We start from the raw sequence: 57,671 nt of genomic DNA on the forward strand, positions 1-57,671 counted from the left end.
AAAGTACCGCAATGCACAAGGAAGAAGAACATCGGAAAGCCGGATGAGGGAAAACCTCACGTCCGGTTTGATGAGGAGGGGCTGAATTACTCAGCCCTTTACTCTACTAATTGGATTTTTAACATGCCTCTCTGATTGACCGATCATTATGATGATGACGTTAGGAATGACCAGCAGCAGCACGATGGAGCCGTATACGCCAATTGTATAGCCGGTAGAGTAAATAAGGCCGAACCCCTGATGAAAAAGGGTGGTTATGAGGTGGATCAACATGTTCGTAAAACAAAAGGCGTAACTTCGGATCATCCAGTTCCGGTGCCGGAGGATGCGTTTTTTCTTGATTTGTACGAGCGCCATTATGGTGATAAGCAGCCATACCATATTAAGCGCGTTGAACCCCATACTGCTTACTTTCCCCCCGGTGGCGTAAGGCGCCATATATCCGGAAGTCAGCACGACAAGAAGCACGGACACGAAATAAACGTAGCCGTTTATGCGATGAAACTTGCGGCTTTTTTCAAAGATTCGATTAGAAAAGTTGAGCAGCCCCGATGCCATGGCGATGCAGGCAAATGCAACATGAATGTGCATCACGTTTAACCAGACCGGAAGATTCGGCTCGCGCTTCAGTCCGGTTTTATGGCTTAAAAATGCCTCGGCTCCGGGATCGAAAATATAATTGTCCGCCAAGGCGTACAGGATAAATAAAATACTGACGCAGGCTAAAAGTCCGTATAATGTTTTCCGCTTCTTCATGCGATTCAAAACCCCCAAGTCCTCACTTTATTATCAATATACATTTCCGGGTTAGGAAACCCGCAATCCCGTTAATTTGGATGCCGGCAGTATACCGGCCCTCGCAATTCCGGTCATGTGATCTCCGTCCACGGCAGCTTCGAATTTTAGATTTAAGCGCATCGGTTTCGTGATACGCAGCGACCAGATAAGCTTATTGTCTTGCAGTACGGGACTTATAAACTCGACCGTTTCATCCCCTTGAGTTGCCCTGCCTTGGATCATCCCATTGCTTGTTGATATGGAGAGCTTGACCTTCAGTTTCCCGACAGGCGTAGCGATCGTCGTATCCCAATCCCCGTCGAAGTCAGTTTCTTTGGGTAAATTTGTATCCAAGTTGCTGTAAGCCATCTCCGATTTGTCCGCAGCTTTGTTCGTTTCTTCACCCGTCACAGCCTTATGAGAACTAGGGACAATCCCTTTTTCTCGCCAAACCGTTCCTCTCCGTTCAAATTCGAACAACTGCTCTACCGCATGTGCGATGCGCGGTCCAAGCTCGCGTTCCAAAAGATACAGCGCAACGTCGAGTCCCGAAGTTACGCCGCCGCCGGTAACCAGGTTGCCGTCGTCCACTACGCGTGCCGTAACGGGAATGGCCCCGGTCGCTCCGAGCACATGCATGCCAAGATGATGGGTTACCGCGTGTCTGCCTTCCAACAATCCTCCCATGGCTAGCAGCAGGGAGCCGCCGCAAACCGTGGCGACCACAATGTCTTTGTGCCTGAGTGCCTGCCCAACCATACCGGTCAATTCCGTATTCATAGCCCGCGCCAGAATAGCCGGGATCGAATCGGGGCCATCCCCTTCGACGTCACCCGACGCGCCAGGCACGAGAATGATGTCGGCACGTTCCGGGTTCAGTCTGCCGCTCGCTTCAATTTTTAATCCGTTGATGCCGCTGGCCACCGACCTTGGTCCTTGGGCGGTGACGAATTCTACGCTTAACGCGTTTTCAGCATACGTTGCAGCGGCGCAAAAAACCTCATAAGGCGCTATGGCATCCAGAAGGTCGAAGCCATCAAAAAGCACGATTTGAACTGTTACCATCTTTAAACCTCCTCGTCTGTGTTCGCAACAAAAATTTTAACAAACGAACATCTCAAACGAAGATGTAAAAAGGTAACAAAACAATAAACAATTTATCACAAATCAGGCGGTTACGTTGGTTTCTTGCGGGAAAATGATAAACTAGAATTCAAAGGTGGGATATTCATGAGCGAGGGAAGTACGATACTGGTCGTAGATGATGACCAAAGTATCGTTGAGCTGTTGAGGGACTTTTTAGAGTTCGAAAATTTTCACGTGATAACCGCTTGCGATACCGTTCAAGCGTGGACCTTGTTCCAGCAGAGTTCCATTCATTGTATTGTCCTGGACATCATGATGCCGGGACAAAACGGATTCGAGCTATGCCGCCGGATTCGGGCGGAGAGTAACGTTCCTATCCTTTTCTTGAGCGCACGCAGCGATGATGTGGACAAGATTCGAGGGCTGACGCTCGGCGGCGATGATTATATCGTCAAAACCGCTTCGCCCGGCGAAATCGTTGCGAGGATAAAAGCCGTATTGCGTCGTTCCGCTTCTCAGCTGCAAATGGATGGAAGGGTCTTGGATTTTGGCCGCATCAAGCTAAATCTATCAACTAGAGAAGTGACAGTGGATGGGAAAAATGTTGTACTCACGCCGAGGGAATATGAATTGTTGCGATTATTCGCCGAACACCCCAGGCATGTTTTTTCCTATGAACAGATACTTGCAAAATTTTGGGATGGGGTAGGCGATAAGCATACGATTCGGGTGCATCTCGGCCGGCTTCGCGAAAAAATCGAATCCGATCCGAACCATCCGCAATACCTGGTCAACGTATGGGGAGTAGGGTATCGCTTCGAGGGAGGATGACATGAGAACACTACGCATCCGTACGTTTACGATGCTTTGCTTCTTCTTCATTATGCTAGTGCCGTGGATCTTCTATATAACTGCTCACTACATGGAGACCAATACGCTCAGCTTCGCAAAAAGCGGGCCGCAAGATGAGATTCTGCAAAAACATTTGAACGACATCATTCACCTGATCGAAACGGGCTCGGACAAATGGAAGGATCCGAATTGGCAAAACCAATTGCACAACCAATTGCGGCAAGCGAAGATAGAGGCGACTATTCTATCTGCGTCAGGTCAAGAAATTTTTCAGTCTAATCCGGAGCGCCATGGCTCTTCGTCGTCAACCGAACGGTTCTCCGTCATAGAGGGCGGTCATTTGCTCGGAAAGGTCGTCATTTACCTGCCGAAATCAAATACGGTTCAGATCATCGCGTTATTTGCCGGACTATTGTTAGCTTTCTTTATTATCGGTGTTGAAATGCGAAGGTTCCTTCTTAAGCCTCTAGAAAAGATGAGCTTTGCAGCTCGACAAATCGCCGCGGGAGATTGGGAGGCGGAGTTACCACGGTCCAGAATCACCGAAATCTCCGAAGTTCGCGCTGGTTTCGAAGCGATGGTGAAGGGGCTTCAAACATCTTTTCAAAAACAAGCGGAATCGGAAGAAGAACGTCGATTCGTGATCGCAGCTGTCGCGCATGATTTACGGACCCCGTTATTCGCCTTACGAGGGTATTTGGATGGTCTGGAGCAAGGCATTGCCCAATCTCCCGATCAAATAACAAAATATTTGACGGTTTGTAAGGAAAAATCGGCGCAATTGGACCGGTTGGTAGAGGATCTTTTCACATTTACGAAGATGGAGTATTTGGAGATGAATCCTCACAACCAGACGATTGACTTGAAACTCGTCCTTCAGAAGTCGATTGACAGTCTAAGTCCGCTAGCTCGGCAAAAGCACATCTCGATCTCGAACCCTACTGCAGACGACTGCTTCGTTAGCGGCGACATGCACTTATTGGAACGTGCGATGAACAATTTTTTGGATAATGCCGTCAGACATACACCGGCCAATGGTGAAATTATTGTTCAATGTTATAAAGACGGTAACAAAGTCAAGTTTGCGATACGCGATACGGGACCGGGCTTCTCTTCAGAAGATCTGCAACGAGTTTTTGAACCTCTATATCGTGGCGAAGTATCCAGAAACCGTTCAACCGGAGGCAGCGGATTAGGATTAACCATTTCGCAAAGTATTATAAGACGACACGGAGGTGAACTTGCCGCAGGCAATCATTCGGAGGGCGGAGCGTTACTAACAGGTTGGATACCTGCTGCTTCAGATTAAAGAATTGATCAGACGGTAACCGGTACGAGTTGGATAAAATGAAGTGGGGGTCTGTCTTGACGAAAAAACGAAATCATGATTATAATTCAAATAATTCATTGAATAATTTAGAAGAGGTGTAAGACATGAATCAAGCACTTCCTGTTCGAGATTTCAAAGATGACTTGTACCGGCAATTCGCCCGAATCGGGAAATGCTTGTCCAGCGATAAACGGCTGGAACTCATGCATTTGTTATCACAAGGACCAAAGTCGGTGGAAAAATTGGCCAATGCAACGGAGATGAGTGTGGCTAACGTATCACGGCATCTTCAGATTCTGCTCGATGCCAACCTGGTGAAGTTTAGCAAGAAGGGGACGTATGTCATTTATTCGCTGGCGAGTCCTGATATCGCAGGATTCTTGACATCCTTATGGAAAATAAGCGAAATGCACCTGGGGGACATCGGTCGAATTAAAACGGATTTTATGAGCCAATGTGAAAATCTGCAGACCCTTTCTCTGGATGAAGTAGTAGAAAAAATGGATAAAGGAAGCATTATTCTTCTGGACGTGCGTCCGGCTGATGAATATGAGGCCGATCACATTCCGGGAGCTATTTCCGTCCCGATGGAGGAACTCGATCATTATCTTCAGAGTCTTCCAAAAAACATTCAAATTGCAGCTTATTGCCGCGGGCCTTATTGCGTGTTTGCTGCTCAGGCGGTGGAAATTATGCGGCATCAGGGATTTACAGCATTCCATCTGGAGGAAGGGGTCAATGAATGGCGGGAACATCGAGATCAGATGCATTAAAGTCTAAGAAAAACAGGGCAACCCGGCCGCAGACTTCCGGGATAGCCCTGTTTTTGTATATTCCGATTAAGCTTTGCCTTTGACCCATACGCGCTGCAGCTCCAGCGCTTCGCTGACGAGCAGCACATCGGCTTGTTTGCCTTCGGCGATGCTGCCGGTCACGTTGTCGATGCCGAACTGTTTGGCCGCCGTATAGCTCGCGATCCGGCTGGCATGCTGCACCGACAAGCCAACCTTCTGTACGACGTAGCGGAACGCTTCGATCATCGTCAGCGTACTGCCGGCCAAGCTGTTGCCCTCTGTCAGGCGGGCGACGCCGTCCTTGACGGTTACGGCGAGGCCGCCCAGCGCATATTGGCCGTCACCAAGGCCGGCCGCGGACATCGCGTCGGTGATCAGGATCATGTTGTCGTTTGTCTTGAGCTTGGCGAGAATGCCGATGCACGTCGGATGAACATGATGCCCGTCGGCGATGAGCTCGGCGCAGATGCGGTCTTCGCTCATGACGGCGCCGACAGCGCCCGGCTCGCGGTGGTGGAGCGGCGTCATCGCGTTAAACGTATGCACCGCATGGTTCAAGCCGTGCTCGACGGCGGTTTGCACTTCCGCGTACGTAGAGTTCGTGTGCGCGAGCGCGGCGACGATGCCTTGGCTGCGCACCCATTTGATCGTTTCGAGTGCGCCGTCACGTTCCGGAGCAAGCGATAGCTGGCGAATAATGCCCGGATAATCGGCGACCCAGCCTTGAATCCAATCCAGGCGCGGGTCGAGCATTTTTGAGGGATCTTGAGCACCACAATACTTCGGATTCAGAAACGGACCTTCAAGGTGAACGCCGAACAGCTGCGCGTATGGCATTTCGCCCATCATATAGTCGTATACTTCGCCGAGTACGTGCTCGATGTCTTCTTTCGTCGCCGTCATCGTCGTAGCGAGCATGGACGTCGTCCCGTTATCGCGGTGGAAACGGGTAATCGTGTCCAGCACTTCTTTGCTTGAGTCCATGAAGTCGCAGCCATAGCCGCCGTGAACGTGAATGTCGATAAAACCGGGCAGCACCCAGCCGCCTGCCGCATCAACCGTTTCCTCGCAAGCTTGCGCCAGCGCGCCCGGCACGTCAGCGGCTTTACCGACGTATGCGATTTTGCCGCCGTCCAATACGACGGCGCCTTGCTCGATCACTTGCTCCAAGGTGACGACTTTTGCATTCGTAATCAGTGTTTTCATGCGAAATACCTCGCTGCTTCTGCATCCAGCAGTACGACGAGCTGCGGATGCGTTTGGAGTAGGGAAGCCGGCAAATCCGTCGTAATCGGACCGGTTAATGCACGGTGAACGATTTCCGCCTTATCGGCGCCGCGAACGACAAGCATGATCGTCTTCGCTTTCAGAATCGTGCCGACGCCCATCGTTAAGGCGTGTGTAGGCACATCGTCGATCGAAGGGAAGAAGCGGGCGTTTGCGTTGCGCGTCGATTCCTTCAAGGTGACGACATGCGTGCCGCTGCTCAGCGTGTCGTCCGGCTCGTTGAAGCCGATGTGTCCGTTATGGCCAAGACCGAGCAATTGCAGGTCGATTTGTTTCGCCTGCTCCAGCATCAGGTCGTAATTGGCGCATTCGGCGTTCAGGTCGGCTGCGTTGCCGTTCGGAATAAACGTTTGTTCTTTAGGCAAATCGATATGATCGAATAAATGATGATTCATATAACTGCGATAGCTTTCGGGATGATCCTCCGGCAGCCCGCAATATTCGTCCAGGTTGAACGACTTGCAGTTTTTGAAGCTGACGCTGCCTTTTTGGTACGCCTTCACAAGCTCCTGGTAAATGCCGATCGGCGTACTGCCGGTGGCGAGGCCAAGGACGGCGTAAGGATTCGTTTGCACAAGGCTGGTGAAGATGCCCGCGCCGGCCTCGTTAAGCTCTTGATTCGTCTGAAACGTAAGGATGTTCATCGTATAAGCTCCTTTTCTTTTCTATACTTTCGCACCATATGGTACGATTGTTCCAGCTTGGGCACCAATTCCTTAAACTGATCGCTGACAAGGCCGGTGAACAAAATGTCGATCACATGCAGCTGCGCGATGCGGGAAGCCATGTCGCCTCGGCGCATCCCTTCCTCAAGCGAGGAGGTGAACAAGGAAATGTCGGATAGCGCGGACAACGTGTTCGCCCCGAATTTGGTCAGCGAAATCGTCGTTGCGCCTTGTGCCTTGGCACAGTTCAACGCGTCGATCGTTTCCGGCGTTTCCCCGGAGTAGGAGATTGCGAGCACGAGGTCTTTCTTCGTCAGCGTCGATGCGGACGTAATTTGCAAGTGCGGGTCGGAAAATGCCGTCGCCCGCTTGCCGATCCGGATCAGCTTCTGGTAAAAATCCTGCGCCACGATGCCGGACGTCGCCACGCCGTACAAATCGATTTGCCGCGCTTCGCGAAGCGCGCGCACGGCGCGTTCGAGCTGCTCCATATCGAGCAGCCGGGTCGTGTCGGAAATCGAACGGAGGTGGTTCGACTGAATCGCCGAAACGATGCTGGCGAGCGGATTGCCGGCAATGATATCTTGGTACGATTGCTCGGAATCCGGCTGGGCTTGCTGGGCAAGTTCGGCGGTCAGCTTCATTTTGAAATCGGNGACTGAATCGCCGAAACGATGCTGGCGAGCGGATTGCCGGCAATGATATCTTGGTACGATTGCTCGGAATCCGGCTGGGCTTGCTGGGCAAGTTCGGCGGTCAGCTTCATTTTGAAATCGGGAAATCCTTTGAAATGAAACGACTTGCAAAATCGGGTGATCGTGGCGGCGCTCGTTTCGGACTGAGCGGCCAAATCGGTAATGCCCATATTCACGACGGCGTCGGGCTGCTGCAAAATGTATTCCGCCAGCTTGCGTTCTTTTTGGTGCAAGCTGGCCAGCTTCTCTTCGATAGCAAGTAAAATCGTTGACAAGCTGCCCCCACCTTTTGTGAAAAAAATTTTAATAATTGTCCTTAAATCCATGAAAAAAATTTTACTATTTTACTACCATCATACTGGATGATCATGCTATAATCAATACGAAAGATCATTACACCGAAATTATTGTTTAAAAAGAAAATTTATTTCAAAAAATGAGGAAAGAAGGTTGTTACGAATGGCTCTGACGAACAAAATCGGCGTAATTGTCGACAGCTTCGGCGTAGGCGTAAGACAAGGCTTGTTGAAGGCGAAGGAAGTAGGCGCGGACGGCGTGCAAATTTACGCGGTCAGCGGAGAAATGGATCCGGACAACTTGTCCACGGAAGCGCGCAAGGAGTTAAAAGAATATATCGCATCGCTGGGTCTGGAAATTTCCGCATTGTGCGGCGACTTGGGCGGTCACGGCTTCCAAGACAAAAACGCAAATCCGGCCAAAATCGAGAAGTCGAAACGGATTCTTGACCTCGCGGTTGAGCTTGGCACGAACATCGTAACGACGCACATCGGCATGGTGCCGCAAGACGAGAACAGCGAAGTATACAAGACGATGCTGGAAGCATGCGAGGAGCTGTCCGACTATGCGAGCAGCCTGAACGCGTATTTCGCGATCGAGACCGGTCCGGAAACGGCGGCGCATTTGAAAGCGTTTCTCGACAAGCTGAGCTCGAACGGCCTTTCGGTCAACTTCGATCCGGCGAACATGGTTATGGTCACGGGCGACGACCCGGTTGAAGGCGTCAAGCTGCTCAAAGATTATATCGTACATACGCACGTGAAAGACGGCGTACGTTACCGCGAAGTCGATCCTCGCGAAATTTACGGAGCGCTCGGCTACGAGCCGATGGACCATGGCAAAATCGCGCAAATGGTCGCTTCCGGCGAAATTTTCGCGGAGCTGCCTCTGGGCGAAGGCAAGGTTGATTTCGACAACTACTTCAAGGCGCTGCAGGAAATCGGCTACAAAGGATATTTAACGATCGAGCGCGAAGTCGGCACGCAGCCGGAAGTGGATATTCGCAAAGCCGTGCAATTTATTCAAGGCTACAAAGCTTAAGATCAGCTTGAAAGGCGTCCCTACGATTTGCCGAAACGGCAGGTAGGGATGCTTTTTTGGTTTTTGACGGCAGATTATGAATGAAACGATCATTATTTATCGAAAATATGATTGAAAAGATCAAAAAGATCATGTAAAATTTCATTAACGCCGAAACCCTGCGTTACATCATGAGGAAATTGATCGTAGGCAATCGGGACGATGGCACGTTATACATCTATTTTTTACCTTTTTGAGAAAAACATATAAATTCCCGTCATGGGGAGTGAGCAGGCAATGACCGAACGTTCCTTATCCAAAGGAGAACGTCGGCGCGAGCAGATGCTGAGCATGCTGAAATTGCAGGGGCGGTTGTCCATTCAAGAAATGATGGACCGGTTTCAAATTTCGGAGGCGACGGCTCGCCGCGACCTAGACGTTCTCGAACGGTCCGGGCAGCTGATCCGGACGCTCGGCGGCGCGCAAGCCGAAGGCTTCATGATGAATCACGAAGCTTCATTTAATGAAAAAACGCAATCGCTTCGGCTCGAGAAGGAAGCGATCGCGGCCAAAGCCGCGACGTTGATCGAAGAAGGCGACATTATCGGCCTGACGGGCGGCACGACGACGTATTTGATCGCGCGGGCGATCAAAGCGCGCCGCAACATTACGGTCGTCACGAATGCGGTCAACATCGCGATGGAGCTGGCCGATAACGATCAGCTGCAGGTGGTGCTGACCGGCGGCGTTATGCGCAGCAAGAGCTTTGAGCTATGCGGCCCGCTGACCGAGAAGATCGTCGCCGATCTTAATATCGGCAAAATGTTCCTCGGCATCGACGGCTTAACCGCCCGGCACGGCATTACGGCGTATTCCGAGCTGGAGGCGCAAATCGCCAAAATGCTCATTGCAAGGTCGAATCAAACGATCGCGGTGTTCGACCATTCCAAGGTCGGGCGGGCGACGTTATTTAATGTAGCGCCGTTGTCCGCGCTGCACGCCTGCATTACCGACGCGCGGCTCGGCCAAGAGCTGGAACAGCAGCTTCATAAGCTGCGCATCGCGCTGCATGTTGCGGAAATTCCGCGTTAAATCGATGGGGTATGGGGGAATCGGAGGATGAAATATTATATCGGGACGGATATCGGCGGCACGAATATCGTATGCGGCTTGATCGATAGCGAAGGCAGGCTCGTCCGCAAGCTGAAAACGACGACGGACGTCGCGCAAGGCAGCGACCATGTGTTTGACAAAATCGCCGGTCTTGTTCGCCAGCTGATGCAAGAGCAAGGACTCGACATGTCCGCACTCGCCGGAATGGGTATCGGCACGCCGGGGTTCGTCGACCCGCTGCAGGGCATGACGATCTTCGCGAGCAACTTGAAATGGAACAACGTCCGCGTAGCCGACGAAATGAACCGCCGCCTGGGCGTGCCGGTTTTCGTCGACAATGACGTGCGGATGTACGTATACGGCGAAGCGATGGCAGGCGCGGGCAAAGGATACGACAACGTGTTCGGCTTAACGCTTGGCACAGGCATGGCGTCCGCGCTGGTCAACCATGGCAAGCTGTATTACGGCGGCGGTTTTATGGCCGGCGAGCTGGGACATATCCCGTTCGATCAAATTCCTTACAAGTGCGGCTGCGGTTTAACCGGATGTCTCGAGACGATTGCTTCCGCAACGGGGATTGCCCGTCAAGCTCGCGATCTGATCGCGCAAGGCCGGACAAGCGTGATGAGCGAGTGGTTCCCGGGCGAGCAGCTCGAGCAGCTGAAAGCGTCGGACGTGTCGAAGGCGTTCGATCTGGGCGATCAAGTCGCCATCGACGTCATGGAGAATACGGGCAAGCTGCTGGGCCGCGGCTTAGCGTATGCCGTAACGATGCTCAGCCCGGACATTATCGTCATCGGCGGCGGCGCGGCATTGGCCGGCGACCGGTTGTTCGCTCCGATGCGCCGCGAGCTGCAGAAGTCCGTGATCAAGATCTACTGGGATCGCCTGACGATCGCGCCGGCCGAGCACAATGACGATGCCGGCATCATCGGCAGCGCCGTATTCGCTCGCGAGCGGCTCGCGGAGTTAGCGTAAAATTACCTTTGAGGATATTCATAGGGAATTCGGAAAAAACTAGCGGCAAGGCAACGAGTATTCCAAGCAACGATTGGCGGAGAAGCCGGAGAGCCGCTCCGCTAAAAGTTGCTGTTCACCTATAAAGCAACGCCAGGCAAGGAAGCAAGCGCACTAATCTACCATCCCGAGGAGGAAATTCATCATGCCATTAGTATCATCGACTCCGCTCCTGCAAACGGCAAGAGCAAACGGTTATTGTATCGGCGCGTTTAACGTGCACACGCTGGAAATGCTGCAAGCTTGCGTAGAAGCGGCCGCAGAAACCGATTCTCCGCTCATTCTGCAATCTACGGTCGGTACCGTGAAGCACCTTGGCGCAGATTACATCGCCGCTGCGGCTAAAGTAGCCGCGGACCGCGTCAACATTCCGATCGCGCTGCACCTGGACCATTGCACGGATTTCGGAACGATCATGCAGTGTATCCGCGCGGGCTATACGTCGGTCATGATCGACGCATCGCATTCGCCGTTCGACGAAAACGTACGCCAAACGAAACGCGTCGTTGAAGCGGCTTCCGCCGTCGGCGTGAACGTCGAAGCGGAGCTTGGCAAAGTCGGCGGCGTCGAAGACGATATCGTCGTAGCGGACAACGAAGCGCTCATGGCTGACCCGGACGAGTGCGCGAAGTTTATCGAGCTGACGGGCGTTCCAACGCTGGCTCCGGCAATCGGCACGGCACATGGCATCTACAAGGGCGAGCCGAAAATCGACTTCGACCGGATCAAACGGATTGCCGACAAGGTGTGCGTTCCGCTCGTACTGCACGGCGGTTCCGGCATTCCGGAAGAGCAAGTGAAACGCTGCGTGTCCCTGGGCATGGCGAAAATGAACGTCGCAACCGAGCTGCGCATCGTGTTCTCCGACGCGATCAAAGAAGTATTCGCGGCTAATCCGGACGAAAACGATCCGCGCAAATACATGGTACCGGCGAAACAAGCGCTCAAAGCGGCGGCAATCGAAAAAATGCGTCTTTGCGGCGCAATCGGCAGAGCGAAAGATTTCCGATGAGCGCGCGAGGCCGAATTACGACCGTCACGTTAAACGCGGCGATCGACAAAACCTATTATGTGCCTAGCTTTGAGACGGGAAAAATCAGCCGGATTCCGCAAATGTTCGCTTTTCCCGGCGGCAAAGGCATTAACGTGGCGCGTGTATTAAGCCAGCTCGGCAACGATGTCGTTGCCAGCGGCTTTGTTGCGGGCAGCAACGGCGACTTTATCGAGCGCGCGCTGGACGAGCAGGGCATCGCGCATGATTTTGTCCGTGCCGCAGGCGAGTCGCGCTTGTGCCTGAACATCATCGACCAATCGACCGGCAGCTCGACCGAGCTGCTGGAGCCGGGGCCGACGATTGACGCGGCGCAAACCGAAGCGATGCGGCTGAAGATTCGCGAGCTCGCGAAGCAGTCGCGGATCGTTATTTTCTCCGGCAGCGTGCCGAAAGGCATCGAACCGGGCATCTATGCCGAGCTTGTGGACATCGCCAAGGCGGAAGGCGCGACCGTGTTCCTCGATTCGAGCAATGAAGCGCTGCTTCGCGGCATCGAAGCGAAGCCTTTCATGATCAAGCCGAACGAGGACGAAATGGCTGCGCTGCTGCGTTCCAGCGGCACATCGCCGGAGGATGTCGAAGACGGCATCCGCAAGCTGCTCGAGCGCGGGCTAGGCCTTGTTGCCGTATCGATGGGCGCCGAAGGTGCCGTCGTCGGCTTCGAAGGCGCGCTCTATCGCGTGACGATACCGCGCATCGAGGCGGTCAATACCGTCGGCTGCGGCGATTCGTTCGTCGCGGGCATGGCTTCCGGCTTCGCCGCCGGGGAGCCGATCGAGCGCTGCCTTGCGCTCGCTGCCGCCGCCGGCTCGGCCAACGCGCTGATGATGGAGGCCGGCAACGTACGTCCTGACGACGTGCGGCGGCTGCTCGAGCAAGTGAGCGTAACCAAACTATAAAATGAATCCTCAAATACTTCGTCTGCGATCGGACGGAGTATTTTTTATATCATTTATCAGCAACCTTTCATAAATAAAACAAGGATGGACAAAAAGCAGCACTATTTCTTATACTGGCTATGATGACCCGTTGTAAAAATTTGCTTCTTGACCTAGATTGGGAAGGAGTGCGCTTCTTCCGGCGAAACGGTATTCGTCAAATAAAAGCAGTTGTTATTGGCAATGGGGCCATCAGCGATGGTCCTTTTCATATCATGTAAAATTTTGTTGCGGGCAACATCAATTCAATGACATTGGGGGAAATCGTATGGAAATCCTGATCGTAGAAGACGAAACGCCGATTCGGGACGTGCTGCAATCCTATTTTGTTAATGAAGGTTGGAGGGTAAGCGTTTCCACCGATGGAAGAGACGCCGTAGAGAAGGTGCGTACGACACGTCTGGACATGATTGTGTTGGACTTGATGCTGCCGGGAATGTCGGGCGAGGAAGTATGCCGGAACATCAGGCAATTTTCGAACGTGCCGCTCATCATGCTGACCTCTAAAGCCAATGAAACCGATACGATCAACGGATTGAATCTGGGCGCGGACGATTATATCACGAAGCCGTTTCGGATGAAAGAAGTCATCGCCCGGATTTATGCGCTCCAGCGCAGAATGCAGGCGCTTTCGTCAGGCAGCAAAACCGTGCAGCGCTTCAATCGCGGCCGGTTTACGATTTATTCCGAATCGAAGGAAGTGATCGTCAACGGAAAGCCGGCGAACCTGACGCTGACCGAATACAAAATCATTAATATTCTAACCCGAAATCCCGGCAAATTGTTCAGCCGGCACGATTTATCTTACGAGGTTCAGGGATACCGCTTTATCGGCGATGACCGGACGATGGATGCGCATATCAAGAACATTCGGCGAAAGATCGAAGACGATCCGAAAAACCCGACTTACATCGTGACTAAGGTGGGGGCCGGCTATAAGTTCAACTATATGCCGGATGACGAATGATGCGGATCTCCCGATTTTTCAAGAAATCGTTAGCGTTATACTTTATTTTAATCGGGCTGCTTAGCATCGTATTGGTCACCGCAATGTACGCCTTGTTTATGAGCTTGTGGGATCAGCTGCTCGTTACATACAAAACCGAATATTTGGACGACCAGAGCCTGAAAATGGCCCACGCTCTGCATGACCGCATTTCGGGGGAAAAGCTGACCGACAGCGAGGCGGCATGGTTCGACAGCTTATCGAGGCAATATGCCGGCACGATTCGTTATACGGATTCCACCGGCGAGAACGTGCGGTTCGACAATGTGAACGATGCTGGACTGGCAAGTCCGTACACCGTTGAGCTGCCTTTAATTCTAGACGGTCGGCTTGTCGGCAACTTATCGGTGCATTTTGATCTGGACAGGGACAATTATTTTCCGTATTTCACGAATATGAACCAAACGGCGAAGCAGTATGCGCAAATCATTTACGTTGGCTTGCTGGTTGCCACGCTGCTGCTAAGCTATGGACTTGCCTATAGACTGTCTAAGCCTCTTCGGGACGGGAAGAACCATACGGCTGCCGTCTTGAGCGGCAATTTTGAGGCGGCCGTGCCGCCGGCAGCGACTTCCGAGCAAGCGGAGCTCCATCAAACGATTAATTATTTGCTGAACGAATTCCAGCAGCAAGAAAAATGGCGCAAGCAGCTGATGCAGGATTTGACGCACGAGCTTCGGACGCCTCTGACCTCCGTCCTATCTAGGCTCGAAGCGATGATCGACGGCATATACCCGCTCAACGTTACGAACATGAACAAAATCTATACCGAGATCGACCGGTTGTCGCGACTCGTCAAAGACGTGGAAAAACTGTCGGAGGCCGAAGGCGCGAGGTTTACTCTGAATGTGCAGAAGGTTGATCTGGTGCAATTGCTGAAGAGCGTTCACGAGAGCTTCTTGTTCTTAGCTCAAGATAAACGAATCTCGTTCGAGCTGCAGCCGGTATATTTTCCATGCTACATTCAGGCGGACCCGGACCGGATGATCCAGGTGCTGTCGAACGTCATTTCCAATGCGATCAAATATACGCCGCAGGGCGGAGCGATTGAAATGGGGCTGACGACGGACGATGACACAACGGTCATCTATTGCACCGATAACGGCATCGGCATTTCCGAGGAGGATTTGCCCTACGTTTTCAACCGGTTTTACCGGGCGGATAAGTCCCGCTCCAGAGAGAGCGGCGGCCTCGGCGTCGGCCTGAGCATCGCGCGCGTTCTCGTGGATGCGCATGGCGGTTCGATGGATGTGCGAAGCGAGCTTGCCAATGGCTCGACCTTCACGATCCGATTGCCGGCAATGCCGCGAACGGAACGTCAAGCGGGCGAAATGACCGCAATTTAAGTAGGGGGCGCAAAATGTTTCGTGAAGCATATCGCCGGTTGAACGGCGCATGGAAGCTTGTTGTTTTTCCCGTTGTTCTGGATGCGCTCGCGCTTGCGGCCGGCTGGAGCCTGGCCGGATTCGCGGGAGAGCCTAGGCTTTCGCTGAAATGGCTGCTCGATATCGGCTTGCCGTCCTTCAGTCATATTTCGAACAACCCGCTGCTCGCCAATTCGCTGGATTATTTGCGTTTATTCGGCCGGGACGGCTCGGCTGCGGGGATCGCCATTGTTGCTGTGTTCCTGCTGCTCAGAAGCTTTGCACAAGGCGGGTACATTGCAGGTCTGCAATCCATTGCAACCGGCGGCAAACCGGATATGGCCCATTTCATGCGGAACGGCACAGCCATGTTCATTCCTTTCATCGTGTACAACGTCATCGTATATATCGCCATGATTGGCGTTACGCTTGGCTTAAGCGCCTTGTTCGGCCCGGCGGGACAGTTCTTTTCGCTGCTTGTTTTTGCCGTGCTGCGCATCGTTTGGATTTATTTGGAGTTCACGATGGTCGTTGACCGGCTATCCTGGGATCAAGTGCTGGGCCGCAGCCGTTCGTATTGGAACGGGAACGGCTCCTGGTCGAAGACGGCTATTGCCGTGGGCGTTCTTTATGTCGTTTCGGGCGGAACGAGTCTGATGCTGCACCATCTATGGAGTCCTGCAGCCGTAATCGCTGCGTTACTCGTCTATGCTTATGTCATCACAGGCATCCAGCTGGCTCTTATGGGACTGTTATGCAGGATGCGGGAGCCGGAAGTAACAACCGAACCGGGATCCAGGTTCCCGGTGACGGGTTCCAGGCGAGCCGAAGAGTTGCGATAGCGGATAACCGCCGAAGCGAATCACAATAGAATCGAATCACAATATGATCGAATCCTAAAACACCTAATCTGCGGGAGCCTCGCTGAATGGGTGTTTGTTTGTCTTCACACCAAATTCACAGGAATCTCACGTCGTATTCACACGATCTTTGTTATGCTTGATGAAGTAAGCGCTTACCTATTGTGTTTTCCGTTTTCATGCAATGAACATTGACGAAAAGGGGGAATTGCACATGTTCCAAATTGGGGGAAACCGCATTTGGCAGGTTGCCGCCGTCGTCGCGGAAGGCCCAGATGAAAGGTTGACGGTGGAAGCTGTCAATAGGTTTGACCCGGCATCAACGCCAAGCGTTACCGTAAATCCCGATTCGGCCGTCATGCCGGAACTGAGGAGCACCGGCGATGTCGGGACGGGCGGAAGCCACGGCAACGTGGCCAAAATTGAATTTTATACGAAATAAGGGGGATGTCCAATGAATCGTTTTACGAGAAGCAAGATGGTACTTATCGCACTTATCCTGGTTCTGACCTTCATCGCGAGTGCATGTTCCGGCGGAGATGCGAAAAACGAAACGTCCGGAGAGAAACAAACCGGCAAAACGACGACCGACAAAGAGACCGGTACGGACGACAAGAAGCCGGAGGAGCAAAAACCAGCGCCTCCTTCCGAGCCGGTAACGGTCACCGTAGCCTATCCTTGGGGCGAAGAGCAGTTTAATTCCCGGTTCAAATTAATAAACGACAAATTGAAAGAGAAGAACATCACGGCGAAGTTCATCCAAGTCAACGGATCGACCAACGAAGGCTTGCAGGAATTGTTCGCGACCGGCGCCGAGCCGGACATCATCATCGGCAACCACGGTTTTAAGCCGTTTTTCGATCTGGATCTGCCCGAGCCGCTTGATGATCTGATGAAAACGAACAATTTCGACGAAGCGAAGCTGGATCCTTCCCTTGTCGCCTATCTTCGCGCGCAAGACGCGGAAGGCCGCTTGATGGGATTCCCCGACGGGCAAGGCGGGCAACTGCTTTTCTACAATAAGGAAATCTTCGACATGTTCGGCGTTCCTTATCCGGATCCCGAAAAAAGCATGACGTGGGAAGATCTATTGACGTTAGCCGCAAAAATGACGGCTGAGCGCGACGGCAAAAAATATGTCGGGCTGGAGTTCGGCTATGGCTCGAAGGATGCCGACGCTACGGTTCCGCTGAACGAAATGGGCTTGAATAAAACCGACCCGGACACCGGCGAAGTTCTCATTACGAAAGATCCGGGGTTCGCCAAATATTTTGAATGGATGAAGAAGTTTTACAGCATTCCGGGCATCGTCGGCGAGCACACGAACGGCAAGCTGTTGTTCCCCCAAAAACAAGCGGCGATGACGGTGTGGTGGAACGGCTTGCTCGGGGACAACTGGGGCGACAAAGAGTTCAAGAAAAACATGGACATCGCGCCGGTTCCGGTATGGGCGGATGCGCCTACGGCCGGACCGATCGTCGGGACTTCGCCGATGATCATCACGAAGTTCAGCAAGCATAAGAACGAAGCGTTCCAAGTGATTGCCGAATACATGTCCGACGAGAACCAAACTAACATTTTGAAGGATATGGCGTCGGGTCCTGCCGTATCGAATCCCGACATTCGCAAAATGTACGGGACGAACGTCGAAGCCTATGCCGACAAAAACAGAGGCGCTTTCTTTAAAGTTTGGCCGGTAACGCCGAAAAACCGATTCAGCTCCTGGGATCAATACGTCGATATCGGCGGCAGCTTGGCGAAGTTCGCCGAATCGGACATGGACGTCGCCACGCATCTGCGGAAGCTGAAGGAAGAATCCGAAGCGAAAATCAAGGAAGCGCAAGCTGCAGCATCCAACTAAGATTTAGAAGCACGAATAACCGACCGGCGGGGAGGAGCGCGCTCCTCCCTTGTGCGGCGCGAAAGGAAGATTATTCGTTGGCCCAAATATTGTTCAACCATGTATATAAACGATACGGCAAATACAAGGATTTGGCCGTTAACGATTTTAATCTGCAGGTCGAGGACGGGGAGTTTCTCGTCTTTGTAGGGCCGTCCGGGTGCGGCAAATCGACGACCTTGCGGATGTTGGCCGGGCTTGAGGACATTTCCGAGGGCGAAATTTATATCGGCGACACGGTCGTCAACGATTTTTCGCCGAAGGACCGGGATATTTCGATGGTATTCCAGAATTACGCCTTGTATCCGAATTTGAGCGTTTACGAAAATATCGCGTTTGGGCTGCGGCTGCGCAAACAGCCGAAACATGAAATCGACTTGGCCGTGAAACGGGCCGCGCGCGTGCTCGAAATTGAAAATTTCCTGGACCGCAAGCCTCGGGAGCTGTCCGGCGGCCAGCGGCAGCGCGTCGCCTTAGGCAGGGCCATCGTCCGTACGCCGCAAGCCTTCTTGTATGACGAACCGCTCTCCAACCTGGATGCACGTTTGCGCGTTCAGATGCGGACCGAAATCATCAGCCTGCACCGCAAGATGGGAGTCACGTCCATCTACGTGACGCATGATCAGATCGAAGCGATGACGATGGGGGATCGGGTCGTCGTCATGAACCGGGGCGTCATCCAGCAGGTGGATACGCCGGAGAGGGTGTACAATCGGCCGAACAACATTTTTGTCGCCAATTTTATCGGCAACCCGCCGATGAATTTTATTTCCGGAAAGCTGCTGCCGGGCAAAGAAGGTCTCGAGTTTCATACGAACCGATTTTCGCTGAAGCTGACAGGCAAACAAACGAGTCAGTTGAAGGATCAGCAATTGATCGATAAAACCGTAATTTTGGGCATTCGTCCGGAGCATATGAGCTTTGAGGAGATCGAACTCGATAATCCGATGAACTCCCAAATCCCCGGCGTGCTTGAATTCGACGAATTCGTCGGCTCCGACCGGTATTATCATCTCAATATCGGAATGGAAAGCTTATTCGTGGCTCGTGCACACCCTCGTTACCATTTCAATGACGGCATGAAAGTTACAGTGGCGCTCGATATGGAGAAAGCGCTGTTCTACCATAAAGAAACGGAAAAACTGTTGACGGATTGACTGGAGGTAAAGTGATGGCAAGCCGAAAAGCAAAAACGATATGCGGACTCATCGCCATCGTCATCCTGTCGGTGACGATGATCGGCACTCCTTACCCTCCGAAAGGGAATTCAACGGCTTATGCGAGCGAACAACCGTCTCCTGCCGCAAACGAAACGGGAGGCGGCGGATTGCGGTCTCGCTTGTCGCCGGGCGGATCGGAGCCTTTCTATGAGGAGCTGCGCGGTCAATGGGACAAGGATGGAATCCCGCCGGCCCAAGCTGCGGTCGAAATCAAGGCCGACCGGTGGCTGAGCAAATCGGACCTGGCGGAAGCCGGCTCCTACAAAGGGCAGGACGGCGCGCTAATGTTGGGCCGATCCGGCGGATGGGTCGAATACGAGGTTGACGTCCCGCAAGAAGGATTGTATGAGCTTCATGCGACGTACGATCCCATCGTTGCCGAAAAGAGCGGAGGCTTGCAGCGCATTGTATTGGCCGTTGAAATCAACGGATCTTATCCGTTCGTTGAAGCACGTTCGATGACGCTGGAACGAACCTTCCGCGACCGCCAGCCGATCAAATTCGATGACGAAGGCAATCAGATGCGGTCATTGATCGAAGAAACGAGTACATGGGGCACAGGGCCGCTGCGGGACACGAACGGAGCGTATGCCGAGCCTCTGCTGTGGCATTTGAAGCAAGGGAAAAATACGATTCGCCTGGAATCGATGCTCCAGCCGGTGGCGCTGGCAGCGATTACGCTAAAGCCGAAGGAGCGGATTCCTACTTATCAAGAATTCCATGCCGGCATGCCTGCCTCGGCCGTTCGAAATAACGAATCGGTCGTTGAAATCGAAGCCGAGCAATTCAGCTCGAAGAACGCTTCATCCATTCAGGTTCAATACAACCGGGATCCGATGACGACGCCGGAATCGCTGAATGCCATCCGCTTCAATACGGCAGGAGGTTGGAGCTGGTATAAGGGCGGCCAGGCCGTTACTTGGGAAATCGACATACCGGAAGACGGCTTGTACAAGCTCGGCATGCGGGCCAATCAGAATTTCCGGTCCAATCTGACGGTATTCCGAACGATATCCATCGACGGCAAAGTACCTTTTCAAGAAATGCTGAATTACCCGTTTCCATACAGCTCGGGATGGCAAGGCGTCACCTTGCAGGATGCGGAGGGCAATCCATACGAGTTCTATCTCGCCAAAGGACGCCATTCGCTTCGCATGGAAGCGAATTATGAACGTTATATGCCGCTGCTCGTGCAAATCGAGGGGATGCTGGACGAGTTCAAAGCCATTTCATCGGACTTGCGGACGGCGACCGGCAACCGCGAGGATCGTTACCGCGTTTGGGACGTCGAAAACGACATCCCCGGCATTACGGATCGACTCCGAACGCTCGCGTCGCAGCTGAATCAGCTGTCGGACCGGATGATCGGCATCAACGGCAAAGCCGATTCCATCTCGCAGTCGTTTCTGTCCAGCGCCAAAGATATCGAGGATTTGCTGGACGATCCGAACGAAATACCGGCCAGTCAGCTGACGATCGGCACGCTTCAGGAGAAATTGATCAATCAGCGCAAAGATTTGATGGATAGCCCGCTGGAGCTGGACCGAATCGCGGTTGTACCCGCGGGCGGCGAATTTCCGAGAATGACGGCGAAGTGGTGGGAGAAATTGAAAGGGATGCTGTCGTCGCTGCTGTATTCCTTCGACGCCCGCAATTCGATCAGCAAACAGAAGAACGACGAAATCAACGTCTGGATGTTCTGGGGCAGAGACTATGTCAATGAGCTGCAGCAGCTCGCCGATGAGCAATTCACGCCGAAATACGGCGTTAAAGTACGAATCAATCTCGTTCAATCATCGGAATTGCTCATTCTAGGCAATGCGGCGGGCATCATCCCCGACGTCGCGCTTGGCGTACCGAGTGGCATGCCTTTCGAGCTGGCGGTCCGACACGCGGCATACGACTTGACGAAGCTGCCCGGTGCTGACGATCTGCTGAAGCGGTACAGCCCGGGGACGCTTACGCCCTATTATTACGAAGGCGGTTATTACGCCGTGCCGGAAACGATGAACTTCAAAGTATTGTTTTACCGCAAAGATATTTTGAAGCAGCTGGGCTTGTCGGTTCCGAATACGTGGGACGACGTGTACGACATGCTGCCGACGTTGCTTCAGAACGAATACAACTTCTACGTGGAACCGGGCGATTATTCGTATTTGTTTATGCAGAACGGGGCGGAGCTGTATACGTCCGACGGATTATCGACCGCGATTAACGAGCCGGAAGCGTTCGATGCCTTCAAACGTTGGACCGATTTGTTCAACAAACACGGTTTGGAGCAGCAGGTGCAAAGCTTTTATAACCAATTCCGAAAAGGGACGATTCCGATCGGCATTTCCGACTTCAACCAATACATGCAGCTGCTCGTCGCCGCGCCGGAAATTATGGAGGATTGGGCCATCGCCCCGGTACCCGGAACGGTTCAGAAGGACGGCAGCATCGCTAGGTGGATCGGGGGATCGCAATCGGTGAGCTCCATGATGTTCAAAGGATCGTCGGATCAAAAACGCGATCTGGCATGGCAGTTTCTGCAGTGGTACTTGTCGGACGAAACGCAAACGGAGTTCGGCCTCAATTTGGAGCAGTACAGCGGCGAGACGTTCCGCTGGAATTCCTCGAGCGCGAAAGCGTTCGCGAACATGCCATGGAAACAGGAAGATTTGCACGTATTTATGGAGCAGTGGAAATGGATGAGGGAGTTTCCGAACGTCCCCGGGGGATACATGTCCGGCCGTGAGCTTGGATTTGCCTGGAACCGCGCGGTTATCGACGGCGAAACGCCGCGAATTTCGCTTGAGAAAGCCGAACGGGAAATTAATCGGGAGCTGATCCGGAAGCAGCGCGAATTTCATATCAAGAGCGAGGACGGCAGCGTGCTGAAGACGCTCGATCTGCCGCAAATGGCGGAGCCGTGGAAAGGGGCGGATCCCTATGTCAAGTAATGTTCAGGCGGAAATGCGGCGACAGCCGGAACGTATCGGCGTTTCGCCGGCCGCGAAGCGCGGTACAGCCGTCAAGCTCCGGCAGCTATGGGCCGATATGTGGAAGCAGCGGCTGTCGTATTTGTTCATCGCGCCGTTTTTCGCCGCGTTCATCATTTTTATCGTTGTGCCGATCGTGGCGGGAGTCGCGCTTAGCTTTACTTATTTTAACGCGATTGAATTTCCGAGCTGGGTCGGTTGGCTGAACTTTCAAAATTTATTTTCCCAGGACATCGTTTTCCTGCAGTACGTATTGCCGAATTCGTTCAAGTTCGCTTTGTTCGTCGGACCGATTGGCTATGCGTGCGCTTTCCTGCTTGCCTGGTTCATCGCCCAGCTGCCGGGGGTGCTGCGGACGTGGTACGCCTTGGCTATGTACGCCCCGTCGCTTACGGGCGGCGTGGCGATCGCCGTCGTCTGGCAGGTTGCTTTTACCGGCGACCGAACCGGCTACATCAACAGCTTCCTGTTGAAATTCGGCGTTATTGAAAAACCGATCCAGTTTCTGGCGGACAAAGATTATTTGCTCAACATCATGATTCTCGTTTCCATCTGGGGCAGCATGGGCATCGGCTTTCTCGCTTTGCTCGCCGGCATTCTCAATGTCGACAAGCAGCTATATGAAGCAGGCAAAATCGATGGCATCTCGAGCCGATTACAGGAAATCTGGTATCTTACGATCCCGTCGATGAAGCCGCAAATGCTGTTCGCCGCCGTTATTTCCATCGTGAATACGCTCAAATCGGGCGGAGTCGGAACGGCCATGGCCGGAAATCCAACCCCGGATTACGCCGGGCAGCTCATGATCAGCCATATCGACGACTACGGATTCATCCGATTCGAGCTTGGGTATGCGAGCGCCATCTCCATTGTGCTGCTTATCATCATGCTGCTGCTGAACAAGCTGCTCCGAACGTTGTTCGCCCCGAAGGAGGATGAGCTATGAGCTCGAACAAAACTACGTTCGGCCGAAGAATCGTTTATCGTCTCGAGGATAGCTTTGCCTCTGTGCGGCAGATCGACAGGACGCAGGTCATTCTGCTGATCGGGCTTACGCTGCTGGCGATATTCATGCTGCTGCCACTCGTCTACATGTTCAATCACGCGTTTAAGCCGCTGCATGAGCTGCTTCTGTTCCCGCCGACGTTTATCGTCCGGGAGCCGACGATTCAAAATTTCACCGATTTGCTGTCGCTGACGCAAAGCACGTTTATCCCGGTGACGCGCTACATCTTCAACAGCGTCATCGTGACGGCGCTTGCGACGGCCGGTATGGTGTTTACGGGCTCGCTCTGCGCGTACCCGCTGTCAAAGCATAAATTTCCCGGCGACAAAATTTTTTTCGGCGCGATTATGGTGTCGCTGTTGTTCGCAACCGAAGTGATCGCGATTCCGCGTTACGTCGTCGTGCAAAGCCTCGGGATCATGAATACGTATCTCGGCCATGTGCTGCCGATGATCGCATTGCCGGTCGGCGTCTTTCTGATGAAGCAGTTCATGGATCAGGTGCCGAGCGAACTTATGGAAGCGGCGAAAATCGACGGCGCCTCGGAAATTCGCATCTTTCTGCGCGTTGTGCTGCCGCTCGTTACGCCGGCGATGGCGACGATTACGATCATTGCGTTCCAGACGGCTTGGGGCAATGCCGAGACGTCGACGCTGTTTATGCAGGACGACGCGATGAAGACACTGCCGTTCTATATGGGCACCCTGACATCCAATCTGGCGAATTCCGTTGCAAGACAAGGAGCGGCAGCCGCGGGCGCGCTTGTCATGTTTATTCCATCATTGATCATCTTTCTGGTGAACCAGCGCAAATTCATCGCCACGATGGCGCATTCCGGCATCAAGTAATCAAAGGAGAGCGAAACGATGCACGTAAACCGAATTCAATCCACAATCGTCCTCGCGCTCGTTTGCTTGATGGCGCTTGCGGTTTTCCCGCTGTCCGCGGCGGCCGAGGTTCCTTATTCGACCTTTACCAAGGACAGTTACGGCCGGACGATTTATACGCAGCCGGCCTACGCGCCATCCCGGGTCATCGCGAGAGACATCTACGTGACGAACGAAAAGGGAGAAAAGACGTATTCGCCGCTCAAGAGGCCGCAGGACGTTTACATTGATTCCAAAGACGAAATTTATATTTCGGACACGGACAATAACCGGATCGTCCATTTTTCAGCTCAAGGCGAAGTGATCCGCGTGTTGACGATACCGGACAGCCCGCTGAACCAGCCGCAGGGCATTTTTGTCACAGCGAAAGGCGACATCTATATCGCGGATACGGGGAACAAGCGGATTGTCCGGCTGAACAAGGACGGCAAGCTGGTGCAGCAGTTTACGCGGCCCGAGTCGAGGTTTATTAACGAAAGCTTTATTTATGAACCGACCAATATGGTCGTCGACCGACGCGGCTTCTTGTACGTCGTATCGAACGGAAGCTATCAAGGGATCGTGCAGCTCGACCCGAACGGCGATTTTTACGGTTTTTTCGGGACGAATGCCACAGAAACGAGCTGGATGGATAAAATCCGCGCCGCTTTTTATACGAAAGAGCAGCGGAGCCGGCAAGTCCGACTGCTGCCATCGACGATTCGCAGCATCGACCTGGATTCGGAAGGATTCATGTATTCCGTATCGGGTTCATCGTCGGAGCAGGTCAAAAAGCTGAACATCCGCGGAGACAACATGTGGAAGAACTTGTCGTTCGGAGCCAAAACCCCGAATTCTTCGTCCTCGTCGTCCGAACGCGTGCTGTCGGATATTACGGTGGACCGGGACGGCAACCTGACGGTCATCGACAAAACCAACAACATCGTCCTGCAGTACGATTCCTCCGGCAATCTGCTGTTTTATTGGACCGGGCCGGTCGCGGTCGGCACGCCGCAGGTCGGCATCAACCAGAGTCCTGTAGCGGTCGCCACCAATTCCAAAAACGAATTGTTCATCCTGGACGACGCGCTGAATGTGATCCAGGTGTTCAAGCCGACCGAGTTCGGCACCGCCGTTCACCATGCATATTCGCTGACGCAGCAGGGCAAATACGCGGAAAGCGAAAGCTACTGGAACCAGGTCGTCAAGCTGAACGCGCTATATTCGCCGGCGTACAAAGGACTTGCGCAAGCGGCGTTCTATAAAGGGGATTTCGAACGGGCGAAGGAGCTTTACGAACTTGCCGGCGATTCTGCAGGCTACTCCAATGCCTATTGGCAAATTCGGCTGCAATGGTTTCAACGGAATTTTCCGCTGCTCGCGAACATCGTCGTCGGCATAGCGGCCGCCGTGATGATCTGGTCTTGGCTCAAGCGAAAGCTGCGGCTAACGATCGGCTTCGGCAAAGTATTGCGGATAAAGAAGTGGAAAGATTTCCAGCTGATCCGTCAGCTGAAGCACGCGCTGTTCATTTTAAAACACCCGCTCGAAGGGTTCAGCGACTTGCGGTTTTTAAACCGGGGCGGATATATAAGCGCGATGATTTTACTGTTGACCGTCGTTGTCATGCTGCTCGTTAAGACGTATTATACGAGCTTTACGTTCAACCCGATTCCGATTGCAGATCAGAGCAGTACTTCGATACTGACGATATTCGCCGTAACTTGGCTGTCCTGGGTCGTCTGCAACTATTTGATCGGGGCGATCTATCAAGGGGAAGCCCGCTTCAAGGACGTCTTCGTCGGCAGCTCGTACGCGCTTGTTCCGGTGGCGATGCTAGGATTGCCGCTGGCACTGTTGTCCAACGTCATGACGATGAGCGAGGCGTCGATCTATCACGCACTTGAAACGGGCATGGCGATCTGGAGCGGACTGCTGTTCTTCTGGAACATCCAATCGCTGCAAAACTACAGCTTCGGCGAAACGATCGTAAACGTACTTCTGACCGCATTTGCGATGATCGTCCTATGGGTGCTGATCTTCATCTTCTTCGGCCTAGCCTCGGAGCTGACGAACTTTACGTTTACGATTTATCAGGAGGTGACGATGTGATGAAAATCAAGCTCGCCAACCGCTCGCTGATCCTCGCGGCGCTCGTGGCCGTGCTGCTCGTATCGGCGGCGATCATTGCCGTGGCGGCGCCGTCCGCGGAATCCGCCAACGAAAGCGGCGGGATGGAGCAGGCTGGAAGCGATAAATCGACGAAAGCGGCGGGTACCGAAGCGACATCGTCTACGGAACGGCAGGAGCCGCCGTCAACAGCCGAACAAACCGGACAGCAAGCGCAGGAGCAGACTTCGAATGGCGGAGAAGCCGGAGAGCTGGAGCAACAGTCCGGCCAAACGGCGAAACAGGATGCCAAAGCGGGCAAAGCTTCATCGCCGCTGCCTGATGAAAACACATTCCAGACTATGGCGGATACCGATAAGCTAACGCTGAAAGCAGATAGGAAAACCGGCCATTTTATCGTGACGGATAAGAAGACCGGGTCGATCTGGAGATCGTTCCCGAATCCCGAAGGATGGAGCGATGAGCAGAACACCGATGCATGGAAGCTCCATTTGCAGTCACCGTTCATGCTGCGTTATGTCGAATTCAATGTCCGCAAGGATCTGGAAATCGAAACGAACTATATGGCCCAGTCCGGCAAAGTCAAGTCTTTCGAGAAGACGGAGGACGGGTTTCGCATCGTTTACGAGCTTCCCGCGCTTGGCTTTGTCATTCCGGTACAAGTCCGGTTAAAGGACGATTACGTGGAAACCCGGATCATGCAGGACGGTCTGATCGACGAAAAGAATATGTCGGAGCAAAAGTCCAAGGATACAAAAGATCCGATGGCGAGGCTTGTTTCGATCCGGCTGTTTCCGTTTCTAGGATCGGAGACGTCGGACCGCGAGGACGGCTTCCTTCTCATCCCGGACGGTCCCGGCGCCTTGATCGACTTCAAAAAAGATCAGCCGGACATGATCAACTTTTATTACGAACGAATTTACGGCGAAGATTGGGCGTACAGCTTCAACTCCAGCCTCTCCAGCAGGCAGCCGGTCAAGATGCCGGTATTCGGCATCAAATCGGGCAATCAAGCCGTTCTCGGCGTCATCCAGGAAGGGGCGGAGTATGCCAGTGTATTCGCGGTTCCGTCCAAATCGTTCAGCCCTTACAATTGGGTCACGACGGAGCACCGGTTCCGGTTCAAATTTTTCCAGCCGACGGATACGCGAAGAAACAACGGTTTCTACACGTACAATGCCGAACGAATCGGGGGAGACCGGGCGACGCGATATTATTTCCTTAGCGGAAACAATCCCGATTACGTGGAAATGGCCGCGCGTTATCGGACGTACCTGATGAACGAAGGCGGCGTGAAGCCGCTGCAGGACGGCAAGCGGCAAGTCCCGCTGCACTTGAATTTGCTTGGCGCGGATACGGAGAAAGGGTTTTTGTGGGATTCTTATTTGCCGTTAACGACAACGGATCAAGCGAAGGAGATCGTTAGGGAGCTCAGCAGTCTTGGCGTGGAGCGGATGTCGATCGCGTATTACGGCTGGCAGAAGGGCGGGTATAGCGAATACGGCGGTCATTTCCCGGTAGCCGGCGGCCTCGGCGGCAATGAAAGCATGCGGACGTTTGTTGACTACGCCCACTCCAAAGGATTTCCCGTCTATCTCGAAGCCTCTTCCTATTCCTTCAATAATACGGGCGGAGACGGCTTCCGCAAGAGCAGGGACGGCATGCGCGATTTAAGCGACGCCATCATCGATTATTCCAACAAGGTGATGGACGTGACGTTCGTCAGTCCGAAGTTTATGGAGAAAGTGATCGGCGACGATTTGGAGGACGCCCGAAATTTGAACGTGGACGGTTATTTGTACGGCGGGGCGATCGGCAATTTTTTGAACTCGGATTATAACGAAAATTATGCGATCCAGCGTCCGGAATCGAGGCAAATCCAAGAGCGAATCATGCAGCGTACGAAGGAAGCGCTTGGCGGGGTGCAAGTGAGAGAGGGCAATCTGTATGCTGCGCGGTACGCCAACCATTTGGACGGAATGTACAGCGACTATTCCTACGATATGTTCGTCGACCGGATCGTTCCGTTCGCGCAAATCGCGGTGCACGGACTTGTATCGTATTCGCACCAGTACGCCAACCTGAGCGGGGATTATGTGAACAGTTATCTCAAAGGCATCGAATACGGCGCCGAGCCTTCGTTTCTCATCACGTATGCGCAGTCGCAGAAGCTGATGAAGTCAAGATCGCTATTCACGTTCTACAGCACGAATTACAAAGACTGGACGCAAGAGATGGTTTCGCTTTATCAGCGGTACAACGAAGCGTTAGGCGGCCTCCGCGACAAGTTCATCACCGGGCATAGCAGGCTGGCGGACGGCGTATTTGAAACAACCTACTCGAATGGCAGGCACATCGTCGTGAACTATAACGAAACCCCTTATTCCGGCAACGGAATTTCCGTGAAGGCGAACGATTTTACCGCATGGGGAGGGGAGTAGGATGAAGCATAAACCGAGATTTTCGAGAAAAACGATGCGCAAGGTGGAAGGCACGGTGTTCATCCTGCCGTGGTTTCTTGGATTTGTGGCGTTTCTAGGATTTCCGCTTGTTTTTTCCTTGTACATGAGCTTTCACAATGTCAAAGTGCTGCCGAACAAAATGAAATACGACTATGTCGGGCTCAAATATTTTAAATCGATATTGTTCGAAAGCTCGGCTTTGTACGACAATATCATCCCTTTTTTCCAGGAAGCGGTCGTGATGATCCCGGTCATCCTCGTATTCTCGCTGCTGATCGCGATTTTGCTGAATCAGAAGCTGCGCGGGCGGATGTTGTTCCGGGCGATATTTTTCCTGCCGGTTATTTTCTCGACGGGTTACGTATTGACGGAATTCGTCAATCAAGGCCAAGGCAGCCTTGGATTTCTCGAACGCTATGAGCTCGCGAGTTACCTGGACAAATTTCTCGGCGACAGCTCGTGGACGAATCCGATCAAGCAGGTGCTGAACCGATTTGTTCTCGTGTTATGGTTTTCTGGCGTGCAAATATTGATCTTCCTCGCCGGACGGCAGACGATATCGGCATCAGCCTACGAGTCGGCACGAATCGACGGCGCTTCGCCTTGGGAAGTATTTTGGAAAATTACGCTGCCCGCGATGTCCCCGTTTATTCTGCTCAATTTGATTTACACCGTCGTCGACCTATTTACGTATCCGTTTAATCCGATTATGGATTTGATCGGCAACGGGCAAGGATCGTACGGCTACAACAGCGCTTTGGTCTGGATTTATTTTATGATTGTCCTATTGTTCTTGTCTATCGTCGTTCTGTTCTATTTCAAGATAAGTCGGAACCGTTCCGGCGCGCGGCGATAAGGGAGGCGAACCATGTTAACGAAATTGAATGCCGTCAAGGGCAAATGGCTGCAAAGGCAAGGGCTCGGACGCAAATGGGGCTTAAAGAACAAAACGAGGCATGTCCGTTACGCGTTATTAGGCCGGGAGGTCAACAACGGTCTGATCTTCAAGCTGTTTCTGTACGCCGTATTTTTGACGACCTCTTATATTTACATCCAGCCGGTTTTGAAGATGATCGTCAAGATGGTCATGAACGCAAAGGATATCATCGATCCGACGGTAACCTGGATTCCGTCGACGCTCTACTGGGGACATCTGAATTCGGCGTGGGAAGTATTGAAATACGACAAATCGGTCATCATCAGCATCGTCGTCGCTTTGTCCGTCGCCGTATTTCACTGTCTATCCTGCGGTTTTGCCGGATATGCGTTCGCGAGGCTTGAATTTCCGTTCAAGCGGACCGCGTTTTTCCTGCTGCTGCTTGCTTTTATTATTCCGCCGCAGGTCGTCGTCCTGCCATCGATTATTGCCTATCGATCGATCGGCTTGGATCACTCGCTCGTATCGCTGATCATCCCCGCATTGTTCGGATTCGGGGTGAAGGGGTCGCTGTTCGTGATCATTTACCGGCAGTTCTTCATGACGCAGCCGCGGGAGCTGGAGGAAGCGGCCCGAATCGACGGCGCCAGCGCGCTCAAGTTTTACCTCAAGGTGATGTTTCCGCTTGCCAAACCGGCGATCATCGTCGTCTTCTTGTTCTCGTTCGTATGGACATGGAACGATACGTATATGCCGCGCATGTTCCTCGGAACCTCGGAGGATGTGCCGCTGGCCGTCCAGATGTCGCGTCTCGGGCAGTCGCTTGACAGCTTGATCCAATCGGCGGGACTGCCGCAATATTTGGCAGAGCCGATCAAGATGGCCGCAAGCTTCTTGACGATATTGCCGCCGCTGCTTATTTATTCATTCGCGCAGCGTTATTTTGTGGAGAGTGTGGAAAGAACGGGTTTGGTTGAATAGGATCGTATGGTCGGTAATAAAACCGTTCGAGGGGGAGCAGGCTGCGGCTTGCTCCTTCTCCTTTTTAACTGCGTCAAAGGCAATTTTTCGATGAACTGCAGGGTATATCTCTCCGCCTCGCCATGGTACAATCGTATAGACAGCAAGAATTCGATCGTTAGGCGGCTCGGCAAAGGATAAAGATAAGGAGGCGTTTTCCGTGTTGGTCGAAAAATTAGGATATTCCTCGCAGGACCGATTGCTGATCGTGAATGCGGACGATTTTGGCATGTGCCACAGCGGCAACATCGCCATCCGAGACTTGCTCGGGGAAGGCGTTATTTCGTCGGCGACCGTGATGGTGCCTTGTCCATGGTCGCTTGCGGCCGCACGGATCGCCGCGGGCAATCCTGCGTTCGACGTAGGTATCCATCTGACGTTCACAAGCGAGTGGGAGACGTTCAAATGGGGGCCGGTCGCGCAGAACGGCGCAAGCGACAGCCTTGTGACGGCGCTCGGATATTTTCCGCAAAGCTCACTGGAATTCGAGAAGCAGGCGGAGTCATCGCAGGTGAAAGCGGAAATCCGAGCTCAGGTGGAACGCGGCATCGCCATGGGCATCGATCCGACCCACCTCGACAACCATATGGGCAGCTTGTACGGGATTGCAAGCGGACGGGATTTCGTGGAGGAGACGTTCGATATTTGCGAGGAGTTTGGGCTGCCGTATCGCTTTCCACGATATCTGGGGACGCAATGGAGCGCCATGCCGGACCCGCTTAAGGCGATGCATGCCGCGCGCGTGCAATCGGCGGACCGCCGCGGCGTCGTTCTGATCGATTATTTGGACGGCTTGTCGTTCCAGCTGGAGGAAGGCGAAACGTATCCGGTCGTAAAACAGAAGATGGAGCATAAACTAAGAACGATGCAGCCGGGCGTGACGGAAATGATCATCCATCCTTTCTACGATACGGATGAGCTGAAAGCAATTATGCCCCATCATGCGAAACGGCAAATGGAGTACGAGCTGTTCCGCGACGCCGACATCAAGCGGGTGCTTCGGGAGGAGAACATTAAGCTGATCAACTGGCGGATGCTGCGGGATTTGATGCGCGGCGCCTGATCCGAAACAGCGGAAATCGTTGCAGCGAATCGGCCTGCGGCGATTTTTGTCTTTCCTGCGGGCAATCCGGTGAAACTTTGCATGGCGGCATTCCGTAATAGAGATCATTCACGAGAAGATGGAGGAGACCGAAATGAGCACAAAAGTCGTTATTTTGGAAAAACAAAAAAACGGGGAACTGGTCACGATCGACGAGCGGGAATGGACGGTGGATATGGTTGCACTGCTGAATCATGCGAACTATCTTACGGTGAACGACGCCGAGTATGAAATGCTGGAAGGGCGATTAAACGTCAATCGAGGCGTGTTCGAGCTGCTGGTCGTATCGGCGGATAAACCGTAACAATCGCGGGGCAACTTGCGTAAGGAAAGGAGAACAACAATGAACGAGGAGCATAAAATTAGCGAAGATGAGCCAAAAGCTAAACTCGACGTGACGAAGCCGGTTCAGCTGCTGTATAAGGGCAAACCGCTCAAGGTGCTGTCGACTTCGCTCGGGCTTGCGCTGATGGCGAATTTGTTCCTGATGCCGACCGTATCGGGGGAAACGACGGCGACGGACACGGGCGAGGCAAAACTCGTAGAATGGTCCAGCGAAGAGGTCAAGCAATATTTCGATGCGAATATGGACTGGAACATCCCGATACCGGAGGATAAGAAGGAAGACGGAAGCTCGGGCGAAGGAGCCGCGTCAAGCGGCGGTTCGACCGGCTCCGGCTCCGGAGGCAGCGCGCCTACCATCTATCACAATGGCTTCGGATGGGACGATCTGCTGTTGTACCACCTGTTGTTCAACAACAGCGGCACGTATTCGTCGAACGGCTGGTACAATCGCGGAGGCATTTACGACGCCAGGACGAATCAACCTTATCAAGGCAAAAAGTTCGACTCCGAGGCGTTCCAGAACAAATCCGTCGTTGGTTCGAGCGTAAGGCCAAAAACGACCGACGGATCGGGTACGATCACCCGCCGTTCGCCGGTCAATAAATCGACTTCGTCGTCGCCGGGCGGCATCGGCGGCAAATCCAGCGGATTCAGCTCCAGCTCCAAAGGATCTTCCGGGGGAGGCTTCGGCGGATAATGGCTTTTGAAGTCGTCGGCATGCCGCATCCGGATCGTGCAGGGCGCGTCGCCGAGCTGCGTGCGCTTGGTTTTGCATGGGCGGACATGGAAGAAGAACAATACTGGATCGATCAGCTTGTCACGATGGACGAAACGACGTATAACGCTTTATTCGAAGCATCGTCCCGACTGTGGGGGATCTTCGACAAAGCCGCAAGGTTCGTCGCCGGACGCCATGAGCTGTATGCCTTATTATCGATCCCCGAGGTGCTCTGGGACGGCCTCGATCAACTGCCGCTTGCCGGTTTCGGCAAGCTGAGCCGCTATGCACGCTTCGATTTCGCCGTGGCAGGGGACGGTACAATCAAGCTGCTGGAGCTGAACGCGGACACGCCTACCGGGTACGTGGAAGCTTCGGTCGCAACGCCATGGCTGTGCGCGCAATACGGCGTCTGGACGCCGAATGCGGGGATGGCCGAATGCATTCGCGACGCATGGTCGGCGGAGAAGCCGGCTTACGCGGCATGTGTCGGATACGGCAGCCATGTGGAAGACAGCGGAACGGTCGACATGCTGGCGAAGCATTCTGGACTGCCGATCAGCATGGCCGATTGCCTCGATTTGTGGGTCGACGACGGGGTACTGCGGGATGCGAACGGCGAAGCGATACCGAGCTTATTCGCCTTGTACCCGAAGGAATGGATGGGCATCGACGACGGAGGCGAAGCTTTCGCTTATGCGATCGAAACCGGCAAAGTGAGAATTGCGAATTCGCTGCACGCCGTGATCCTGCAATCGAAAGGGCTGCAAGCCGTCATTTGGGGGCTTCATGAACTGGAGGCCGACCTGTTTGACACGGAGGAGCACGAGGCCATCGAGCGCTACATGCTGCCTACGTATAACAAGCCGGTTTTCGACGACAGCTACGTATCCAAATCGATGTTCGGCCGCGAAGGCGGCTCGGTGCTCATCTACGACGAGACGGGAAATGTCGTCGCGCAAGACGAAGAAGGGTTCGATACGAGCGTGTTTTTTAACCGCGTCTTTCAGAAGAGGGCGGAAATGGCCGAAGTACGGTTGCATACAGGAGACTATCGGCTGCTGACGGGCATGTTCGTTATTAACGGCAAGCCCTGCGGCTTGCTGGGCCGCGCCGGGGGACTCATTACCGGCAACAGCAGTCATTTTGTGGCGATAGGAGTGAACAAGCGATGAGCGACGATTGGAAGAAGAACGGAGAGCGAAATCGGAGATCGGAATGGAACCGGCAGCTGGACAGCAATCGCCGTCACAGCGTTAGCCGCAAGGGCGGGGATACGTCGCGCATCTTCGGTTTTGTGGTCGTTGCGATTATTGTCATCATTTTTATTGGGATCGTTAGCAATATCGGGGGCAATGAGTATGACGTTTATGATGCGAGCTATGATTCTTCCGGTTACGACTCGGCTCCGGCGAATGAACATACCGTTCCTTGGGATTACAAAATCCAAGAGATGACGGTGGGCGATTTGATCGACGGCGACATGGCGCTGGAACCGGACAATCAGCTGCTGCCGAACGACGACAACTACGCGACCGGCGATAAAATATGGGTCATGCAATTTATGACGGCCGATCTGACGACCGATTCCAACAACAAAAACGATGTCCGGCTTTCGTCCTGGATGCCGATCAAATCGTACCGGACGAAGGAAGCCGCAGAAAAAGATATGGACAACGTCAAAGTGAGCGTCAACGCGGATCTTGATCTGATCGGCGTATACAAAACGGAATATCAAGGCAAAACGCGGGAATTTGCCGTCGTAAAGCTGCCGTCGGGCCATACGGTCAAGCAGCCGATCAACGAAGAGCGCTACAAGCAGTTCAAAGACAAGAAAAAAGTAAAAGCGCATCTCGAGGAAGTGCACGATTTCGAAAATTACGATTTAGCGATGGCTAAGTTCCGGGGGTGGGCCGAGTGATAGTTTTAAATATTTTCGTCAGTATCGTAGTGATCATCGTCCTGCAATTAATCGGCATGATCATCTTTAATTGGATGACTCCGTTCAACGATCTTGATGAATTGAAGAAAGGCAATACCGCCGTCGGTTTGGCTATGGGCGGCAAGTTTCTGTCGACAGCGGTCGTGCTTGGCGTAGCGGCTTATACGAATACGTCAATTCTGCACATGGCGTTGTGGTTTTTGGTCGGGTACGTATGCCTTGTTGCCGCGTATTGGATCTTCGATTGGGTGACGCCGGGCATTAAGCTATCGGATCAGCTCAAGGAGGGCAACATCGCGGTGGGCGTGCTGTTATGCTTCGTGTATATCGGAACAAGCATCGCGGTCAGCAGTTTGATTATTTAAATATAGGGGAGCCATCCTCGAAGAAAGCGTTCAGGCGTGCGGCGTACAGGTGTACGGGCATTTTCGCCTGTGCGCTTTTTTTTATTTGAGCCTGCGCCTGCCCCTTAGGTAGGTATCCATGCCCTCAAAGGCGCGTATGCATATGATTTATGAATCAGGGAAATTCGGCTCTCGCTTGGAAAGCTAAGATGAAGCCAAGTGTCCCTCTTGAAGAGGGGCTAAAGATCGATTGAATAGGATCAATCGGTGAAGAGAGGAATCGTTATGCAAACATTTCAAGGCAAAAGAGTGATCTTTGCACTGCTCGCCCATAAGGATGAACACGTTGTGAAGGCGCAACTGGACAATATCCGTCTTTATAATCCGAATGCAGCCGTCGTGCTATATAACGGGGGAAAGGACGACAATTTCGGCAGAAGCTTAGGTGTGCCCATTTGTCCTTATCGAAGCTCCATCGGATGGGGAAAGCAAGTTCGTTTTTTTTGGGATATCATGAAATGGTTGGAGGAAATGCATGCGGAATATGAGTATTTGGTCAGCTTAGACTCTGATATTTTATTCGTGAAGCATGGTTTCGAGTCGTACTTGGATCAAACGATGGCCGGGTATGACGTGATGGGCTGGGATATGAAACTCAGCAAAATCAAGGAGCACCGGAAACAGATTACGGTCAAATCCATGGAGCGGGAATGGCATCTGTGGAAGCCTTTTTTTAGAACCAAGTACTTCATCCAATATTTTAATCCGACTCAAGTGTACCGTCATGGAATTATTCAAAGGATGCTCTCGGCGGTAGACTGGAAAGTAGCGGAGCGCATGATGGACAATACACGCGTTTTTGCTTTGGAGGAAGTATACCCGGCAACGCTGGCGATGGCATGTGGAGGGCGATGCCGCAATTATCCTAGAGATCGCTCAGGAGAATCAGTTGTCCGTGTAGGAAACGATATCAACATTGAGGAGGCAGTATATGCCAAAAATCATCCATTCTATTATTGGATTCATCCCGTCAAAGGTGATACCTTGATCGAGATTAATCGTTGGCTGCTTCAGGAGAAAGACCAATCCCATATTTCGAATGAAATGCCTTTGGTTAGCGTATTGATCCCGGCATACAATAGGCCCCACTATGTGGTACTCGCCCTTCAAAGTGTATTAAAGCAAACCTATCCCAATATTGAAATTATCATTTGCGACGATAGCACGAATGCTGATGTACAAGTCGCAATTGCTCCCTATACAGCCCAATACCCTCATGTGAAATATTATAAAAATGAAGTAAACCTGGATATCGGCAATTGGAAACGATGCCTTGCGTTAGCTTCAGGTGAGTACATCAACTATTTGCACGATGATGATCTGTTTCATGCCGAGAAGATTGAACGTATGATGGCTTATTTTATGCAGGATCGGGATGTTAATCTGGTTACTTCCTACAGGCAGCCCATTGATGAGAAGGGCGATTTTCTGAACGAGGCACGGCGTTTTTCGACCGAAACCGTGGTCATGGATGGGAAGAAGATGGGTGACTTTGTCCTGAGCCGGTGCACCAACATGATCGGGGAACCAAGCTGTGTTTTGTTCAAGAAGTCAGCTCTTATGGAAAGCTTCGGAATGTATAAGGGTCGACAGTACTATTACCTGAATGATCTTGCTTCGTGGATTTCATTGCTTTCTAAAGGAAAGGGAGTTTATATTCATGAAGCGTTAAGCTACATCCGCTTTCACGAAGGACAAAATCAGCAAAAGTTAAAGGTACTTGTACCGGGAATTCTGGATTGGTTTCACCTCCTTATTGCTTCGCGCAAAGATGGGTTTCTTCAAAACAATAAAGAGTTTTACGGGGCACTTCGAGGCTTTATTCATCATGTATGTCCAACCGTAATTCGATTGGCACACGCTGCGAAACAAAGCCGACTGCTAAAGCAGCATCATATCCATCAAGTGATCAATCGGGCAAGAGGTATGTTGCGCGAAACTCGCGGAAAGCGAAACAGAATAACGAGAAGGTTCGCCAGACGAAAAAAAATGATTGCAAAGAAAGGAGCTTTCATAAAGATTGCCCGGGGCAAAAAGGTTAGAAAGATTACGAGGGTCGGGAAAATAAGGAAGATCACGAGGGAAAGGAGTATCGGGAAGGCAAGGAAGATCACGAGGGGCAGGAGAATCGGGAAGGCAAGGAAGATCACGAGGGGCAGGAAGATCGGGATGATCAGGAAAAAAACGATAAAACGTGTAAGGACACGATAAACGAAAAGGAGATGTGTCCCCATGGCAGACGGAAATCGTAATAAGATACCATTTCTGGTGCCGAATTTGGTGAAACGAGAATCGTATGCTTCGTATCTGGATAGGATTGATCATTCTAGAGTATACAGCAATTTTGGCCCTCTCAACAGCTGCTTGGAAAGCCGGATCTTAGACGAATATTTTCATGGGTCGGGAGCCGTGACGACGGTCAACAACGCTACAACCGGGTTAATGCTGGCGATTGCGCAAATGAAGAAGCAAGGCGGCAAATATGCAATCATGCCGAGCTTCACCTTCTCCGCTACTCCACTTGCGGCGATGTGGTGCGGTCTGCAGCCTTACTTTGTAGATATTCAACCGGATCATTGGTGTATGGATGAACAATTGCTCGACCATGTCATTGATACCTTAGGGGATGAAGCAGCCGTTGTTGTTCCTTACGCCGCTTTCGGTTTCGATCTTGATTTAACCTACTATTCGAAGCTGCATCAATCCAAATGCACTGTTGTCATTGATGCTGCAGCAAGCTTCGGAACAAGCGGGGAAGCCGGTCATTTCGGCATAGATTTCCCCGGTTGCTGTGTATTTAGCTTCCACGCCACCAAATCGTTCGGGGTCGGTGAAGGAGGGTTAATCTACAGCGGCAATGTCGAACTCATCAAAAAAATTAGGCAAGCATCCAATTTTGGATATGCAGGGAGTAGGGAATCTACCGTTATGGGGCTTAACGGTAAAATCTCCGAATATACGGCTGCCGTGGCTTTAGCGACATTGGATGCTTTCCCGGCAAAACGAAATCGCCGCCAGGAAATCTTGGGATGGTACGACATGTTGTTCGAGGAAAAGAGACTGCTTCAACATGGATGGATGATGCAAAAAGGCCAGGATAAAAAGCAATTGTCTATTCTGTGTCCGCAAGGAATCAGCAATGAGGATGTTATCGACAAGCTGAAGAGCCTCGGGATTCATACCGGAAAATACTTTTCTCCTGCTTGTCACGAGCAAGAGCTTTTCGCAGATTACCCTCATACGGATTTGCCGGTTACGAATGAGATTTGCAGTCGAGTCATCACCTTGCCTTTATGGGAAGAGATGGAGTTCGCAGACGTCAGACGGGTTGTCGAGGGGCTTGCTTCGGTATGAAAATAGCGGTCATGCAGCCTTATCTTTTTCCGTATATCGGGTATTTTCAGTTAATGAATCGTGTCGACCATTTTATATTTTATGACGATGTCCAATTCATTCATCGCGGATGGATTAACCGAAATCGAATATTGATCAACAATTCAGCCCATTTATTCACGTTTAGCTTAAAGCAAGAAGGCTCGCATCTGAATATTTCGGACCAAATCTTCTCGCCGCTGTTCGAATCGGAAAAAATGAAATTTATGAAATCTCTAGCCTATGCGTACAAAAAAGCGCCGTATTTCCTTGAAACGAAAGATCTGATCGAGCGGATCTTTGCTGTGGCAGACAACAATGTCGCGTCCTTCATCATGAACTCCTTAATATCGATTTGCCGATATTTGCAAATGGATCACCTGACGTTCAGCCGCTCATCCGATTATGTGGAAAACAACAAACTTAAAGGATATGAACGCATTATCGACCTCTGTCATCGGGCGGGCGGGACTCATTATATCAATTCAATCGGAGGTCAACATCTGTATTCCAAATCCGTGTTTGCAGAAAAAGGCATTCAGTTGAACTTTCTGCATACAAACCCGATATCATATCGCCAATATAACGTTGAATTTGTCCCGGCCCTTTCGATCATCGACGTATTGATGTTTAATTCGAAAGAGCATGTTCGCGGGTTATTGCAGGAATGCGAGCTGGTATGATGATGAAACTCCATCCTACGTATAGAGTATTGGTTTTTCCATGCGGCTCTCAGATTGCGATCGATATCAATTTTGCGTTGAGATATTCGTTGCGCGTAGAATTGTTCGGTGCTTCAAGCGTAGAAGACCATGGCGGCTATGTATACAGCAATTATATCGGCGGGCTTCCTTCGATTCACGAAGAGTGCTTCATAAGCGAATTCAATCGGGTCCTTCGAGAAAGTCACATTGATTTTATCATTCCGACCCACGATACAGTAACTTTGTTCTTGATGGAAAACCAAGACAGGCTGGAGTCGAAGGTTATCGCATCCAGCGTTGAAACGGCACGAATATGTCGATATAAATCACTTGCTTACGAACAATTTAAAGAAAGTTCTTTTACTCCCAAAGTATATGCGCAACCGGAGGAAGTTTCGGAATATCCAGTGTTCCTTAAACCCGATGACGGCCAAGGAGGACATGGAACACAACTCGTTCTCAACGAGCGGCAATTACGATTTCATCTGGCGAATAAGCCGAATCTCATGATCTGCGAGTATCTTCCCGGCGAGGAAATCACCGTTGATTGCTTTACGGACAAGAGCGGGAGGCTACGGTATGTAGCCCCGCGGACCCGGGACAGAACATCGGCGGGGATAAGCGTTCATTCCACATTCAAGACAGTGACCGTGGAAGTCGAAGAGATGGCGAATACACTGAACCAGAACCTGTCGTTCCGAGGGTATTGGTTTTTTCAGGCGAAGAAGGGTCGTGAGGGGCGGTATAAGCTCTTGGAGATCTCAAGTCGATTTGCCGGCACATCATGCATGAATATCGGTCTTGATGTAAATCTGCCCTTGCTAACCATTCTTGATTTTGCAGGCATTGAAGTAGACATACAACCGAATGAATATAAGCTTCATATGGATCGCGCTTTCGTCAACCGTTACCGTTTGGACTTTCAGTATGATCTCGTATATGTAGATCTAGACGATACGATCATCATCGATCAGATGACGAATCCGTACCTTCTTATGTTTTTATTTCAATGTATCAACAAGATGAAGAAGATCATTTTGATAACCAAACACTATGGAGATGTATCCCAGACATTGCAACACTTTAGAATAAGCCCGGCGCTGTTCAGTGAAATCATCCAAATTAAAAACGAAGAGCACAAATATTCGCATATGAGGACCGACTTGCCGGCGATATTAATTGACAATTCTTTTGCAGAACGTATGGAGGTTAGGACGAAGCTTGGCATACCGGCATTTGACGTAGGAAGTATCGAATGTTTAATCGATTGGAGAGGATAACCGGCATGGGCGTCATCTCTAGGAGACGTATAAAGAAAATCACGAGGAGAAATCCAAATTGGTTTTTTCGTACAACGTACAATTATCTGATTGCCAGGCATTCAAATTTACGGCGAGCACGTGCCATATATCAAATTTATTATTGCGATGAAACCAATCAGTATTCGGAAGCGAAACGATTAGGTCCCGACATTCACGAAAACTTCCGATCCCGGACCGTGAAAACGCCGGCCTCATTTGTTGCGGTGCTGAAAAACGGTCGGGTATGCGGGCAGGCCGCTTTTGTCCTTACAGCAAACTATAAACTGCTTCGAGACGTTTCCTTGGAATTTACGGTGAAGCATCTGAATCTGATAAGAACACGGAAAGCCTACAATATGTGGAGATCCCGCAAATTTAAATATGTCCGTGAAACAGTCGCCGTATTATGTTTTTGTTCCGCTCATAACTATTATCATTGGATGATGGACGTATTGCCGCGAATTGAATTACTGCGCCTAAGCGGGATCCAAATTGATAAATATGTTATGAATCGTCAATCGATTCTTCCGTTTCAAGACGAAACACTTGCTGTTCTAGGTATTCCAAGGGACAAAATTATAGATAGCCGGGTTGACATGCAAGCCAGAAAGCTTGTAGTTCCTTCGTTAATTACCCGTTATATTTTTAAGTGGGGCACTTATGTGAGACCGGATGTCATTCCTAAATGGTCTTGTGAGTTTCTAAGAAACCAATTTCTGCATCCAAGCGATACCGAACCTTCAGATCCAAACGAATATATCTACGTTAGCCGAGAGAATGCAATATACCGTAGAGTCATCAACGAGGAAGAAATCCTCGATCGATTAAGTACATTTGGATTTAAGAAGGTTAACCTGGAGTCCATGACGGTCGCTGAACAAATCCAATTATTTTCACGTGCAAAAGTCATCATTGCTCCGCATGGTGCCGGGCTGGTCAATCTCGTGTTTTGCAAACCGGGCACGAAGGTCATCGAGCTCTTTGCTCCCAATTATATGCCTTCGTATTACTGGATGATCAGCAATCATGTGCAATTGGATTATTATTATTTAGTAAATAAAGGGCAAACAAATCGATCATCATCCGATTTTGCGGTGAACATCGACCGATTGCTAGAGTTGGTACAATATGTCGGCCTATAGAGTAGGAGGGCGGAAATTGAAAATTATCGTAACAGGGGGAGCCGGTTTTATTGGTTCACATCTGGTAGATCGCTATATCGATAACGGGCATCAAGTCATCGTTTTGGATGATTTGTCTACAGGAAGAATAGAAAATAAAAATGAGCATGCGGAATATGTCTTCATGAGCCTCGCGGATCCTCGGCTTGAAGAAATCATGAACGATTTCAAGCCTGATCTCGTTTCTCACCATGCAGCACAAGCTAATGTTAGAATGTCTGTGCAGCATCCCTATATGGACATCGAAACGAATATAACGAATACGGTTCGTTTACTCCGTGCGGCCGGGGACGCCAAAGTGAAGAAAATCATTTTTGCTTCCTCCGGCGGGGCGATATATGGAAATACGCCGCATATAGCGATCTCGGAATCCGATTGCTGCAAACCGATATCGCCTTACGGAATCAATAAATTTACAGCCGAACAGTATGTTCGCGCATATGCTGATATATACGGTTATGAATGGACGATTTTACGATATGCTAACGTCTACGGTCCGCGTCAAAATCCAAACGGCGAGTCAGGCATCATTTCGATTATCATGGACCAAATGAGAAAAGGGGAGGGGCCCATCATTTTTGGTGACGGGCAGCAGGTGCGCGATTACATTCACGTGGACGACATCGTGGAAGCCAATATGTTGTTTATACAGTTGGACAACATAAAGAACGAAGTTCTTAATGTAGGAACACAGCGCGGAACTTCCTTAAATGAGCTTATACAAATCATTGCGGATGCCGCACAATGCCCAATCTCGCCCCGATATGTGTCCGCAAAAAAAGGTGATTTGGAGTGGAATGTGCTTTGTAATGAGAGGCTTAGAAACCTTGGTTGGACGCCGGAAATCACTCTGGATCAGGGAGTTAAAGAGCTACTGTTCCATCATGAACAAACCATTTGACTGCATGAAGCTGATCAAATGGTTTGTTTGCTCAGGTTATTTTGTCCGAAACGATGCATGGAGGTGTAGACATGTCCGTTGTCCTAATAACAGGATCCGCTGGGTTGATCGGGTCCGAAGCATCCGAATTTTATGCGAGCTTGGGCTACCGTGTTGTTGGTATTGACAACGATATGCGTCAAGATTTTTTCGGCATCGAGGGGACGACGAAATGGAATCGAAGCCGACTTGAGAAGAGCTTAGGAACAAACTATGTGCATGTTGACATTGACATTCGAGACCACAACGCGCTCAACAAAGTATTTATCAAGTATGGGCAGGATATCGCGCTCATCATCCATACCGCCGCTCAACCGTCTCATGATTGGGCCGTCAGAGAGCCGCTCACCGATTTCCATATCAATGCGAACGGGACACTCAATCTGCTCGAAATGATGCGTCTACATTGTCCGGAGGCCGTATTTATATTTACCTCAACGAATAAGGTTTACGGCGATCGTCCCAACACCCTCCCGTATTTGGAGCAAGAAAGCCGGTGGGAGCTTGATCCGGGACATCTCTACTATCTTGGAATCCCGGAAACGTTCAGTGTGGACCAGTGCTTGCATTCATTATTCGGCGCTTCAAAACTCGCGGCGGACATCATCGTACAGGAGTACGGCCGCTATTTTCAGTTGAAAACCGTCTGTTTCCGCGGAGGGGTACTTAGCGGCTCCCGACAATCCGGGGTACAGCTGCATGGATTCATCAATTACTTGGTGAAGTGTGTCATGACGAACAGTCCATACACGATATTCGGATACAAAGGAAAGCAAGTCCGGGATATCATTCATGCGAGCGATGTCATCGCAGCCTTTCACGCATTCTTTCAACATCCGAAGCGGGGAGGGGAAGTATACAATCTTGGCGGCGGGCGCGATTCAAACATCTCTATACTCGAAGCCATTGAATTGGCTGAACAAATTACCGGTAAAAAGTTAAATTATTCCTATAGCGACCAGCCTAGAACAGGCGATCACATCTGGTATATTACCGACACAACAAAGTTCCGGAATCATTACCCGAATTGGAACATTCGAATCCCAGCACCTCAAGTTATGGAACTGATTTATGTTGAAAATAAAGGTCGCTGGTAGATAGATTGAATTCAAGCAAAATCCTAAAACTTAAAGTTCCATATTTTGTGTATTTTTCTTTTCCAACGCAAACCTCTCCGCAATAGACGATGATATACCGCGTTGGATATTCGGTTGTTTAAAAATACCGCCTCATGAATCTTGCCTCTTCTATTCAGTAAACGTATTTTTCCAGCGTCTTTTTTGGTTCTTACATGCACGTAATTTAGTTTTTTGAACTCCTTGGCTACACGGGATTTAAAGAAGGAACATCCTCTTCTAGAACCTACAATGGTTAGGATAGGATGTTTTCCTTTTTCACGGACAAGCTTGTTGTAGATATGGAGGGACGATATCGTCAATAGTTCTGAGATTGTGTTGTTCGTATTTTGTTTTCCCAGGGAGTCTGGGCGAAGTCTATAATGATATAAGACCTTCGGTATTTTCTCAATGGGCGATATTTCGAACATTCGCAACCACAGATCATAGTCGTAAGAAATCCTATACTTTGGATCATATCGTCCCGCATCGTAGAAAGCTTTTTTCGAGAACATGACTGAGCCATGGCACAAATAGCACCTGAATAACCGTGTATCATAAATTTGTTTTTTGCTTAGTATCAGATTATAATACGCAATCTCAGGCTTGATGACGACCTCGTTTCCTATACGACCTACGATTAAAGAACCTACACCTATACAATCAGGGTGCGACTGCACATAACGAATCTGCTCTTCTAACCGGGTTGGTTCGCTGATGTCATCCGCGTCATGAATCGCGATCCAGTCGCCTGAAGCATGCTCAATACCTAGATTAAGCGAATTCGCTGCTCCTTGATTCGATTCGGCATGAATTATTTTTACTCGAGGATCGGTTATTGCGTCCAGGATGTCTCGCGTTCGATCGATCGAACCGTCGTTAGCGATAATAAGTTCGAATTGTGAATACGTTTGATTCAATATACTATGGATCGCTTCCTCAATATACTTCTCACCGTTATATACAGCCATCACAACAGAGATTTGCATGATGAAACCTCCTCGTTTATTTGCTTATTAACCACTCCAAGTGTGCCAGTAGTTTGGGAAATTCCCTTGTCGATTTCAGCAGATTCAATTCCGCAACAAAAGCATTGTTCCAATGTTCATCACGCGTCGTATCGGATTGTTGCAGCAGATTTGTTACGGGCATACCACTTAACAGTAACGATAATATTTGATCAAACAAGATAAGAAATGCCTGAACAAGATGAAGGTACTGATGCGGATATCGATGAATCATAGCTTTATATTCTGCAACAAGTTCATTGGCTGTTTGTATGTTTTTGCCGAGCCAGCTTAAGGATTGAACGCCAACATCAAATTCAGGATGTCGAGAATAAAAATATTTATAATTGGTCAATGCGTCTTTATTTTGATTTCCGATACTACGAGGATGTTCCTGGTGATATACGTTAACGCTCGGGTTGTCGAAAATCTTAACACCATTTCGATACAGGCGATAACCAAATTCCCAATCCTCGTACCCCCATCCTTGAAACCCTTCGTCAAACGGCCCAACCTTGTCGAATGTGCTTCTCCTGACGGAAATGTTTTGCGTAATGACAAAGACGTACGGCAAATGAAATCCTACTAAATGCACGCCAAAGCGTTTGACGATTTTTTTAAAGATGGGAGCCGGGTAAGCATAATTCTTATATTTTCGCAGATAGATGCCCTTTTTCTTAAATAGCTTTATTTTTGAATATTTTTTGAGAAGGCTTCGGATTCTTAATCTGTTACGGTGGTTTCTTTTCAGATTCAGTCGCCTGAACCGCTTTAACTGTACCCTATTAAATTTTCTGTCTAATACGGTAAAGGTGTGGAAATGTCTGGAGCAACCCGTTACACATAAATTGGGGTCGGCTTGATGTAGTTTAACATGCTGCTCCACATAAGCAGGGTCTAGAATCATCTCAGCGTCTATGATGATTAGAACTTCCCCAACCGCCGATGCAATGCCGATATTTTTTGCTTTTGATCGCCCAACATTTTGCTCGCAGCGTATATATTTAAACTGAAATGGAGGGCGATAGTTTTGTAGTCTTGTCGTTCTATCGGTCGAGGCATCGTCTACCATAATGACTTCCATTCGGCTCGAATCAAAGGTTTGGTTCTCCAGTGCATATAAAGCGTATAAATTTTGCGGATATTTATTATGTGAAATCATAACGACACTCACATCAACAGGCATAAGGGTCATCGTCCCTTCTTGATATCAGGCTATTCCAAGTTATATGCGCAGCCAATATCAGACGGCACGGCAAATGCATAAAACAGCTTTCATGCGGACAATGGCTGATATCGTCGTGCCGTACATCCACATACGATGTTATTAGCTGAGCTTCGAGAAAGGAGGGAGTTCAATAAAAACCATTCGCACAGCCATCATTCCCGCAGCCGGTCTTGGAACCAGATTCCTTCCCGTTACTAAAGCGATACCGAAAGAAATGCTGCCGATCGTCGATAAGCCTACGATTCAATATATCGTGGAAGAGGCAGTACAATCAGGCATTCATGACATTTACATTGTGATCGGCAAGACCAAACACTCGATTCAACAGCATTTCGATAAAAACAACGAGTTTGAAGTCATGCTGAAAGAGCGGAATAAGCAGGAATTGTTAGGGCTTGTCGAGTCAATAAGCTCACATGCTGCGATTCATTACGTCGTGCAGGAGCAGCCCCTCGGTCTGGGTCATGCAATTTGGTGCGCGCGAAAGTTTATAGGAAATGAGCCTTTTGCGGTCCTCCTGGGGGATATGGTGATTCATAGTCGTGTACCGTGCTTGCAACAGTTGATCCGCATATACAATGAAAAACAGTCATCGGTAATCGCTGTACAGAGGGTAGATTGGTCGGAAACAAGCAAGTTCGGAATTATACAAGGGGAACAAATAAGCGAACAGCTAACGCTTGTTACCGATTTGATCGAAAAACCTCGCGAGACTCCCCCTTCCAATGTAGCGATTATAGGGAGATATATTTTGGATCCTAAGATCTTTGATTTTTTGGAGGAAATGCGGATTGGAGTCGGAGGGGAGATCCAATTGACGGATGCCCTGCAGCAGCTCATACAGGATCAGCAGATATGGGCGTATCAATACGAAGGGAAATTATATGATGTTGGCGATAAGTTCGGATTCCTGCAAGCAAACATCGAACTAGCCTTACAAAACGACAGCTTAAGAAAGAAGTTAAAATTATATTTGCAAGATTTTATTGAAAACATGATTGAAAACACCGCAGAATGATCGACTGGAGTGGATTCATTGAAAAAAGTCGTTGTTACGGGTGCAGCTGGATTTCTAGGTTCGTGTCTGACCAAAAAACTGTTAGCCGAGGGGAATCAAGTCATCGGAATCGATAATTTGCTGAGCGGTAAAGTCAGCAATTTTGCAGGGATCCAAGAAATCGCAAATTTTATGTTTATCTATAAGGACGTTGTTTCGGAAGATATTCTAACGATGAACCAGCTGGCTGGGGTTGAAGAAATCTATCATTTAGCCTCTCCGGCTTCACCAAAATTTTATCAGTCTGCAGCACTTGATACGATGGCCGTTAATACAATTGGAACAAAAAATATGTTGGAGCTGGCTAAAAACAGCGGAGCGAAAATGGTTTACACCAGTACAAGCGAAGCGTATGGGGATCCGGAAATCCACCCGCAGCACGAAACATACCGGGGAAACGTGAATACATGGGGTCCCAGAGCCTGTTACGACGAAGCCAAACGGCTCGGTGAAGTATATTGCTATGAGTACCACCGTCAATTTCAAGTCCGGGTAAAAGTTGCGCGTATTTTTAACACCTATTCGGCAAATCTGCGTAACGACGATGGTCGTGTCATCTCGAATTTTGTAAACCAGGCCATACGGGGGGAGGATATAACCGTTTACGGAGATGGTAGTCAAACAAGATCATTTTGTTACGTTGATGATACGGTCAGGGGACTTATGCTGATGATGGAGAAGGATTCGGCTACCGGAGAAATCATGAATCTTGGAAATCCCCGAGAGTACACGGTTCTGCAAGTTGCGGAGCTTGTCAAGAAGCTGGCGAACTCGAATAGCCGCATTACGTTTCATGAGCTTCCGAAGGATGACCCGAAGCTGCGTTGTCCCGTCATTGACAAAGCGAAACGGCTCCTCGATTGGGAGCCTCGAATCACGCTGGAGGAAGGTCTTAAACTGACGATAGCGGAATACCGCTCGCAATGGAAAGAATCAGCCGGAGGGGATGGATCGTGAATGTGGTATGCGTTGGCTCGGGTTATGTCGGAAGCGTGACGGCGGCCGCATTTGCTAGCGCAGGGTATACGACAACCGTAATCGATGTTGACCGTCATAAGGTAGAACAAATCAATGCAGGTCGAAGCCCGATATTCGAACCCGGGCTCGATTCGCTCATCCAGCACAAAATCGGTACATCATTGAAGGCTTCCATAACGTATCAAGACGTTCAAGATGCGGATGTTATCTTTATTTGCGTCGGTACACCTTCACTTTCCGATGGCACGGCAGACTTGTGTTTCGTGAAGGCGGCTGCCCGTTCTATAGGGGAGAATCTGAATCCGGCGCGATTTACGGTCATCGTCAACAAGTCTACGGTTCCGGTGGGTACTTCCGAACTGGTCGCACAGATCATTGAAGAGGCATCAGATATGAAGGCTGAGGAGCAATTTGCTGTCATCAGCAATCCTGAATTTTTAAGAGAAGGCTTTGCGCTCAACGATATTTTTTTTCCTGATCGCATTGTCGTTGGCACAATGAATCTTAAGGCTAGAGCGATCATGAGGGAACTGTATAGGCCATTTGTCGAACAGCTCTATGGTGAAGAAGTTATTAGCTTCTTCCCCTCAGATACAATTAATCATCGGCGGAAAACCGTCTATTTTGAAACCGATGCAAAAAGCGCGGAATTCATCAAATATGCTTCCAATGCGTTTTTAGCGGTAAAAATTAGCTACATTAATGAAATCGCGAGATTATCCGAAGCACTCGGCTCCAATGTTTCGGATATTGCAATCGGAATGGGGCTCGATTCGCGAATCGGCGAGAAATTTTTGCAAGTCTCCAGCGGATGGAGTGGAAGCTGCTTTCCCAAAGATACGGGGGAATTGTTGGCGACGAGCCGGAAATACGGGAAGGAACTTGTCGTCGTTAAAGCAGCAGTCGAATCCAACCAACTGATGTACCAGTTCTGCGTGCACAAAATCCAACACAAATTAATAAGCTTAGACGGCAAGACAATCGGGATACTGGGTCTGACATTCAAACCGGATACGGATGACGCGCGCCAAACTCAGGCAATACCTATCATTCATCATCTGCTGCAGCTCGGGGCTAGGATAAGAGTCCACGATCCAAAGGGGATGAATATGTTTCGGACTTTGCATGGCGAGCTGCCCATTGATTATTGCGACAACGCGGAAGATGTTGCCGACTGTGCAAATGCGCTCGTATTGTTAACGCATTGGAAGGAGTATCAGCAATTGGATTGGAAACGAATCTTTACTTCGATGCAAACCCCATATATTCTAGATACACGTAATTTTTTACCGGCGGCCATGCTGCGCAAAATTGGATTTGATTATGAAGGTATTGGTATCAGGTAGTCAAGGAGATGGTAGTCTTGTCTAAAAACGGAAGTGTAGCATCATGCCGCGGCAGATGCTACATTTTTAGTTTGAGCAAAAAACAGCAAAGTGCAATAAAGTGAAAAGAATTCATCTTTTATGGTAAATAAAGGGGTACGGCTTAAGAATACCGAATATATTAAGCATTGTTATAATATCGCTTCCTAAATCTTAGATTAAACGATTGGAGGGTATCAATGAACGAAAACATACCATTAATTGATAGTTTTCTTAAGATACATTACAACCAATTTCGGGAGCTTATTATTTCACCAAATGACAATGAAATATTGATTGTCTTTGGGAATGGTGATATGCCATATGAAGAATATGCTTTGGATCATCGAAATCGGTCCATATGGAGATTGAATATTGCAAGCGGCGAGTCAGTACGACTAACGGGATCTGAGGAAGAGGACTCCCATAGTCCGTGTTATTCTCCTGAAGGAAATCAAATTGCATATATTTCTAAGAATGCAGGTCATAAAGACATATGGATCATGGATCAGAATGGAGCAAATAAACGTCAGATCACTTTTTCTAATTTTGATGGACTAGATCCATTTAATGGGTCAATGTTGAGTTGGTCACCTGATGGTAAATACATATTGTATACGGTATTGCCGAATGGAACTCGGTATGGCCAAAGGATCATAAATCGTCAAAATGGGTTACATCCTGAAAAAGTTGAAATCATTGCTGAGCCGTCAGACGAAATCAAGCTAATGCAAAAAGGATTAAAAGATGAAGTATCAGCCCTATATTCATTCGAAATTGAAACCGGCAAAAACAATAAGCTGTTGGATCAAAAAGGATATTTATGCAGGGTTGTCGATTGGATTGGCGAAAGAGAGGTATTAATTAAACAGGGATCCAAACTAAATCGACTTCATATTGATAATAAGGAAATCAATGAAGTCTTCTCGGGAAGAGCGGAAGTTCTCAAATTGTTAAAATCCGGCGAGCTGTTATTTGCGAATGTATTTTCCCCTGATGAAATACAAATTGCATCCCTTATAAATGGAAAGATCAATTACAAAGATAAAATAAGAATACCAGGCATTGTACAAGTTCATTGTTGGTCGTACGACGGCTCCAAATTATATGTTTCTTCTCGTCAAGGCGTCTCCAATATTCTTTATTCCATTGACGTATTAGATTTATCTGTAAAACAAATAACATCTGAAAATCATGTGGTCTACAGTCATCGCCATCCCTCCGGGGCGCCATGTTTTCATCATCAGGACGGTATTGTTTTTCCATACAGCAACCCGAATGATCCAACCGAACTTCATGTTCTAAACAATTCCGAAATGAAAAAAATCAGTAACTTCAACCGAACGGATCTGCCCCTAAAAATCCCACAAGTAAAGGTTATTAAGTACAAAAGTAGCGATTGGGAAATAGAGAGCATTCTAGTTATGCCCACGGATTACGAGCCGAGCCATAAATACCCAGCCTTGATTTATTTACATGGCGGCCCCGAACATTATGTTGAGGCAAGTTTTACGGAACTCATATCGGCAAGAGCAGAAAGTGCAGCTCACCTTCTAGCAAGTAATGGTTATATCGTTTTGTTACCTAATTTCCGAGGTAGTGAAGGATACGGGGAGGAATTTAAAAATCAACTTGGGAATTACCAACTGTTTAGAGCTCCCTATAACGACGTAATGGCAGCCGTAAACTATCTTATTCAAAATGGTATTGCCGATCCTGACAAGTTGGGTATTTACGGGAGCAGCTATGGGGCAATGCTGACTGCTTGGACGCTGTCTCAAACAAACTGTTTTAAAGGTGCGGTTAGCGCTGTTGGAGTATATGATACTCTGCATTGTGATCGTAGCAATGGAACGGCATTTCATGCCCATCAACAGTATACAAACCGATTGGGGGGTGCAGACCCCCATGCGATGTGGACCAATCCGGAAGTCTACAAGGAGCTAGATTCGATTGAAAATATATCTAAGATGAATACGCCTTTGTTACTTATGGAAACGAGTGCTGAGCGGGTAAACGGGGAGGGGAATGCGAGAATATTGTTTAATGGTTTGCGATATTTTGGTGTTGAATCCTACTTGGCTTATTACCCTAAGGCTTTTCATAATGGCGGTTGGAACGACGAATATAAAAAAGATTACATGCTTCGACTACTGTCATGGTTTGATTATTGCTTAAAAGGCGTACCATTACCGGAATGGTTCATAGCCAATTAAGGCGAAAATGCCTTTATTCGAAATTTATTTACTTCCGTAAGTCAGGTTTCCGACATCGTGTGGCATCTAAATAACTGTAAGCCACAATCTCAGTGTTTATATTGCAGAAAATGAACTGGCAGGAGGAAGAAAAAGTGGTTAGAATCGTTGAAAAACAGCAATTTTCCGTTATTGGCAAAATGGGAAAAGGGCTTGCGAATGAGGGTCCAAAGTGGATACAGCCATTATGGCAAGAGGCAAATCATAATTTCGGCGAGATAAGAAATCTCGCGAAGTTGGATGCTGAAGGCAATATTGCAGGGATTTGGGGAGCGATGAGCGATGTTGAAATGAAGTTTGAAAGGTGGAAAGAAGAAGGACTCTATTTGGCAGGATGCGAAGTTTTAGACGATTCAATAGCACCAATCGGATGGACGAAATGGGTCATTCCCGCATTTAAGTATGTTGTGGTTACATGTACACTCGATACATATCAAGAAACTTTACATGATATGGGTAAGGATTATTTGCCGCAAAATCATTACACAATCGCTGGAGCGATTCAAGAATTTTATTCACCGATGGATACGAACGGCGAATTGTCATTATACTTTCCAGTAGAAAAAATATAGTGAAACGTATGTGACGTAAAAAGTATTCAGGAGGAGATTGCAAAATGAGCAAGATGAAAGGAACTGTGGCACCGAAGTTAGGGAATGTCACAAGGATGTATTTTCCAGTTGCCGACCCCTACGAGACAGCAAAATGGTATTCTGAAATTTTTGACTTGGATCCACATGCTTCCAACCATTCTCCTCTTCGAACAGATCATGGTGGTACGGTGGTGCTGCAAACGATAAATGGGATCGAGTTATGTTTTGTAAAATCCGAAGATAAACTCACATTGAGTTACACCAATCGTCAAGGGTATCATCATGCTGTTTTACTTTTTCAAGTGCAAGAAATCGAAGAGATCTTCGAAAGGATGAAGCAACGGGGAGTGCGGATGGAGGGCGATGAGATTAAAAATCGCGGCGAGTGCGGGAGTGAATTTGCATTTTATGACCTGGACGGTAAAAAAATCGAAATAAGCAACTGGGGGACGGATCAAGCCGAAGCTGCTAAGGACGGCGAGCCGAAACTCGGAAACCTCATATGTCAATATCTCCCGGCGCATGACCCTTATGTAACGGGAAAATGGTATAGCGAAATTTTCGACTTGGATCCCAACTCAAGCAGCCATTCTCCTCTTCGGGAAAATCATACGGGTTTGGTTGTGCTCCATACGTATGACACGGGCTCGTTCTTTTTTATGAGTTCGGACGAAATACTCGAATCAAGCTTCAAAGATATGGGAGGTAACACGCTGTCCGTGTCCGTGTTCCAAGTAAACGATATCGATGAAATCTATTCAAGAATGAAAATTCGCGGTGTAGAAGTCGAGGGAATGACGAATAGCGTTCATGGCTATCGTGAATTCGCCTTTTATGATCCGGATGGCCGGAGATTTGTAATTAGCGGCAGAACTTAGGAGGAATGTCAATGAATCAGGTAAGATTGGTTGCGGACTTGCAAAAGTCGAAGGAGTATTATCAAAATGCGCTCGGATGTCATGTGGATGGCTGGGGGCATACGGAGCGTAAAGATCCGGATATGGGCTTTATTCTCCAGCAAGCCGAGCATCCGGAAGACGTGAGACCGAATAAAAGAGCGATGCCAATCGATTATCCGAATAACTGGGAAGGGCCTCCTACAGGATGGGATTCTTATGCCTATGCGGATTGGGAAACGATCGATACGCTGTTCGAGCAGTTTCGAGGGGCCGACGCGATCATTCACTACGAAATGGTGCATGAAGATCAGGGAGATATGCTGTGGAAGGAATTCGCAATCCGCGACCTCGACGGGTATGTCATCGTCATCGGAGCGGGTAGGATGAAATAACGATTATCAATTGGGAGGAGAAAACGAAATGCCTATTCAACAAATCGGGGGTTTGTTCGTACCCGTAAGCAATTTGGAACGATCGATTACATTTTACACCGAAATACTTGGACTTGTTTGTAGGGGCATTGAGGATTGGGGAGACGGCAACAGAGGGGCTACGCTTTTCTGCGACCCTCATCCCGATCATGCAGCATTGCTAAGCTTGGCCGAAGTCAATAAACCAATCCCATTGATCGATCGCCCCATCTTCGGCTTCAAATGCATTCATGTGGCGGAAATGCATGCCGAGTTATTGGAAAAAGGATGCCGCATTACGGATTTGGAGACATGGGATTCTCCCTGGAATCATCATGTGCTGTTTGATGTGTTCGACCCGGATGGACATATGATCAATATGATCGAGATGGTTCCTCTTGCTGATGTACATAAATCTTAACGGTAAAAGTCATTGAACAATTCTTAGGCTGCCGGCTTAGTCGGCAGCCTCGATTCGTTACAAGCGCAAAGGGACTATGCCAGTTGCCTAACGAGTGAGGAAAGTCGTTGAAGCCCTTGTTCCAATTCGGCTCGCGAAGCATAGGAATAAGACAATCGAAGATACGGACTGGGATGTTGGTCATAGACATTCCCTGGGTTCAATAGAATTCCCTCCTGCAGAGCCTTTTCAAACAAGTTGCGTATGGACAGGGAAGCATGAAGCCGCAACCAGACATAAAAGCCGCCTTTAGGCACATTCCAAGTGGCGATATCCGAAAAATGCTTTTGCAGCAAGTCCATCATGATATCTCTCCGATCCTTTAATGCACTCCGAACCTCTTCAAGATGCTGCTGGTACAATCCGCTTGAAAGCCATTCCGCGGCAGTCCATTGCGATAGAGAACTTGCCCCATAATCTGTTTGCATTTTAATATCCGCTAATCTTTCGATAACCGGTTCCGGCCCGACGATCCAACCAATTCGCAATCCCGGGCTTAACGATTTGGACATGCTGCCGAGGTACAGCACGAGACCGTTGTTATCGAAGGTTTTTAAAGGCGGAGGTGGCGGCGATTCCAGCCAAAGCTCCCGATAGACGTCGTCTTCAATGATCGGAAGCCGTTCCTGCTCGCATACCTTGATCAGCTCTTTACGTCTTTCTTCCGACATGACAATTCCCGTTGGATTGTGGAAGGAGGGAATCGTGTAGAGCAGCGCAGCATTGTGCCTCTGTTTTTGTTCCGCGATCGCTTTAATTTGAACTCCGTTTGCATCTAATGGAAGTCCGATGAATTGCATCCCCGCGGATTGGAACACATTGAGGGAGTACAGATACGAAGGCTTTTCCAGAAAGATCGTAGACCCTCTTTGCAAGAGCCCGATGGATATCAAATGCAATGCTTGCAAGGCTCCGGAAACAATCAGAATCGAAGAAGGCGAAGCTTCAATGCCGTATGTCTTCAGATGCTTACTGAGTTGTTCCCTAAAATAAAGCAAACCTTTGGGTTCTTCATAGCCAAGTGAATCGATGCGGTCCGCCAACCGGTTGAATACGTGTTTCATCTGTTCACGAGGAAATAAATCAGGAGAAGGCTCGCCCGTACCTAGACGTATGATGTTTGGATAAAACTCCGCTTTGTTGATCTCTTGGATCGCAGACAAATTGGCCTGATGGATTCCGGAATGGACATACGAATTCCAGTCCGGGGGAGAGGCGGAGGTCAATAAGGACCATGAGTTATTAACGATCTTCGTTCCGCCGCCGCTTTTGCCTTCAAGCAGCCCTTCCGCAATTAAGTCGTCCACTGCCGAAATAACGGTACTCCGGTTTACTTCCCATGCTTCAGCCATAGCTCGTTGCGGAGGGATTTTGCTGCCTACGGGCCATTCCCCGGATTCAATTTTGCCTTTGATATACTCCTTGATTTGTAAATACAGAGGTACTGCTGCGAATTTATCCGGCTTCCAATCAAATTGAATCATGATGCTCATCCCCGTCAAGTTCTTTCATCTCATTATACGACTTGGTTGGGTTCGAATCCATCCAATTGGTTGGAGACAGGAACCGATAAGTGAGTATCATTGTATACATACGAAATACGATAGGAGATAGGAGGGAATGGGGTGTTCGCAGCCTTCATCCACGGATTCATTCTCGCATTTGGACTCATCCTCCCCCTAGGTGTCCAAAATATGTTTGTTTTTACTCAAGGGGCTGTACAAAAGAGATTTACCCGAGCACTCCCGGCTGTGTTGACGGCTTCCTTGTGCGATACGCTTCTGATTGTACTTGCTGTTCTTGGTGTGTCCTTGGCGATCCTCGCTTCTTTTTGGCTCAAAACGATACTCTTGATCGCAGGAATTCTCTTTTTGCTTTATATGGGATGGAACACGTGGAGAAGCGCTCCCGGCAACAGCAGCGGCGAAACGAGTGAATCGGAGACGTCTTCCCGCAACCAAATCGCTTTTGCAGCATCAGTCTCACTCTTGAATCCCCATGCGATATTCGATACGGTGGGGGTTATCGGAACCAGCTCATTAAGCTATGCGGGCACGGAGAAACTAATCTTTGCTTTGGCGGTCATCCTGGTTTCATGGATTTGGTTCGCCGGATTAGCTGTGGGTGGCCGAATGATCGGCCGGTTGGATACTTCGGGGCGAGTTATGAGGGTCATGAACAAATTATCCGCTTGCGTGATGTGGGGAGCGGTGATCTATATCGGTTTTTCGCAATTTTGATTGGACAGGGCCCCTAGGTTTCAACACTTTGGGGCTTTTCCTGTGTTTGCTTATGCTAATTTTGAACCAAGCTGGTTTACTTTCGCAAGCCAACGGGCGCGTAATTTCTCTGAGGACCCCCGAATCGGACCAAGCTCGGTAACACGTACAGGGGTTATCCCGCAAAATTTCAATATGTTGCGTTTCATCACATTATATTCTGCGTTCTTGTATGCCAGCTTATTGTACCAAGGCGGGGTATCCGTCGTGACGATCAGATGTGCGGATTTGCCGGATAAGAGCTTATCCACTACATAAGAATTTTCACGGATTTTGAATGCGAAGCCGGGCAAAAAGACCCGATCGATAAACCCTTTCAGAATGGCCGGCATTCCACCCCACCATGTGGGATATACAATTACGAGATGATCAGCCCAACGAATGAGTTCCTGCGCTTCGATCAGATCTTCCTCCAGCTCTGTTCTTTTGCGATAACCAAATTTTAAGTTCGGGTCGAATGTAATCTTGCTTACATCAATTGTCCGAATCTGGGTATGACTCGAGGCTCCTTTCTTATAGGCGTCGGACAAGGCCGAACAAAAGCTCTGTGGGTCGGGGTGTCCGTTTATAACGAGAATTTTCGATTTCATATCGTTCCTCCTCTGCTGTTGACTCTCTTGATCACTGATCTTCATCGCTGTTTGCGATATAATAGATTGGAACAAGACTGTAACCAGCATAAAACGAAACGAAACATAAATGAATGATCAACGGCGCAATGATCTTGATGATTCACGCAAGGGGGAATCGAGATTTGAAAAATCAGGGAATTGCCATCTCCATGGTATATCCGATTATGAAAACAGTCGTTCACAAAGGATATGAAATAGAGGAGTTTTGCGGTTATGCTTCTTTTGACCGTAGTCTGTTGCAAGATGTAGAGGCTCGCATTACCGAAGAGGAATTGGAGCGGTTGATGCACGCAGCCGCGAACTACACGCAGGACGATCATTTTGGCTTGCACCAAGGTCAGATCATGGAATTTGCCGATATGGGCATTCTCGGTTATGTGATGCTGCATTCGAAAACAATTGTCGACGCACTAAACGCTTATCACAGATATAATGTGATTCTGTGCAACGCATTCAATCTGGAATGGGAAGTAGAGGGGGATGACGTCCTTATTCGGTTGGTTCACCAACACCCCGGTCGAATGTCACGCCATTGCATAGAGGATATGGCAAGTTCGCTGTATCATTTGATCGGCAGGCTCAGCAGTCAACGCATTTCGCTGCGAGAAATTGTATTTACCCATGACGCACCAACGGATACCGAACCTTACATGTCGGTGTTTGGGAAAGTTCCCAGCTTCGGTAAGAAAGAAAATGCTCTGCGGATGAGCAAAGACGTGTTGAACGATTCCGTGATTTACTCGGACCCGCGACTGCTGAAAACATTTG

The 57,671-nt window shown here is 49.8% G+C and carries 54 protein-coding genes (1 of these 54 running past the window's edge); 44 read left to right on the forward strand and 10 right to left on the reverse strand.

Translation table 11 applies throughout. From position 1 onward, the window contains the following. Nucleotides 1-90 precede the first annotated feature (90 nt). Nucleotides 91-756 (reverse strand): DUF2306 domain-containing protein, encoded by a 666-nt coding sequence (locus AC0LWM_RS28975; protein WP_474678512.1) that lies wholly within the window; start codon nucleotides 754-756, stop codon nucleotides 91-93. Between the two features lie 51 nt (nucleotides 757-807). Beyond that, nucleotides 808-1,842: a DJ-1/PfpI family protein gene (locus tag AC0LWM_RS28980; protein WP_474678513.1), complete on the reverse strand. Its 1,035-nt coding sequence runs from the start codon at nucleotides 1,840-1,842 to the stop codon at nucleotides 808-810. A gap of 165 nt (nucleotides 1,843-2,007) precedes the next feature. Between AC0LWM_RS28980 and AC0LWM_RS28985 the strand changes: the two genes are divergently transcribed. The 3 genes from AC0LWM_RS28985 to AC0LWM_RS28995 all read left to right on the forward strand — a co-directional run bounded on the left by AC0LWM_RS28985 (nucleotide 2,008) and on the right by AC0LWM_RS28995 (nucleotide 4,818). Then, nucleotides 2,008-2,694: a response regulator transcription factor gene (locus tag AC0LWM_RS28985; RefSeq protein ID WP_474678514.1), complete on the forward strand. Its 687-nt coding sequence runs from the start codon at nucleotides 2,008-2,010 to the stop codon at nucleotides 2,692-2,694. A 1-nt stretch (nucleotide 2,695) separates the two neighbouring features. Continuing rightward, complete coding sequence (locus tag AC0LWM_RS28990; protein ID WP_474678515.1) at nucleotides 2,696-4,024, forward strand: sensor histidine kinase; 1,329 nt, start codon at nucleotides 2,696-2,698, stop codon at nucleotides 4,022-4,024. A gap of 125 nt (nucleotides 4,025-4,149) precedes the next feature. Then, the gene (locus AC0LWM_RS28995; protein ID WP_474678516.1) at nucleotides 4,150-4,818 is read left to right on the forward strand and encodes an ArsR/SmtB family transcription factor; all 669 of its coding nucleotides are present in this window, start codon (nucleotides 4,150-4,152) and stop codon (nucleotides 4,816-4,818) included. Nucleotides 4,819-4,884: 66 nt separating this feature from the next. On the opposite strand, the gene nagA is transcribed toward AC0LWM_RS28995, so the two are convergent. The 4 genes from nagA to AC0LWM_RS29015 are packed head-to-tail and all read right to left on the reverse strand — an operon-like array spanning nucleotide 4,885 to nucleotide 7,812. Continuing rightward, nucleotides 4,885-6,045 (reverse strand): N-acetylglucosamine-6-phosphate deacetylase, encoded by a 1,161-nt coding sequence (gene nagA / locus AC0LWM_RS29000; RefSeq protein ID WP_474678517.1) that lies wholly within the window; start codon nucleotides 6,043-6,045, stop codon nucleotides 4,885-4,887. Beyond that, entirely contained in the window at nucleotides 6,042-6,770 is a 729-nt protein-coding gene (gene nagB / locus AC0LWM_RS29005) for a glucosamine-6-phosphate deaminase (protein ID WP_474678518.1), read from the reverse strand. The genes nagA and nagB overlap by 4 nt, the downstream gene beginning before the upstream one ends. Then, on the reverse strand, nucleotides 6,767-7,435 hold the full coding sequence (locus tag AC0LWM_RS29010; RefSeq protein WP_474678519.1) for a MurR/RpiR family transcriptional regulator: 669 nt from the start codon (nucleotides 7,433-7,435) through the stop codon (nucleotides 6,767-6,769). The genes nagB and AC0LWM_RS29010 overlap by 4 nt, the downstream gene beginning before the upstream one ends. Further along, nucleotides 7,432-7,812, reverse strand: coding sequence for a MurR/RpiR family transcriptional regulator (locus AC0LWM_RS29015; protein ID WP_474678520.1), 381 nt, complete (start codon nucleotides 7,810-7,812; stop codon nucleotides 7,432-7,434). The genes AC0LWM_RS29010 and AC0LWM_RS29015 overlap by 4 nt, the downstream gene beginning before the upstream one ends. A 133-nt stretch (nucleotides 7,813-7,945) precedes the next feature. Between AC0LWM_RS29015 and AC0LWM_RS29020 the strand changes: the two genes are divergently transcribed. The 31 genes from AC0LWM_RS29020 (at nucleotide 7,946) to AC0LWM_RS29170 (ending at nucleotide 43,723) form a co-directional block, all read left to right on the forward strand. Beyond that, nucleotides 7,946-8,824, forward strand: a complete 879-nt coding sequence (locus AC0LWM_RS29020; protein WP_474678521.1) for a sugar phosphate isomerase/epimerase family protein — start codon at nucleotides 7,946-7,948, stop codon at nucleotides 8,822-8,824. A 276-nt stretch (nucleotides 8,825-9,100) separates the two neighbouring features. Further along, a complete protein-coding gene (locus AC0LWM_RS29025) occupies nucleotides 9,101-9,895 on the forward strand; it encodes a DeoR/GlpR family DNA-binding transcription regulator (protein WP_474678522.1) in 795 nt (264 codons plus the stop codon). 27 nt (nucleotides 9,896-9,922) lie between these two features. Further along, on the forward strand, nucleotides 9,923-10,894 hold the full coding sequence (locus AC0LWM_RS29030) for an ROK family protein (protein ID WP_474678523.1): 972 nt from the start codon (nucleotides 9,923-9,925) through the stop codon (nucleotides 10,892-10,894). Between the two features lie 184 nt (nucleotides 10,895-11,078). Next, a complete protein-coding gene (fba, locus tag AC0LWM_RS29035) occupies nucleotides 11,079-11,945 on the forward strand; it encodes a class II fructose-1,6-bisphosphate aldolase (RefSeq protein ID WP_474678524.1) in 867 nt (288 codons plus the stop codon). Beyond that, nucleotides 11,942-12,886 (forward strand): 1-phosphofructokinase, encoded by a 945-nt coding sequence (gene pfkB / locus AC0LWM_RS29040; RefSeq protein WP_474678525.1) that lies wholly within the window; start codon nucleotides 11,942-11,944, stop codon nucleotides 12,884-12,886. The genes fba and pfkB overlap by 4 nt, the downstream gene beginning before the upstream one ends. Nucleotides 12,887-13,193: 307 nt before the next feature. Further along, nucleotides 13,194-13,892 (forward strand): response regulator transcription factor, encoded by a 699-nt coding sequence (locus AC0LWM_RS29045; RefSeq protein WP_474678526.1) that lies wholly within the window; start codon nucleotides 13,194-13,196, stop codon nucleotides 13,890-13,892. Continuing rightward, nucleotides 13,892-15,277 (forward strand): sensor histidine kinase, encoded by a 1,386-nt coding sequence (locus AC0LWM_RS29050; protein WP_474678527.1) that lies wholly within the window; start codon nucleotides 13,892-13,894, stop codon nucleotides 15,275-15,277. The genes AC0LWM_RS29045 and AC0LWM_RS29050 overlap by 1 nt, the downstream gene beginning before the upstream one ends. 14 nt (nucleotides 15,278-15,291) lie before the next feature. Further along, complete coding sequence (locus tag AC0LWM_RS29055) at nucleotides 15,292-16,137, forward strand: hypothetical protein (protein WP_474678528.1); 846 nt, start codon at nucleotides 15,292-15,294, stop codon at nucleotides 16,135-16,137. A gap of 232 nt (nucleotides 16,138-16,369) precedes the next feature. After that, the gene (locus AC0LWM_RS29060; RefSeq protein ID WP_474678529.1) at nucleotides 16,370-16,597 is read left to right on the forward strand and encodes a hypothetical protein; all 228 of its coding nucleotides are present in this window, start codon (nucleotides 16,370-16,372) and stop codon (nucleotides 16,595-16,597) included. Nucleotides 16,598-16,609: 12 nt separating this feature from the next. Further along, a complete protein-coding gene (locus AC0LWM_RS29065) occupies nucleotides 16,610-18,016 on the forward strand; it encodes an ABC transporter substrate-binding protein (RefSeq protein WP_474678530.1) in 1,407 nt (468 codons plus the stop codon). 77 nt (nucleotides 18,017-18,093) lie between these two features. Then, entirely contained in the window at nucleotides 18,094-19,212 is a 1,119-nt protein-coding gene (locus AC0LWM_RS29070) for an ABC transporter ATP-binding protein (RefSeq protein ID WP_474678531.1), read from the forward strand. Between the two features lie 14 nt (nucleotides 19,213-19,226). After that, nucleotides 19,227-22,217 (forward strand): extracellular solute-binding protein, encoded by a 2,991-nt coding sequence (locus tag AC0LWM_RS29075; protein ID WP_474678532.1) that lies wholly within the window; start codon nucleotides 19,227-19,229, stop codon nucleotides 22,215-22,217. Beyond that, nucleotides 22,207-23,202 (forward strand): carbohydrate ABC transporter permease, encoded by a 996-nt coding sequence (locus tag AC0LWM_RS29080; RefSeq protein ID WP_474678533.1) that lies wholly within the window; start codon nucleotides 22,207-22,209, stop codon nucleotides 23,200-23,202. The genes AC0LWM_RS29075 and AC0LWM_RS29080 overlap by 11 nt, the downstream gene beginning before the upstream one ends. After that, nucleotides 23,199-24,110, forward strand: a complete 912-nt coding sequence (locus tag AC0LWM_RS29085; protein ID WP_474678534.1) for a carbohydrate ABC transporter permease — start codon at nucleotides 23,199-23,201, stop codon at nucleotides 24,108-24,110. Before AC0LWM_RS29080 ends, AC0LWM_RS29085 begins: the two co-directional genes overlap by 4 nt. An 18-nt stretch (nucleotides 24,111-24,128) precedes the next feature. After that, complete coding sequence (locus tag AC0LWM_RS29090) at nucleotides 24,129-26,240, forward strand: YIP1 family protein (protein WP_474678535.1); 2,112 nt, start codon at nucleotides 24,129-24,131, stop codon at nucleotides 26,238-26,240. Continuing rightward, entirely contained in the window at nucleotides 26,240-28,699 is a 2,460-nt protein-coding gene (locus AC0LWM_RS29095) for a DUF5696 domain-containing protein (protein WP_474678577.1), read from the forward strand. The genes AC0LWM_RS29090 and AC0LWM_RS29095 overlap by 1 nt, the downstream gene beginning before the upstream one ends. A gap of 1 nt (nucleotide 28,700) precedes the next feature. After that, on the forward strand, nucleotides 28,701-29,576 hold the full coding sequence (locus AC0LWM_RS29100) for a carbohydrate ABC transporter permease (RefSeq protein ID WP_474678536.1): 876 nt from the start codon (nucleotides 28,701-28,703) through the stop codon (nucleotides 29,574-29,576). Nucleotides 29,577-29,588: 12 nt separating this feature from the next. Further along, the gene (locus AC0LWM_RS29105; RefSeq protein WP_474678537.1) at nucleotides 29,589-30,578 is read left to right on the forward strand and encodes a carbohydrate ABC transporter permease; all 990 of its coding nucleotides are present in this window, start codon (nucleotides 29,589-29,591) and stop codon (nucleotides 30,576-30,578) included. A gap of 199 nt (nucleotides 30,579-30,777) precedes the next feature. Continuing rightward, entirely contained in the window at nucleotides 30,778-31,680 is a 903-nt protein-coding gene (locus AC0LWM_RS29110; protein WP_474678538.1) for a polysaccharide deacetylase family protein, read from the forward strand. 133 nt (nucleotides 31,681-31,813) lie between these two features. Continuing rightward, nucleotides 31,814-32,023 (forward strand): hypothetical protein, encoded by a 210-nt coding sequence (locus AC0LWM_RS29115; protein WP_474678539.1) that lies wholly within the window; start codon nucleotides 31,814-31,816, stop codon nucleotides 32,021-32,023. Between the two features lie 39 nt (nucleotides 32,024-32,062). Continuing rightward, nucleotides 32,063-32,761, forward strand: coding sequence for a hypothetical protein (locus tag AC0LWM_RS29120; protein ID WP_474678540.1), 699 nt, complete (start codon nucleotides 32,063-32,065; stop codon nucleotides 32,759-32,761). Further along, nucleotides 32,761-33,957, forward strand: a complete 1,197-nt coding sequence (locus AC0LWM_RS29125; RefSeq protein WP_474678541.1) for a glutathionylspermidine synthase family protein — start codon at nucleotides 32,761-32,763, stop codon at nucleotides 33,955-33,957. Before AC0LWM_RS29120 ends, AC0LWM_RS29125 begins: the two co-directional genes overlap by 1 nt. Next, nucleotides 33,954-34,703, forward strand: a complete 750-nt coding sequence (locus AC0LWM_RS29130; protein ID WP_474678542.1) for a signal peptide protein — start codon at nucleotides 33,954-33,956, stop codon at nucleotides 34,701-34,703. The genes AC0LWM_RS29125 and AC0LWM_RS29130 overlap by 4 nt, the downstream gene beginning before the upstream one ends. Next, on the forward strand, nucleotides 34,700-35,089 hold the full coding sequence (locus AC0LWM_RS29135; protein ID WP_474678543.1) for a DUF350 domain-containing protein: 390 nt from the start codon (nucleotides 34,700-34,702) through the stop codon (nucleotides 35,087-35,089). Before AC0LWM_RS29130 ends, AC0LWM_RS29135 begins: the two co-directional genes overlap by 4 nt. Before the next feature lie 264 nt (nucleotides 35,090-35,353). After that, entirely contained in the window at nucleotides 35,354-37,339 is a 1,986-nt protein-coding gene (locus AC0LWM_RS29140; protein ID WP_474678544.1) for a glycosyltransferase family 2 protein, read from the forward strand. A gap of 21 nt (nucleotides 37,340-37,360) precedes the next feature. Beyond that, a complete protein-coding gene (locus tag AC0LWM_RS29145; protein WP_474678545.1) occupies nucleotides 37,361-38,482 on the forward strand; it encodes a DegT/DnrJ/EryC1/StrS family aminotransferase in 1,122 nt (373 codons plus the stop codon). Beyond that, complete coding sequence (locus AC0LWM_RS29150) at nucleotides 38,479-39,183, forward strand: WbqC family protein (RefSeq protein ID WP_474678546.1); 705 nt, start codon at nucleotides 38,479-38,481, stop codon at nucleotides 39,181-39,183. The genes AC0LWM_RS29145 and AC0LWM_RS29150 overlap by 4 nt, the downstream gene beginning before the upstream one ends. A gap of 89 nt (nucleotides 39,184-39,272) precedes the next feature. Further along, on the forward strand, nucleotides 39,273-40,484 hold the full coding sequence (locus tag AC0LWM_RS29155) for an ATP-grasp domain-containing protein (protein WP_474678547.1): 1,212 nt from the start codon (nucleotides 39,273-39,275) through the stop codon (nucleotides 40,482-40,484). Beyond that, nucleotides 40,460-41,647, forward strand: a complete 1,188-nt coding sequence (locus AC0LWM_RS29160) for a glycosyltransferase family 61 protein (protein WP_474678548.1) — start codon at nucleotides 40,460-40,462, stop codon at nucleotides 41,645-41,647. The genes AC0LWM_RS29155 and AC0LWM_RS29160 overlap by 25 nt, the downstream gene beginning before the upstream one ends. Nucleotides 41,648-41,663: 16 nt before the next feature. Beyond that, nucleotides 41,664-42,587 (forward strand): NAD-dependent epimerase/dehydratase family protein, encoded by a 924-nt coding sequence (locus tag AC0LWM_RS29165; protein ID WP_474678549.1) that lies wholly within the window; start codon nucleotides 41,664-41,666, stop codon nucleotides 42,585-42,587. 71 nt (nucleotides 42,588-42,658) lie between these two features. Then, on the forward strand, nucleotides 42,659-43,723 hold the full coding sequence (locus tag AC0LWM_RS29170) for an NAD-dependent epimerase/dehydratase family protein (RefSeq protein WP_474678550.1): 1,065 nt from the start codon (nucleotides 42,659-42,661) through the stop codon (nucleotides 43,721-43,723). 23 nt (nucleotides 43,724-43,746) lie between these two features. On the opposite strand, the gene AC0LWM_RS29175 is transcribed toward AC0LWM_RS29170, so the two are convergent. Both AC0LWM_RS29175 and AC0LWM_RS29180 read right to left on the reverse strand, forming a co-directional pair. Then, the gene (locus AC0LWM_RS29175; protein ID WP_474678551.1) at nucleotides 43,747-44,730 is read right to left on the reverse strand and encodes a glycosyltransferase family 2 protein; all 984 of its coding nucleotides are present in this window, start codon (nucleotides 44,728-44,730) and stop codon (nucleotides 43,747-43,749) included. Nucleotides 44,731-44,746: 16 nt separating this feature from the next. Then, a complete protein-coding gene (locus AC0LWM_RS29180) occupies nucleotides 44,747-45,934 on the reverse strand; it encodes a glycosyltransferase family 2 protein (protein ID WP_474678552.1) in 1,188 nt (395 codons plus the stop codon). 172 nt (nucleotides 45,935-46,106) lie between these two features. Here AC0LWM_RS29180 and galU point away from each other — a divergent pair, with 172 nt between their 5' ends. The 8 genes from galU (at nucleotide 46,107) to AC0LWM_RS29220 (ending at nucleotide 53,953) form a co-directional block, all read left to right on the forward strand. Continuing rightward, nucleotides 46,107-46,994 (forward strand): UTP--glucose-1-phosphate uridylyltransferase GalU, encoded by an 888-nt coding sequence (galU, locus tag AC0LWM_RS29185; RefSeq protein ID WP_474678578.1) that lies wholly within the window; start codon nucleotides 46,107-46,109, stop codon nucleotides 46,992-46,994. Between the two features lie 18 nt (nucleotides 46,995-47,012). Then, the gene (locus tag AC0LWM_RS29190) at nucleotides 47,013-47,990 is read left to right on the forward strand and encodes an NAD-dependent epimerase/dehydratase family protein (RefSeq protein ID WP_474678553.1); all 978 of its coding nucleotides are present in this window, start codon (nucleotides 47,013-47,015) and stop codon (nucleotides 47,988-47,990) included. Next, nucleotides 47,987-49,357, forward strand: coding sequence for a UDP-glucose dehydrogenase family protein (locus AC0LWM_RS29195; RefSeq protein WP_474678554.1), 1,371 nt, complete (start codon nucleotides 47,987-47,989; stop codon nucleotides 49,355-49,357). The genes AC0LWM_RS29190 and AC0LWM_RS29195 overlap by 4 nt, the downstream gene beginning before the upstream one ends. A gap of 218 nt (nucleotides 49,358-49,575) precedes the next feature. Beyond that, the gene (locus AC0LWM_RS29200; protein ID WP_474678555.1) at nucleotides 49,576-51,591 is read left to right on the forward strand and encodes a S9 family peptidase; all 2,016 of its coding nucleotides are present in this window, start codon (nucleotides 49,576-49,578) and stop codon (nucleotides 51,589-51,591) included. Nucleotides 51,592-51,725: 134 nt separating this feature from the next. Next, the gene (locus tag AC0LWM_RS29205; protein ID WP_474678556.1) at nucleotides 51,726-52,202 is read left to right on the forward strand and encodes a GyrI-like domain-containing protein; all 477 of its coding nucleotides are present in this window, start codon (nucleotides 51,726-51,728) and stop codon (nucleotides 52,200-52,202) included. A 44-nt stretch (nucleotides 52,203-52,246) separates the two neighbouring features. Further along, entirely contained in the window at nucleotides 52,247-53,101 is an 855-nt protein-coding gene (locus AC0LWM_RS29210) for a VOC family protein (RefSeq protein WP_474678557.1), read from the forward strand. An 11-nt stretch (nucleotides 53,102-53,112) separates the two neighbouring features. Beyond that, nucleotides 53,113-53,514, forward strand: a complete 402-nt coding sequence (locus AC0LWM_RS29215; RefSeq protein WP_474678558.1) for a VOC family protein — start codon at nucleotides 53,113-53,115, stop codon at nucleotides 53,512-53,514. A gap of 28 nt (nucleotides 53,515-53,542) precedes the next feature. Next, nucleotides 53,543-53,953 carry a VOC family protein gene (locus tag AC0LWM_RS29220; RefSeq protein WP_474678559.1) on the forward strand — a complete coding sequence of 137 codons (411 nt, stop codon included), beginning with the start codon at nucleotides 53,543-53,545 and terminating at the stop codon, nucleotides 53,951-53,953. Between the two features lie 74 nt (nucleotides 53,954-54,027). Here the strand turns inward: AC0LWM_RS29220 and pdxR are convergent, their stop codons facing one another. Next, complete coding sequence (gene pdxR / locus AC0LWM_RS29225) at nucleotides 54,028-55,476, reverse strand: MocR-like pyridoxine biosynthesis transcription factor PdxR (RefSeq protein ID WP_474678560.1); 1,449 nt, start codon at nucleotides 55,474-55,476, stop codon at nucleotides 54,028-54,030. A 141-nt stretch (nucleotides 55,477-55,617) separates the two neighbouring features. On the opposite strand from pdxR, the gene AC0LWM_RS29230 reads away from it, so the two are divergent. Further along, entirely contained in the window at nucleotides 55,618-56,232 is a 615-nt protein-coding gene (locus AC0LWM_RS29230; RefSeq protein ID WP_474678561.1) for a LysE/ArgO family amino acid transporter, read from the forward strand. 50 nt (nucleotides 56,233-56,282) lie between these two features. On the opposite strand, the gene AC0LWM_RS29235 is transcribed toward AC0LWM_RS29230, so the two are convergent. Continuing rightward, nucleotides 56,283-56,861: an NAD(P)H-dependent oxidoreductase gene (locus tag AC0LWM_RS29235; RefSeq protein WP_474678562.1), complete on the reverse strand. Its 579-nt coding sequence runs from the start codon at nucleotides 56,859-56,861 to the stop codon at nucleotides 56,283-56,285. Nucleotides 56,862-57,025: 164 nt separating this feature from the next. On the opposite strand from AC0LWM_RS29235, the gene AC0LWM_RS29240 reads away from it, so the two are divergent. Continuing rightward, nucleotides 57,026-57,671: the 5' portion of an AraC family transcriptional regulator gene (locus AC0LWM_RS29240; RefSeq protein WP_474678563.1), read on the forward strand. It continues 377 nt past the right edge of the window; the window shows 646 of its 1,023 coding nt (coding positions 1-646); it begins with the start codon at nucleotides 57,026-57,028; the stop codon falls past the right edge of the window.

Source organism: Paenibacillus sp. sgz302148 (genome assembly GCF_056120465.1).

Excerpts from the sequence above, each read along its gene's own strand:
- AC0LWM_RS28975 (WP_474678512.1), bottom strand. The coding sequence starts at position 756 with ATGAAGAAGCGGAAAACATTATACGGACTTTTAGCCTGCGTCAGTATT.
- AC0LWM_RS28980 (WP_474678513.1), bottom strand. The coding sequence starts at position 1,842 with ATGGTAACAGTTCAAATCGTGCTTTTTGATGGCTTCGACCTTCTGGAT.
- AC0LWM_RS28985 (WP_474678514.1), top strand. The coding sequence starts at position 2,008 with ATGAGCGAGGGAAGTACGATACTGGTCGTAGATGATGACCAAAGTATC.
- AC0LWM_RS28990 (WP_474678515.1), top strand. The coding sequence starts at position 2,696 with ATGAGAACACTACGCATCCGTACGTTTACGATGCTTTGCTTCTTCTTC.
- AC0LWM_RS28995 (WP_474678516.1), top strand. The coding sequence starts at position 4,150 with ATGAATCAAGCACTTCCTGTTCGAGATTTCAAAGATGACTTGTACCGG.
- nagA (WP_474678517.1), bottom strand. The coding sequence starts at position 6,045 with ATGAAAACACTGATTACGAATGCAAAAGTCGTCACCTTGGAGCAAGTG.
- nagB (WP_474678518.1), bottom strand. The coding sequence starts at position 6,770 with ATGAACATCCTTACGTTTCAGACGAATCAAGAGCTTAACGAGGCCGGC.
- AC0LWM_RS29010 (WP_474678519.1), bottom strand. The coding sequence starts at position 7,435 with ATGAAGCTGACCGCCGAACTTGCCCAGCAAGCCCAGCCGGATTCCGAG.
- AC0LWM_RS29020 (WP_474678521.1), top strand. The coding sequence starts at position 7,946 with ATGGCTCTGACGAACAAAATCGGCGTAATTGTCGACAGCTTCGGCGTA.
- AC0LWM_RS29025 (WP_474678522.1), top strand. The coding sequence starts at position 9,101 with ATGACCGAACGTTCCTTATCCAAAGGAGAACGTCGGCGCGAGCAGATG.
- AC0LWM_RS29030 (WP_474678523.1), top strand. The coding sequence starts at position 9,923 with ATGAAATATTATATCGGGACGGATATCGGCGGCACGAATATCGTATGC.
- fba (WP_474678524.1), top strand. The coding sequence starts at position 11,079 with ATGCCATTAGTATCATCGACTCCGCTCCTGCAAACGGCAAGAGCAAAC.
- pfkB (WP_474678525.1), top strand. The coding sequence starts at position 11,942 with ATGAGCGCGCGAGGCCGAATTACGACCGTCACGTTAAACGCGGCGATC.
- AC0LWM_RS29045 (WP_474678526.1), top strand. The coding sequence starts at position 13,194 with ATGGAAATCCTGATCGTAGAAGACGAAACGCCGATTCGGGACGTGCTG.
- AC0LWM_RS29050 (WP_474678527.1), top strand. The coding sequence starts at position 13,892 with ATGCGGATCTCCCGATTTTTCAAGAAATCGTTAGCGTTATACTTTATT.
- AC0LWM_RS29055 (WP_474678528.1), top strand. The coding sequence starts at position 15,292 with ATGTTTCGTGAAGCATATCGCCGGTTGAACGGCGCATGGAAGCTTGTT.
- AC0LWM_RS29060 (WP_474678529.1), top strand. The coding sequence starts at position 16,370 with ATGTTCCAAATTGGGGGAAACCGCATTTGGCAGGTTGCCGCCGTCGTC.
- AC0LWM_RS29065 (WP_474678530.1), top strand. The coding sequence starts at position 16,610 with ATGAATCGTTTTACGAGAAGCAAGATGGTACTTATCGCACTTATCCTG.
- AC0LWM_RS29075 (WP_474678532.1), top strand. The coding sequence starts at position 19,227 with ATGGCAAGCCGAAAAGCAAAAACGATATGCGGACTCATCGCCATCGTC.
- AC0LWM_RS29080 (WP_474678533.1), top strand. The coding sequence starts at position 22,207 with ATGTCAAGTAATGTTCAGGCGGAAATGCGGCGACAGCCGGAACGTATC.
- AC0LWM_RS29085 (WP_474678534.1), top strand. The coding sequence starts at position 23,199 with ATGAGCTCGAACAAAACTACGTTCGGCCGAAGAATCGTTTATCGTCTC.
- AC0LWM_RS29090 (WP_474678535.1), top strand. The coding sequence starts at position 24,129 with ATGCACGTAAACCGAATTCAATCCACAATCGTCCTCGCGCTCGTTTGC.
- AC0LWM_RS29095 (WP_474678577.1), top strand. The coding sequence starts at position 26,240 with ATGAAAATCAAGCTCGCCAACCGCTCGCTGATCCTCGCGGCGCTCGTG.
- AC0LWM_RS29100 (WP_474678536.1), top strand. The coding sequence starts at position 28,701 with ATGAAGCATAAACCGAGATTTTCGAGAAAAACGATGCGCAAGGTGGAA.
- AC0LWM_RS29105 (WP_474678537.1), top strand. The coding sequence starts at position 29,589 with ATGTTAACGAAATTGAATGCCGTCAAGGGCAAATGGCTGCAAAGGCAA.
- AC0LWM_RS29115 (WP_474678539.1), top strand. The coding sequence starts at position 31,814 with ATGAGCACAAAAGTCGTTATTTTGGAAAAACAAAAAAACGGGGAACTG.
- AC0LWM_RS29120 (WP_474678540.1), top strand. The coding sequence starts at position 32,063 with ATGAACGAGGAGCATAAAATTAGCGAAGATGAGCCAAAAGCTAAACTC.
- AC0LWM_RS29125 (WP_474678541.1), top strand. The coding sequence starts at position 32,761 with ATGGCTTTTGAAGTCGTCGGCATGCCGCATCCGGATCGTGCAGGGCGC.
- AC0LWM_RS29130 (WP_474678542.1), top strand. The coding sequence starts at position 33,954 with ATGAGCGACGATTGGAAGAAGAACGGAGAGCGAAATCGGAGATCGGAA.
- AC0LWM_RS29140 (WP_474678544.1), top strand. The coding sequence starts at position 35,354 with ATGCAAACATTTCAAGGCAAAAGAGTGATCTTTGCACTGCTCGCCCAT.
- AC0LWM_RS29145 (WP_474678545.1), top strand. The coding sequence starts at position 37,361 with ATGGCAGACGGAAATCGTAATAAGATACCATTTCTGGTGCCGAATTTG.
- AC0LWM_RS29150 (WP_474678546.1), top strand. The coding sequence starts at position 38,479 with ATGAAAATAGCGGTCATGCAGCCTTATCTTTTTCCGTATATCGGGTAT.
- AC0LWM_RS29160 (WP_474678548.1), top strand. The coding sequence starts at position 40,460 with ATGTTTAATCGATTGGAGAGGATAACCGGCATGGGCGTCATCTCTAGG.
- AC0LWM_RS29170 (WP_474678550.1), top strand. The coding sequence starts at position 42,659 with ATGTCCGTTGTCCTAATAACAGGATCCGCTGGGTTGATCGGGTCCGAA.
- AC0LWM_RS29175 (WP_474678551.1), bottom strand. The coding sequence starts at position 44,730 with ATGCAAATCTCTGTTGTGATGGCTGTATATAACGGTGAGAAGTATATT.
- AC0LWM_RS29180 (WP_474678552.1), bottom strand. The coding sequence starts at position 45,934 with ATGCCTGTTGATGTGAGTGTCGTTATGATTTCACATAATAAATATCCG.
- AC0LWM_RS29200 (WP_474678555.1), top strand. The coding sequence starts at position 49,576 with ATGAACGAAAACATACCATTAATTGATAGTTTTCTTAAGATACATTAC.
- AC0LWM_RS29210 (WP_474678557.1), top strand. The coding sequence starts at position 52,247 with ATGAGCAAGATGAAAGGAACTGTGGCACCGAAGTTAGGGAATGTCACA.
- AC0LWM_RS29215 (WP_474678558.1), top strand. The coding sequence starts at position 53,113 with ATGAATCAGGTAAGATTGGTTGCGGACTTGCAAAAGTCGAAGGAGTAT.
- AC0LWM_RS29220 (WP_474678559.1), top strand. The coding sequence starts at position 53,543 with ATGCCTATTCAACAAATCGGGGGTTTGTTCGTACCCGTAAGCAATTTG.
- pdxR (WP_474678560.1), bottom strand. The coding sequence starts at position 55,476 with ATGATTCAATTTGATTGGAAGCCGGATAAATTCGCAGCAGTACCTCTG.
- AC0LWM_RS29235 (WP_474678562.1), bottom strand. The coding sequence starts at position 56,861 with ATGAAATCGAAAATTCTCGTTATAAACGGACACCCCGACCCACAGAGC.